The sequence below is a fragment of the Mycobacterium sp. P4_H6 genome (genome assembly GCF_056400845.1).
This window is the reverse complement of record NZ_JBFUKN010000045.1, coordinates 1-45,507: the sequence shown is the minus strand read 5'-3', so window position 1 is coordinate 45,507 and position 45,507 is coordinate 1. Positions and strand designations below refer to the sequence as shown.

At 67.4% G+C, this 45,507-nt stretch carries 45 protein-coding genes and 1 pseudogene; 20 read left to right on the top strand and 26 right to left on the bottom strand.

Annotated features, from left to right (window positions below):
• Both AC1DTF_RS19050 and AC1DTF_RS19045 read right to left on the bottom strand, forming a co-directional pair.
• Nucleotides 1–844: phosphohexomutase domain-containing protein (locus tag AC1DTF_RS19050; RefSeq protein WP_477475186.1), on the bottom strand; the 844-nt coding region annotated here is incomplete at its 3' end.
• On the bottom strand, nt 841–1,290 hold the full coding sequence (locus AC1DTF_RS19045; RefSeq protein WP_057166853.1) for a MarR family winged helix-turn-helix transcriptional regulator: 450 nt from the start codon (nt 1,288–1,290) through the stop codon (nt 841–843). The genes AC1DTF_RS19050 and AC1DTF_RS19045, both read right to left, overlap by 4 nt.
• 94 nt (nt 1,291–1,384) lie before the next feature.
• On the opposite strand from AC1DTF_RS19045, the gene AC1DTF_RS19040 reads away from it, so the two are divergent.
• The gene (locus tag AC1DTF_RS19040) at nt 1,385–2,476 is read left to right on the top strand and encodes an AbrB family transcriptional regulator (RefSeq protein WP_477475185.1); all 1,092 of its coding nucleotides are present in this window, start codon (nt 1,385–1,387) and stop codon (nt 2,474–2,476) included.
• A gap of 44 nt (nt 2,477–2,520) precedes the next feature.
• Here the strand turns inward: AC1DTF_RS19040 and AC1DTF_RS19035 are convergent, their stop codons facing one another.
• On the bottom strand, nt 2,521–3,654 hold the full coding sequence (locus AC1DTF_RS19035) for an FAD-dependent oxidoreductase (protein ID WP_477475184.1): 1,134 nt from the start codon (nt 3,652–3,654) through the stop codon (nt 2,521–2,523).
• Between the two features lie 110 nt (nt 3,655–3,764).
• Between AC1DTF_RS19035 and AC1DTF_RS19030 the strand changes: the two genes are divergently transcribed.
• On the top strand, nt 3,765–4,310 hold the full coding sequence (locus AC1DTF_RS19030) for a TetR/AcrR family transcriptional regulator (protein WP_477475183.1): 546 nt from the start codon (nt 3,765–3,767) through the stop codon (nt 4,308–4,310).
• On the opposite strand, the gene AC1DTF_RS19025 is transcribed toward AC1DTF_RS19030, so the two are convergent.
• A complete protein-coding gene (locus tag AC1DTF_RS19025; RefSeq protein WP_477475182.1) occupies nt 4,307–5,101 on the bottom strand; it encodes a purine-nucleoside phosphorylase in 795 nt (264 codons plus the stop codon). The two genes, AC1DTF_RS19030 and AC1DTF_RS19025, sit on opposite strands and share 4 nt — an antisense overlap.
• Before the next feature lie 18 nt (nt 5,102–5,119).
• Here AC1DTF_RS19025 and AC1DTF_RS19020 point away from each other — a divergent pair, with 18 nt between their 5' ends.
• Together AC1DTF_RS19020 and AC1DTF_RS19015 are read left to right on the top strand one after the other, a co-directional pair.
• Complete coding sequence (locus tag AC1DTF_RS19020) at nt 5,120–6,304, top strand: M20 family metallopeptidase (protein ID WP_477475181.1); 1,185 nt, start codon at nt 5,120–5,122, stop codon at nt 6,302–6,304.
• Nucleotides 6,301–7,470, top strand: a complete 1,170-nt coding sequence (locus tag AC1DTF_RS19015) for a M20 family metallopeptidase (RefSeq protein ID WP_477475180.1) — start codon at nt 6,301–6,303, stop codon at nt 7,468–7,470. The genes AC1DTF_RS19020 and AC1DTF_RS19015 overlap by 4 nt, the downstream gene beginning before the upstream one ends.
• A gap of 96 nt (nt 7,471–7,566) precedes the next feature.
• Here the strand turns inward: AC1DTF_RS19015 and AC1DTF_RS19010 are convergent, their stop codons facing one another.
• Nucleotides 7,567–8,040 carry a gamma-glutamylcyclotransferase family protein gene (locus tag AC1DTF_RS19010; RefSeq protein WP_057166845.1) on the bottom strand — a complete coding sequence of 158 codons (474 nt, stop codon included), beginning with the start codon at nt 8,038–8,040 and terminating at the stop codon, nt 7,567–7,569.
• A gap of 131 nt (nt 8,041–8,171) precedes the next feature.
• Here AC1DTF_RS19010 and AC1DTF_RS19005 point away from each other — a divergent pair, with 131 nt between their 5' ends.
• The 4 genes from AC1DTF_RS19005 to AC1DTF_RS18990 all read left to right on the top strand — a co-directional run bounded on the left by AC1DTF_RS19005 (nt 8,172) and on the right by AC1DTF_RS18990 (nt 12,743).
• A complete protein-coding gene (locus tag AC1DTF_RS19005; RefSeq protein WP_057166844.1) occupies nt 8,172–9,584 on the top strand; it encodes an NAD(P)H-quinone dehydrogenase in 1,413 nt (470 codons plus the stop codon).
• A gap of 60 nt (nt 9,585–9,644) precedes the next feature.
• Entirely contained in the window at nt 9,645–11,384 is a 1,740-nt protein-coding gene (locus AC1DTF_RS19000; protein WP_477475179.1) for a glycerol-3-phosphate dehydrogenase/oxidase, read from the top strand.
• Nucleotides 11,381–12,244, top strand: coding sequence for a pseudouridine synthase (locus tag AC1DTF_RS18995; protein ID WP_477475178.1), 864 nt, complete (start codon nt 11,381–11,383; stop codon nt 12,242–12,244). Before AC1DTF_RS19000 ends, AC1DTF_RS18995 begins: the two co-directional genes overlap by 4 nt.
• Nucleotides 12,245–12,317: 73 nt before the next feature.
• The gene (locus AC1DTF_RS18990; RefSeq protein WP_477475177.1) at nt 12,318–12,743 is read left to right on the top strand and encodes an MTB12 C-terminal domain-containing protein; all 426 of its coding nucleotides are present in this window, start codon (nt 12,318–12,320) and stop codon (nt 12,741–12,743) included.
• Between the two features lie 5 nt (nt 12,744–12,748).
• On the opposite strand, the gene AC1DTF_RS18985 is transcribed toward AC1DTF_RS18990, so the two are convergent.
• On the bottom strand, nt 12,749–13,516 hold the full coding sequence (locus tag AC1DTF_RS18985; protein WP_057166840.1) for an FkbM family methyltransferase: 768 nt from the start codon (nt 13,514–13,516) through the stop codon (nt 12,749–12,751).
• A gap of 204 nt (nt 13,517–13,720) precedes the next feature.
• Here AC1DTF_RS18985 and AC1DTF_RS18980 point away from each other — a divergent pair, with 204 nt between their 5' ends.
• Nucleotides 13,721–14,491, top strand: coding sequence for an SDR family NAD(P)-dependent oxidoreductase (locus AC1DTF_RS18980; protein ID WP_477475176.1), 771 nt, complete (start codon nt 13,721–13,723; stop codon nt 14,489–14,491).
• Here AC1DTF_RS18980 and AC1DTF_RS18975 read toward each other — a convergent pair.
• Complete coding sequence (locus AC1DTF_RS18975) at nt 14,488–15,276, bottom strand: enoyl-CoA hydratase/isomerase family protein (protein ID WP_477475175.1); 789 nt, start codon at nt 15,274–15,276, stop codon at nt 14,488–14,490. The two genes, AC1DTF_RS18980 and AC1DTF_RS18975, sit on opposite strands and share 4 nt — an antisense overlap.
• 10 nt (nt 15,277–15,286) lie before the next feature.
• Nucleotides 15,287–16,000, bottom strand: coding sequence for a TetR family transcriptional regulator (locus AC1DTF_RS18970; RefSeq protein ID WP_477475174.1), 714 nt, complete (start codon nt 15,998–16,000; stop codon nt 15,287–15,289).
• A gap of 129 nt (nt 16,001–16,129) precedes the next feature.
• On the opposite strand from AC1DTF_RS18970, the gene AC1DTF_RS18965 reads away from it, so the two are divergent.
• Together AC1DTF_RS18965 and AC1DTF_RS18960 are read left to right on the top strand one after the other, a co-directional pair.
• Nucleotides 16,130–17,185 carry a ferredoxin reductase gene (locus AC1DTF_RS18965; protein ID WP_477475173.1) on the top strand — a complete coding sequence of 352 codons (1,056 nt, stop codon included), beginning with the start codon at nt 16,130–16,132 and terminating at the stop codon, nt 17,183–17,185.
• 17 nt (nt 17,186–17,202) lie between these two features.
• Nucleotides 17,203–18,366: a fatty acid desaturase family protein gene (locus tag AC1DTF_RS18960; RefSeq protein ID WP_082614084.1), complete on the top strand. Its 1,164-nt coding sequence runs from the start codon at nt 17,203–17,205 to the stop codon at nt 18,364–18,366.
• On the opposite strand, the gene nei2 is transcribed toward AC1DTF_RS18960, so the two are convergent.
• Genes nei2 through AC1DTF_RS18945 form a run of 3 tightly spaced genes read right to left on the bottom strand, consistent with a single transcriptional unit; the run spans nt 18,354 to nt 24,174 of the window.
• Entirely contained in the window at nt 18,354–19,109 is a 756-nt protein-coding gene (nei2, locus tag AC1DTF_RS18955; protein ID WP_477475172.1) for an endonuclease VIII Nei2, read from the bottom strand. The two genes, AC1DTF_RS18960 and nei2, sit on opposite strands and share 13 nt — an antisense overlap.
• Nucleotides 19,110–19,125: 16 nt before the next feature.
• Nucleotides 19,126–19,605: a DUF2834 domain-containing protein gene (locus AC1DTF_RS18950; protein WP_477475187.1), complete on the bottom strand. Its 480-nt coding sequence runs from the start codon at nt 19,603–19,605 to the stop codon at nt 19,126–19,128.
• A 48-nt stretch (nt 19,606–19,653) separates the two neighbouring features.
• On the bottom strand, nt 19,654–24,174 hold the full coding sequence (locus tag AC1DTF_RS18945) for an ATP-dependent helicase (RefSeq protein ID WP_477475171.1): 4,521 nt from the start codon (nt 24,172–24,174) through the stop codon (nt 19,654–19,656).
• 122 nt (nt 24,175–24,296) lie between these two features.
• Between AC1DTF_RS18945 and AC1DTF_RS18940 the strand changes: the two genes are divergently transcribed.
• Entirely contained in the window at nt 24,297–24,662 is a 366-nt protein-coding gene (locus tag AC1DTF_RS18940; protein WP_057166834.1) for a hypothetical protein, read from the top strand.
• Nucleotides 24,663–24,691: 29 nt separating this feature from the next.
• Nucleotides 24,692–25,042, top strand: coding sequence for a heme-binding protein (locus tag AC1DTF_RS18935; protein WP_057166949.1), 351 nt, complete (start codon nt 24,692–24,694; stop codon nt 25,040–25,042).
• Here AC1DTF_RS18935 and AC1DTF_RS18930 read toward each other — a convergent pair.
• The 4 genes and pseudogenes from AC1DTF_RS18930 to AC1DTF_RS18915 all read right to left on the bottom strand — a co-directional run bounded on the left by AC1DTF_RS18930 (nt 25,039) and on the right by AC1DTF_RS18915 (nt 27,596).
• Entirely contained in the window at nt 25,039–25,698 is a 660-nt protein-coding gene (locus AC1DTF_RS18930) for a TetR/AcrR family transcriptional regulator (RefSeq protein ID WP_477475170.1), read from the bottom strand. The genes AC1DTF_RS18935 and AC1DTF_RS18930 overlap by 4 nt on opposite strands.
• 39 nt (nt 25,699–25,737) lie before the next feature.
• Nucleotides 25,738–26,362, bottom strand: a pseudogene (locus AC1DTF_RS18925) (NADPH-dependent F420 reductase).
• A gap of 61 nt (nt 26,363–26,423) precedes the next feature.
• On the bottom strand, nt 26,424–26,861 hold the full coding sequence (locus AC1DTF_RS18920) for a nuclear transport factor 2 family protein (protein WP_477475169.1): 438 nt from the start codon (nt 26,859–26,861) through the stop codon (nt 26,424–26,426).
• The gene (locus AC1DTF_RS18915; protein ID WP_477475168.1) at nt 26,862–27,596 is read right to left on the bottom strand and encodes an SDR family NAD(P)-dependent oxidoreductase; all 735 of its coding nucleotides are present in this window, start codon (nt 27,594–27,596) and stop codon (nt 26,862–26,864) included.
• A 126-nt stretch (nt 27,597–27,722) separates the two neighbouring features.
• On the opposite strand from AC1DTF_RS18915, the gene AC1DTF_RS18910 reads away from it, so the two are divergent.
• Together AC1DTF_RS18910 and AC1DTF_RS18905 are read left to right on the top strand one after the other, a co-directional pair.
• Nucleotides 27,723–28,307, top strand: a complete 585-nt coding sequence (locus AC1DTF_RS18910; RefSeq protein ID WP_477475167.1) for a TetR/AcrR family transcriptional regulator — start codon at nt 27,723–27,725, stop codon at nt 28,305–28,307.
• A gap of 77 nt (nt 28,308–28,384) precedes the next feature.
• Nucleotides 28,385–28,879 carry a VOC family protein gene (locus tag AC1DTF_RS18905; protein ID WP_477475166.1) on the top strand — a complete coding sequence of 165 codons (495 nt, stop codon included), beginning with the start codon at nt 28,385–28,387 and terminating at the stop codon, nt 28,877–28,879.
• Here the strand turns inward: AC1DTF_RS18905 and AC1DTF_RS18900 are convergent.
• From AC1DTF_RS18900 to AC1DTF_RS18880, 5 genes are all read right to left on the bottom strand, one after another.
• Nucleotides 28,876–29,751: a serine hydrolase gene (locus AC1DTF_RS18900; RefSeq protein WP_477475165.1), complete on the bottom strand. Its 876-nt coding sequence runs from the start codon at nt 29,749–29,751 to the stop codon at nt 28,876–28,878. The two genes, AC1DTF_RS18905 and AC1DTF_RS18900, sit on opposite strands and share 4 nt — an antisense overlap.
• Nucleotides 29,752–29,924: 173 nt before the next feature.
• Nucleotides 29,925–30,902 carry an aldo/keto reductase gene (locus tag AC1DTF_RS18895; RefSeq protein ID WP_477475164.1) on the bottom strand — a complete coding sequence of 326 codons (978 nt, stop codon included), beginning with the start codon at nt 30,900–30,902 and terminating at the stop codon, nt 29,925–29,927.
• A gap of 46 nt (nt 30,903–30,948) precedes the next feature.
• On the bottom strand, nt 30,949–31,362 hold the full coding sequence (locus AC1DTF_RS18890) for a (R)-mandelonitrile lyase (protein WP_057166826.1): 414 nt from the start codon (nt 31,360–31,362) through the stop codon (nt 30,949–30,951).
• Nucleotides 31,359–31,751, bottom strand: a complete 393-nt coding sequence (locus AC1DTF_RS18885) for a DUF2255 family protein (RefSeq protein ID WP_477475163.1) — start codon at nt 31,749–31,751, stop codon at nt 31,359–31,361. Before AC1DTF_RS18885 ends, AC1DTF_RS18890 begins: the two co-directional genes overlap by 4 nt.
• 102 nt (nt 31,752–31,853) lie before the next feature.
• Nucleotides 31,854–32,738 (bottom strand): helix-turn-helix transcriptional regulator, encoded by an 885-nt coding sequence (locus AC1DTF_RS18880; protein ID WP_477475162.1) that lies wholly within the window; start codon nt 32,736–32,738, stop codon nt 31,854–31,856.
• Nucleotides 32,739–32,839: 101 nt separating this feature from the next.
• Between AC1DTF_RS18880 and AC1DTF_RS18875 the strand changes: the two genes are divergently transcribed.
• Nucleotides 32,840–33,724, top strand: coding sequence for an aldo/keto reductase (locus AC1DTF_RS18875; RefSeq protein ID WP_477475161.1), 885 nt, complete (start codon nt 32,840–32,842; stop codon nt 33,722–33,724).
• A gap of 9 nt (nt 33,725–33,733) precedes the next feature.
• Nucleotides 33,734–34,723, top strand: a complete 990-nt coding sequence (locus AC1DTF_RS18870) for an aldo/keto reductase (RefSeq protein WP_057166822.1) — start codon at nt 33,734–33,736, stop codon at nt 34,721–34,723.
• Nucleotides 34,724–34,766: 43 nt separating this feature from the next.
• Here AC1DTF_RS18870 and AC1DTF_RS18865 read toward each other — a convergent pair whose 3' ends face one another.
• The 6 genes from AC1DTF_RS18865 to AC1DTF_RS18840 are packed head-to-tail and all read right to left on the bottom strand — an operon-like array spanning nt 34,767 to nt 41,677.
• A complete protein-coding gene (locus AC1DTF_RS18865) occupies nt 34,767–35,564 on the bottom strand; it encodes an SDR family oxidoreductase (protein WP_477475160.1) in 798 nt (265 codons plus the stop codon).
• Nucleotides 35,565–35,582: 18 nt separating this feature from the next.
• Nucleotides 35,583–37,064, bottom strand: a complete 1,482-nt coding sequence (locus AC1DTF_RS18860) for an AMP-binding protein (protein ID WP_477475159.1) — start codon at nt 37,062–37,064, stop codon at nt 35,583–35,585.
• On the bottom strand, nt 37,061–37,834 hold the full coding sequence (locus AC1DTF_RS18855; RefSeq protein ID WP_057166820.1) for an SDR family NAD(P)-dependent oxidoreductase: 774 nt from the start codon (nt 37,832–37,834) through the stop codon (nt 37,061–37,063). The genes AC1DTF_RS18860 and AC1DTF_RS18855 overlap by 4 nt, the downstream gene beginning before the upstream one ends.
• Nucleotide 37,835: 1 nt before the next feature.
• Complete coding sequence (locus tag AC1DTF_RS18850; RefSeq protein WP_477475158.1) at nt 37,836–39,335, bottom strand: AMP-binding protein; 1,500 nt, start codon at nt 39,333–39,335, stop codon at nt 37,836–37,838.
• Nucleotides 39,332–40,075: a GntR family transcriptional regulator gene (locus tag AC1DTF_RS18845; protein ID WP_057166818.1), complete on the bottom strand. Its 744-nt coding sequence runs from the start codon at nt 40,073–40,075 to the stop codon at nt 39,332–39,334. Before AC1DTF_RS18845 ends, AC1DTF_RS18850 begins: the two co-directional genes overlap by 4 nt.
• Before the next feature lie 9 nt (nt 40,076–40,084).
• Complete coding sequence (locus AC1DTF_RS18840) at nt 40,085–41,677, bottom strand: SMP-30/gluconolactonase/LRE family protein (protein ID WP_477475157.1); 1,593 nt, start codon at nt 41,675–41,677, stop codon at nt 40,085–40,087.
• A 169-nt stretch (nt 41,678–41,846) separates the two neighbouring features.
• Between AC1DTF_RS18840 and AC1DTF_RS18835 the strand changes: the two genes are divergently transcribed.
• The 3 genes from AC1DTF_RS18835 to AC1DTF_RS18825 all read left to right on the top strand — a co-directional run bounded on the left by AC1DTF_RS18835 (nt 41,847) and on the right by AC1DTF_RS18825 (nt 45,376).
• On the top strand, nt 41,847–42,692 hold the full coding sequence (locus AC1DTF_RS18835; RefSeq protein WP_477475156.1) for an SDR family NAD(P)-dependent oxidoreductase: 846 nt from the start codon (nt 41,847–41,849) through the stop codon (nt 42,690–42,692).
• 14 nt (nt 42,693–42,706) lie between these two features.
• Nucleotides 42,707–44,125 carry an aromatic ring-hydroxylating oxygenase subunit alpha gene (locus AC1DTF_RS18830; RefSeq protein ID WP_057166815.1) on the top strand — a complete coding sequence of 473 codons (1,419 nt, stop codon included), beginning with the start codon at nt 42,707–42,709 and terminating at the stop codon, nt 44,123–44,125.
• A 69-nt stretch (nt 44,126–44,194) separates the two neighbouring features.
• Nucleotides 44,195–45,376 (top strand): LLM class flavin-dependent oxidoreductase, encoded by a 1,182-nt coding sequence (locus AC1DTF_RS18825; RefSeq protein ID WP_057166814.1) that lies wholly within the window; start codon nt 44,195–44,197, stop codon nt 45,374–45,376.
• The last annotated feature ends 131 nt before the right edge of the window (nt 45,377–45,507 follow it).

Here is a 45,507-nt window from a genome sequence, read left to right as displayed (position 1 = left end):
GATCCAACGCGATCGCGACGTCGGCACCGACGTCGGCGGCCAACGTCAGCAGCAGGTCGGTGGCGCCGGGCTCTTCGGGGTTGGGGAACGCGACGGTGGGGAAGTCCGGATCGGGCGCAAACTGCGCATCCACCACGTGCACATCATCGACGCCCGCCAAAGCCAATGCATCCAGGGCGAACTCGCCTCCGACACCGTGCATCGCGGTGAGCGCCACCCGGACCTCTCCGGCTGACCGCCGCACCGTCGCGACGCGCTCCAGGTAGGCCGCCACCAGCTCGGCGCCCGCGGGTTCCACCGGGGTGCGGGCGATTTCGTCGGCGTGCGGGGCCCGCGTGATCGCCGACTCGATCTCCCGGTCGGTGGGGGAGATGATCTGCAGGCCGCCGTCGGCGAACACCTTGTAGCCGTTGTCCGCCGGCGGATTGTGCGACGCGGTGATCTGCACGCCGGCCGCCGCGCCGAGGCGACGTACGGCGAACGCCACCACCGGTGTGGGCGCCGGCGTGTAGAGGTGGGTGACGGTAAAGCCCTCGGCGGCAAGAACTTCGGCCGCTGCCCTGGCGAACTCCTCGGATCCGTGCCGGGCGTCGCGGCCGACCACCACCGGTGAGCCACCCAGGCAACGATCCTTGAGCACCTGTGCCAGCGCCCAGGTGGTGCGCATCACGACGGCCAGGTTCATACCGTCCGGTCCACCGCGCAGCGGCCCACGCAATCCGGCGGTGCCAAAGGTCAGTGGATGCGCGAACCGCCGGGCCAACTCATCGGCATCGCAGGCGGCCAGTTCTGCGGCGGTGACGGGGTCGGGGTCATGCGCGATCCAGTCCTGTGCCGACGTCATGTCCCGATTGTGCCTGCCTCGGCGTCGGCGAGCTTGCGCAACACCGGGGCCACCAGCAACAGCAGCCCGAACTCCAACTCGGTGAGGTTCTCCCGCATCGAGGAGTCCAGCCAGGCGTCCCGCTCGGCGCGGTCGGCGGCCAGTAGCGCGGTGCCGTCGTCGGTGAGCTCGACGAGCTGTCGTCGCCGGTCGCCGTCATCGGCGCGGCGGGACACCAGCCCGGCGGCGGCCAACCCGTTGATGCTGTCGGTCAGGGACTGCACGCGCACCTGCATCCTGGCGGCCAGTTCGGCCGGGGTGGCGGCGCCGGTGCGGGTCACCTCCGCGAGGACCTGCATCTGGCTCAGGGTCAGGCCGTGATCGGGTCGGTGACGTCGCAGTTGACGTGCGACCGCCATCACCGATTCCCGCAGTTCGGTCGCTGTCGAGGTGTCGGGCTGCGCCATATACCAAGTTATACCTTGTCAATTAGGGGGAATATCGCAGTTTGTCGCAGCGCAATTACAAGGGCATACTTGCTATCGAGAGGAGTGCTGGTTGATGAGGAAGTGGCGCGGACTGGCGAAGTGGATCCTGCTGGCGGCGGTCAGCGTGGCGGCCACCGTTCCGCTCACCGCCCTCGGCGTGCCCTCGGCAGGCCTGTTCGCCGCCCTCGTGGTCGGCATCGTCCTTGCGCTGGCGAACCTGGCCCCCGCGGCGGTGCCACGCACAGTGGGCATCGCCGCGCAGGGCGTGCTCGGCGTCTACATCGGGACCATGGTGTCGCGCGACGCCGTGGGCGCACTGGGTCCGCACTGGATGATCGTGCTCGGTGTGGCCGTGGCGACCCTGCTCATCAGCGTGGTCTTCGGCGCCCTGCTCGGCCTGCGCCGTGACGTGAGTCCGCTGACCGGATCGTTGGCCATGGTTGCCGGCGGCGCTTCCGGCCTGGTGGCCATCGCACGCGAACTCGGCGCCGACGACCGCGTCGTGGCCGTCGTGCAGTACCTGCGGGTGGCGCTGGTGACGGCCTCCATGCCCATCGTCGTCACACTGATCTACCGCGCCGAGCGGACCCACCATGGCGCACTGGCCGATCAAACCTCCTCGGCGCCTTGGTACCTCAGCGTCCTGGTACTCGTCGGTCTGGTGTTGGTCGGGGCCACGGCCGGCAAGCTGATCCGGCTGCCCGGCGCGGGCCTGCTCGGGCCGTTGGCGCTGACCGTGGTGTGGCAACTGAGCGGGGTGCCGTTCGACTTGAGCGTGCCCGCCGTGCTGGTTCAGGTCGGCTACCTGGTGATCGGCTGGCAGGCCGGCGTCGCGTTCACCCGCGATTCGCTGCGTGCGGTCGGACGCACTCTTCCTGCGGCGCTGGCACTGATCGTGGTGCTGACCGTCGCGACCGCCGGTCTCGGCGCGCTGCTGGCCCACTTCGCCGGCCTGACCCCGCTGGAGGGGTATCTGGCCACCAGCCCGGGCGGGGTGTACGCAGTCCTGGCCACCGCTGTCGAGACCGGCTCCAACGTCACCTTCATCATCGCCGCGCAGGTGGTGCGCATCCTGTTGATGCTGTTCGCCGCACCGTTCCTGGCCAAGGCGATCGTGCGGGTCAGTGACCGCTTCCGGCCGCGCGCGGTTCTCGTCGGTACCTGATCTGCTGTGCAGCAACACCGTTGGCCGGCATGATCGTCCGCCTCTCAGCGCCGGTCCAGGCCGGACAGTCGGACCGCGAGGCGGCGGCGCACCGCGGGCAGCCTCCCGGCGAGCCGCATCATGGCGTTGCGTAAGGGGCGTTTGCGCGCGGACAGGGTGGCCAAGTCGGTGAGCCGGTCGGCCAGTTGCACGACCCGGCCGGCGACTTCACGACGCTGGGTGGCGTAGGCGTCCAGCAGCGTCTCCGGCTCACCGTGCAGCACCCGGGACAGGCATTCACCGGCCGCGACCGCATCTTCGATACCGAGGTTCATGCCTTGCCCACCGGCGGGCGAATGGACATGAGCGGCGTCCCCGGCGAGCAGGATCCGGTCACTGCGGAACGTGTCGGCGATCCGGTGGTGCACCCGGAACCGCGAGCCCCACAGCACTTCCTCGACGACGACGGGCTTGTCCTGCGGGCCGCGCTCATCGAGCAGCCCTTGCACGAATGCGGTGTCGGGCAGTGCCGGGGCGTCCTCGACGGTGGCCACGATGCGGTACCGGTCGTCGGGCAGTGGTGCGAGCACCACGAGGCCGGTCGGAGAAAAGTAGAGGATCACCTCGTCGGCGGGGACGCCCCCGGACAGGCGCACGTCGGCCAATGCGAACGATTCGGCATAGGTGCTGCCGGTGAAGGGGATGGCGAGGTGTTCGCGGATGGTGCTGTGCACGCCGTCGGCGCCGATCAGGTAGCGGGCCCGGATCTGATGCCCGTCGGCGAACGTGGCCAGTACCCCGTCGGCACCCTGCTCGACTCCCGTCAGAGTGGCGGGCCGCAGGACGCGCCCGCCGAGGTTCTCCAGTTGCTTGAGCAGCAGGGCCTCGGTGTCGGCCTGCGAGATCATCAGCGTGTAAGGGTACGGAGTCGGCAAGGTGCTGAACGGGATCGCGATGAGCAGTGCGTCCCGGTCCCGGATCGCGAACCGGGGTGTGTGCAGGCCGCGGGCGACGAGGTCCGGCGTCACGCCGTAGGGCTCCAGTAATTCGAGGGTGCGGGAGTGCACCACCGCCGCTCGTGAGGTGTTGGCACCCTCGGGTTGACCGTCGACCAGCGTCACCGTGTGGCCGCGTTGGGTGAGCACGATCGCGGCGGTGAGGCCGACCGGGCCGGCACCGACCACCAGTACGTCTGTCATGGATGGGGACATCTCGACTCCTTTGTCAACAACTGTTGGCCAACATCTGTTGACAACGGTAGGTCGCCCATGGGCTCAATGTCAACACTTGTTGGCCTACAATCGTTGACATGAGACGACCGGCCATCGAGACCAAGGCGGTGATCCTCGCCGCGGCCAGGGAACGCTTCGCCGCGGACGGCTACGAGCGCGCCACCATCCGGGCCATCGCCGCCGATGCCGGAATCGATCCGTCGATGGTGATGCGCTACTACGGCAACAAGGAGAATCTGTTCGCCGCGGCTGCGGAATTCGACCTCGAACTGCCGGACCTGACGCAGGTCCCCGTCGAGGGGATCGGCGCCGCGCTGGCCGACCACTTCGTGGAGCGCTGGGAACGCGACGAGGCACTGCTCATCCTGCTGCGGGCCGGCGTCACCAATGAGGCTGTCGCGGAACGGATGCGGACCATCTTCGCGGCCCAACTGGCGCCGGTGATCATGAAGACCGTCGCCGACGCGGAGCAGGCGCCCAAGCGGGCCAGCCTGGCCGCTTCGCAGGTGCTCGGCATGGCGCTGTGCCGATACGTGCTGGCATTCCCGCCGCTGCGTGAGATGACGCGCCACGAGCTGGTCGAGTGGATCGGGCCCACGCTGCAGCGGTACCTCACCGGCTAAAGCCGGGCGATGACCCCGGCCAGCAGCGCGCCCATCCTGGCCGCCGACTGCCGGCCCGCTTCCAGCACCTCGTCGTGGCTGAGCGGCTGACCCGTCATGCCCGCGGCCAGGTTCGTCACCAGCGACACGCCCAGCACCTCGGCGCCGGCGGCGCGCGCGGCGATCGTCTCGTGCACCGTGGACATGCCGACCAGATCGGCGCCCACGGTCCGCAGCATTCGGATCTCGGCGGGCGTTTCGTAGTGCGGCCCGGGCAGCCCGGCGTACACGCCTTCGGCCAGCGTCGGATCGATCTCGCGGGCGATCGCGCGCAGACGCGGGGCGTAGGCGTCGACCAGGTCGACGAACTGCGCGCCGACCAGCGGAGAGCGGGCCGTCAGATTCAGGTGATCGCTGATGAGCACCGGCTGGCCGACGCTGTACTCGGGGCGCAGCCCGCCCGCGGCGTTGGTGAGGATGACGGTGCCGGCCCCGGCGGCACACGCGGTCCGGACCGGATGCACCACATGTTGCAGGTCGTGGCCCTCATAGGCGTGGATGCGCCCGACGAGCACCAGCACGCGGTGTGCACCGATGGTGACCGAATGCACCTGACCGCGGTGCCCGGCCGCGGTGGGCGGGGTGAATCCGGGCAGGTCGGCCATCGCCACGGACGCGGACGGCTCGCCCAGCGCGCTCAGCGCCGGCGCCCATCCCGACCCGAGGACCACGGCGATGTCGTGGGCGGGCACCCCGGTCTGTTCGCTGATCGCGGTGGCGGCGTCGTTGGCGGCCGTCTGGGGATCTGACACGAGTGAGATACTGCCAGGATGTCCACGGGTAGCGCGTCGTCGATCGTCGAGGACGCCGTCAACCGCCGCCGCGATGACCTCGTCGCACTGTCGCACGATATCCACGCCGAACCGGAGCTCGCGTTCGACGAGCACCGCAGCTGCGCCAAGACCCAGGCGCTGGTCGCCGAACGTGGCTTCGCCGTCCAGGCCGCGCCCGGCGGGCTCGACACCGCGTTCCGCGCCGAGTTCGGCAGTGGGTCCCTGGTGATCGGTATCTGCGCCGAATACGACGCGCTGCCCGAGATGGGGCACGCCTGCGGGCACAACATCATCGCCGCCTCGGCGGTGGGCACCGCGCTGGCGTTGGCCGAGGTGGCCGACGAACTGGATCTGACGGTCGTCCTCATCGGCACCCCCGCCGAGGAGGCCGGTGGCGGAAAGGTGTTGCTGCTCAACGCCGGAACGTTCGATGACATCGCCGCGGCGGTCATGCTGCACCCGGGGCCCGCCGATATGGCCGCGGCCCGTTCGCTGGCACTCTCCGAGGTGGCGGTCAGCTACACGGGGCGTGAGTCGCATGCCGCGGTCGCGCCCTACCTGGGTATCAACGCCGCCGACGCGGTCACCGTCGCCCAGGTGGCCGTCGGGTTGCTGCGCCAGCAGCTCGCGCCCGGGCAGATGATGCACGGCATCGTCACCAACGGCGGTCAGGCCACCAATGTCATTCCCGCACATGCCGAAATGAAGTACACGATGCGTGCCACCGACATGAATTCGCTGCGCCTGCTGGAGGCCAAAATGGCCGGCTGTTTCGAGTCCGGCGCGGTGGCCACCGGCTGCGAACACGGTGTCCGGGAGACCGCGCCGCCTTATGACGCGCTGGCGCCCGACCGTTTCCTGGCCGAGGTGTTCCGTGCCGAGATGATCCGCAATGGCCGGCATCCGCTGCCGGTGGAATTGGAGGCGGCCTTGCCGTTGGGGAGTACCGATATGGGCAACGTCACCCAGGTGCTGCCGGGCATCCACCCGGTGGTGAGCATCGATGCCGGCGGTGCCTCGCTGCACCAGCCGCAGTTCGCGGCCGCCGCTGCCGGGCCCAGCGCCGACAAAGCCGTCATCGACGGGTCGATCATGTTGGCGCGCACCGTCGTTGCCCTGGCGCAGAACGACACCGAACGCGGTCGGGTGCTGGAGGCACAGGCCCGGCGGAGGGCGTCATGACCTTGCGGGAACACACCGACGCGTGGCTGGCCGCCCACCACGATGAGCTGGTCGCCTGGCGCCGCCACATCCACGCCCATCCCGAACTCGGCCGCCAGGAGTTCGCGACCACCGAATTCGTCGCGACCCGACTGGCCGACGCCGGCCTGAACCCCAAGGTGCTGCCCGGGGGGACCGGCCTGACATGTGATTTCGGGCCCGAGGACCGTCCACGCGTGGCACTGCGTGCCGATATGGATGCCCTGCCGATGGCGGAGCGCACCGGGCTGCCGTTCTCCTCGACGGTTCCCGGCGTGGCGCATGCCTGCGGGCATGACGGGCACACCAGCGTGTTGCTCGGCGCCGGGCTGGCCATGGCATCGGCTCCCGAACTGCCGGTCGGCGTGCGGCTGATCTTCCAGCCCGCCGAGGAACTGATGCCCGGCGGTGCGATCGACGCGGTCGCGGCCGGAGCGGTGACCGGTGTGGCACGGATTTTCGCCCTGCACTGCGATCCGCGTCTGGAGGTGGGCAAGGTCGCGGTGCGGCTCGGTCCGATCACCTCGGCGGCCGATTCGATCGAGATCACCCTACATTCGCCCGGCGGCCACACGTCGCGGCCGCACCTGACCGGTGACCTGGTGTACGCACTGGGCACCCTGATCACCGGTGTGCCCGGGGTGCTGTCGCGGCGTATCGACCCCCGCAAGAGCACCGTCATGGTGTGGGGTGCAGTCAACGCAGGGGTGGCGGCCAATGCGATCCCGCAGACCGGCACGCTGGCGGGCACCATCCGGACCTCCAGCCGCGAGACCTGGCTGACACTGGAATCGCTTGTCCACGAGATTGTTTCGTCATTGCTGGCGCCGTTGGCCGTGGAGTACAGCGTGAATTACCGCCGTGGCGTACCGCCGGTGGTCAACGAAGAGGTGTCCACCCGCATCCTCACCCACGCCATCGAGGCGCTCGGGCCGACCGCGCTGGCCGACACCCACCAGTCCGGGGGTGGCGAGGACTTCTCCTGGTACCTGGAGGAAGTGCCCGGCGCCATGGCACGCCTGGGCGTCTGGTCGGGGCAGGGGGCGCAGCTGGACCTGCACCAGCCGACCTTCGATCTGGATGAGCGGGCGCTGGCGGTGGGTGTGCGCACCATGGTGAACCTGGTGGAGCAGTCGGGCCTCGTCTAGTGCGAGTACTTGCCGCAATGTCAGCCTGACAGCCTCGTCGTGGATATATAGGCACGGCGACGCTGTCAGGGTGACATTGCGAGTCAGCCGAGGGGTCTAGGTGCCGGGCCCGACGTTGCCCGCGGGGCGGATGCGCAGATCGTGCACGTACTCGGCAGGGGCGCCGGCGATCTCCGCGGCGTCGGCCATCACGCCGAGGTAGCGCGCGGACGGCACCCCGCCCTCCCAGGCGTCCACCACGTACAGCCAGGCCAGCACCGGGTCGGTGGTGGTGTCCGAGGTCAGCCGGTCCACCCGGCAGCGGATCTTCTTGTGGAAGCCGAGTTCGGACCCTTCCCAGCGGTCCAGGTTCTCCTCGTCCTCGGGAGTCATGTCGTAGAGCACGACGAACACCCGGGACAACGGATCCTCGACCAGGGTCGCCAACGCGCCCTCCCAGCTGAGGTCCTCGCCGCCGAAGGTCAGCCGCCAGCCATACAGCCAGCCGGTCCCCGCCATCGGTGAATGCGGAGCCCGCTGCAGCATCTGTTCCGGATGCATGTTCGATCCGTAAGCGGCGTAGAGCGGCACGCGCCCAACTTTAAGGGGTACGGCGGGCAGGAGCCCAGCGACCCGGGAGATAGGCGCGGCGGGCAGGGGCGCAGCGACCCGGCGGATCAGTCATGTGGGCTCGAGCGCAGTGACCCACTACGTTTATCACCGTGCCAACCCGCATCGTGATCATCGGCGGCGGTCCCGCCGGATATGAGGCAGCCCTCGTCGCCGCGGCCCGCGGACCGGCCGTACAGGTGACCGTCATCGACTCCGACGGCATCGGCGGCGCCTGCGTCCTGTTCGACTGCGTCCCGTCCAAGACCTTCATCGCGTCCACCGGTGTGCGCACCGAGCTGCGCCGCGCCAACGGTCTGGGCTTCGACATCGCCATCGACGATGCCAAGATTTCCCTCGCCGACATCCACAACAGGGTCAAGACGCTGGCCAGGTCGCAGTCGGCCGATATAGGCTCCCAGCTGCTGAGCAGCGGGGTCTCGGTCGTGCGCGGGCGCGGTGAGCTCGTCGACGACGTGCCCGGCATGGCGGCCCACCGGGTCAAGGTCACCACCACCGACGGCAAGACCGGGGTGCTCAAGGCCGATGTGGTGCTGATCGCCACCGGCGCCACCCCGCGGGTGCTGCCCAACGCCCGGCCCGACGGCGAGCGCATCCTGAACTGGCGCCAGCTCTACGACCTGACCGAACTGCCCGAGCACCTGGTGATCGTGGGTTCGGGCGTGACCGGCGCCGAGTTCTGCAGCGCCTACACCGAGCTCGGGGTGAAGGTGACGGTGGTGGCCAGCCGCGACCAGATCCTGCCGCACGAGGACTCCGACGCCGCCGCCGTGCTGGAGGAGGCCTTCGCCGAGCGCGGCGTGAAGCTGGTGAAGAACGCCCGCGCCGACTCGGTGACCCGTACCGACAACGGCATCAAGGTGGCGATGGCCGACGGACGCGTGGTCGAGGGCAGCCACGCCCTGATGACGGTGGGTTCGGTGCCCAACACCGGGGGCCTGGGACTGGAGCGGGTCGGTATCGAGCTCGGAGCGGGCAACTATCTCAGCGTGGACCGGGTGTCGCGGACCACCGCGCCCGGCATCTACGCCGCCGGTGACTGCACCGGCTTGCTGCCGCTGGCCTCGGTGGCCGCCATGCAGGGCCGCATCGCGATGTACCACGCACTCGGCGAAGGCGTGTCGCCGATCCGGCTGCGTACGGTGGCCGCCGCGGTGTTCACCCGCCCGGAGATCGCCGCCGTCGGCGTCCCGCAGACCGCGATCGACAGCGGCGCAGTCCCCGCCCGCACCCTGATGCTGCCGCTGACCACCAACGCCAGGGCGAAGATGTCGCTGCTGCGGCGCGGCTTCGTCAAGATCTTCTGCCGGCCCGCCACCGGTGTGGTGATCGGCGGCGTGGTCGTCGCGCCGATCGCCTCCGAGCTCATCCTGCCGATCGCGTTGGCCGTCCAGAACAACCTGACGGTGACCGACCTGGCCCAGACCCTGTCGGTGTACCCGTCGCTGTCCGGTTCGACCGTGGAGGCCGCGCGCCGGCTGATGGCTCACGACGACCTCGACTAAAGGCGAGGTCTGGGCGCTGACGCCCCACACCGTGCGGTCGTGCAACGTAGGCTCGTAATCGTGACCGACCCGATCTCAGGCACTGCTCAAGCTCGGCTCGGGCCCACCCAGCGGGCGACCGCCTGGGAACGGCTCGGCAGCGAACAGTTCGACGTCGTCGTCATCGGTGGTGGTGTGGTCGGTGCCGGTGCGGCCCTGGACGCCGCGACCCGCGGCCTGAAGGTCGCCCTCGTCGAGGCCCGCGACTTCGCGTCGGGCACCTCCAGCCGGAGCTCGAAGATGTTCCACGGCGGCCTGCGCTACCTGGAACAGCTGGAATTCGGCCTGGTGCGCGAGGCGCTGCACGAACGCGAATTGTCGCTCACCACGCTGGCGCCGCATCTGGTCAAGCCGCTGCCGTTCCTGTTCCCGCTGACCAAGCGGGTCTGGGAGCGCCCCTACATCGCGGCGGGCATCTTCCTCTACGACCAGCTGGGTGGATCGAAATCTGTTCCGGCGCAGAAGCATCTGCTGCGGGCGGGCGCCTTGAGGCTGGCGCCCGGGCTCAAGCGCAGTTCACTCATCGGCGGAATCCGCTACTACGACACCGTCGTCGACGACGCCCGGCACACCATGACGGTGGCCCGCACCGCGGCGCACTACGGTGCCGTGGTGCGCACCTCCACCCAGGTCGTCGCGCTGCTGCGCGAGGGTGACCGGGTGACCGGGGTCAAGGTGCGCGACTCCGAGAACGGTGCGGTCACCGAGGTCCGCGGGCACGTCGTGGTGAACGCCACCGGTGTGTGGACCGACGAGATCCAGGCATTGTCCAAGGAGCGCGGCCGATTCCGGGTGCGCGCCTCCAAGGGTGTGCACATCGTGGTCCCACGCGACCGTGTCGTCAGCGAGGTCGCGATCATCCTGCGCACCGAGAAGTCGGTGCTGTTCGTCATCCCGTGGGGCACGCACTGGATCATCGGCACCACCGACACCGACTGGAATCTCGATCTCGCGCACCCGGCGGCGACCAAGGCCGACATCGACTACATCCTCGGCCATGTCAACACGGTGCTGGCCACCCCGCTGACCCACGACGACATCGACGGCGTGTACGCGGGCCTGCGTCCGCTGCTGGCCGGTGAGAGCGAGTCGACGTCGAAGCTGTCGCGCGAGCACGCCGTCGCGGTGCCCTCACCGGGCCTGGTCGCCATCGCAGGCGGTAAGTACACCACCTACCGGGTGATGGGGCAGGACGCGATCGACGCGGCCGCCGAATTCGTGCCCACCCGGGTGGCGCCGTCCATCACCGAGAAGGTGCCGCTGGTGGGCGCCGACGGATACTTCGCGCTGGTGAACCAGACCGAACACGTCGGCACCCATTACGGTCTGCACCCGTACCGCGTGCGTCATCTGCTCGACCGCTACGGTTCGCTGATCAGCGAGGTGCTCTCGACTGCCGAGGGCAAACCCGAACTGCTGGAACCGATCACCGACGCCCCGGTGTATCTGAAGGTGGAGGCGGTGTACGCCGCGGCGGCCGAGGGGGCGCTGCACCTGGAGGACGTCCTGGCCAGACGGACGCGGATCTCCATCGAGTACCCGCACCGCGGCGTGGACTGCGCCCGCGAGGTTGCCGAAGTCATTGCGCCCGTGCTCGGTTGGAGCGCCGAGGATATCGACCGCGAGGTCGCAACCTACCTGGCCCGGGTCGAGGCCGAGGTGCAATCGCAGCAGGAGCCCGACGACGAGTCCGCGGACGCACTTCGCGCGGCGGCCCCCGAGGCGCGCGCCGAGATCCTGGAACCGGTGCCGCTGAATTGAGCGCCCCGTTGCCCGACCGCGACGGGCTGGGACCTACCCGTGTCCGCCTTCGKGGCGGCGCGGTTCTCGTCGAACTGGCCGACCGATTCGGCGAGGCTGCGGCCACCAAAGTGCTTGCCGGGGAGGTGGTTTGCGCGGACGGTGCGGTGGTCGGCGCGTCGACGGTGCTGCCTCCCGGCGCGTTCGTCTACCTGTACCGCGACCTGCCCGACGAGGTGCCCGTCCCGTTCGAGATGCCGATCCTGCACCGCGACGACGACATCGTGGTGGTCGACAAGCCACACTTCCTGRCCACCATGCCCCGCGGCGGGCATGTCGTGCAGACCGCGGTGGTACGGCTGCGGCGTGAACTCGGTCTGCCGGAGCTGAGCCCCGCGCACCGCCTGGACCGGCTGACCGCCGGAGTGTTGCTGTTCACGGCACGGCGAGAGCTGCGCGGCGCGTACCAGACCCTGTTCGCCGCACAGAAGACCCGCAAGATCTATCTGGCGCGCGCGACCGGCACACCCACGGTCGACCTCCCGGCGGTGGTGCGCAGCCGGATCAGCAAGGAGCGCGGCCGTTTACAGGCCTACGAGGAGCCCGGAGAACCGAACGCCGAAACCTACGTCGAACACCTCTCCGGCGGGTTGTACCGGCTGACCCCGCGCACCGGGCGCACTCACCAACTGCGCGTGCACATGGCGTCGCTCGGTGTGCCGATCGACAACGACTCGCTGTACCCGGACGTGCTCGAGGTGGCGGCCGACGATTTCAGCCGCCCGCTGCAACTGCTGGCGCAGACGCTGGAATTCGAGGACCCGCTGAGCGGCGAACCGCGGCGGTTCACCAGCGGCCGGGCGTTGCTCGCCGGGACGTAGGTCTTGTCGGGAAGCCTCCGGCGTGGTCAGGTGTGCGACGGGTCGGCTCATTTGTTTTCGGAAAGGTTCGTTCATGCGTGCTGCAGTGGCTGCGTTGTCGATGTTGGCGGTGGGGGTCATAAACGCGACGGGTGTGGCGTGGGCGGCACCCGCGGCGCCCAGCGCCGAGGAACTGACCTCGGAGTTGCAGCAGGTGCTCAACACGGGTGCCCCGGCCGCCACGCGTGCCGCCAAGCTCGCCGGCGGGGATGCCGCGGTGCCCACCACCGACAACATCGCCAACCGGCTCAACGCCTACAGCGGCATGGTCGACTGGCAGGTACAGAATCCGGTGCTCAACGGAAACCAGGTGGACGCGCAGATCGCGGTGACCATCCCGCTCTTCGGGACCAAGACGCACCACATCTACTGGATCGACCAGGGCGGTGCGTGGAAGTTGTCCAATCCGTCGGCGTGCGTCATCGCGCGGGACGTCGCCGGGGTCGACTGCACCGTCTGAGGCGGTCAGTTCTCCTTGAGGGTGAATTGCGCGATACCGCCCCAGTGCTGCAAGGTATGCGTCTGCTCCAACGGGTTCTCGGCGAAAAGCCATTCGACATAGAGCTTTTTGATGTTGCGCGCCAAATCGACCGGAATATTGCCGATGACGGCCGCTTCCAAACCCTCGATATCGATCTTGAGGATGTCGATTTGGCCGTGCTTTTCGACGACGTCACGCAATATCTGCTGAGAATTGACGCATGTCACGGTCAAGGAATTGCCCAATTCGGCGTTTACGCCGCCGTACCGGCCAGTTTCCTCGAAGCCGAACTCGACCTCGCCGGCGACGGCACCGACCGCAACTTCCTGCAGCGCATAGCGGTCCTCGAACGGGCGCAGGTTGTTCTGCAGGCGCGCGACGTTACGCGGCAGCGGCTCGAATAGGTAGGTGAAGGCTTCTGGATTCCGTGACAGGAAATACGCCGCGGAAATGCCGATATTGGAGCCGAAATCGACGATGACACGGTCATTGGTGTCGGCGTGATAGTCGGATCGGCAGAAGATCTCGTTCACCGTCAGCACGTCATGCGCGGTGTACAGCTGCAGCGAGACCCAGCCCAGCGGGGTGCGCACGCGGATGACGGTGGGGTAGGTGCCGGCCCCGGTGAGGTAACGCCTGAAGATCTCCACGGGGTGCTCGTAAACCCGCAGCATGTTGCGTGCGGCGATGTAGTTCCGGCGGTGCAGAACTGAACCGGCAATTTTGCCGAATCCACGCCCAGCGATCTGCATTCCACCTCCAGAGTGACGGGTCAACCTTGCGGTAGGTATGCCCGGTTCCGAATGAGATTAGTCGTAAGCGCACATTTTGACAGCGGAGGGCCGCGCATGTGTGACGTAGTAGTGACTTTGTCGCGGGCGGGGCCGCCATTAGCCGATGGTTGCTGAACGGTGGTTCACCGCAACCGGCGACGTCGATCTGATCTACTGACCGGCGTGGATCGCACCGGGTTTGACCAACTGTTCGACATGTCGGAACGCACGGTGATCGTGACCGGCGGCACCCGCGGAATCGGTCTGGCGCTGGCCGAGGGGTTCCTCCTGGCGGGCGCGCGGGTGGTGGTGGCCAGTCGCAAGACCGATGCCTGCGAGGCCGCCGCTGAGCACCTGCGCGGGCTGGGCGGGCAGGCCCTCGGCGTCCCGACGCATGTGGGCGACCCCGATTCGCTCGCAGCGCTGGTCTCGGCCACCGTCGGGGAGTTCGGTGGTGTCGACGTGGTGGTGAACAACGCCGCCAACGCCCTGGCGCAGCCGCTCGGTGAGATGACGCCCGAGGCGTGGACCAAGTCCTATTCCGTGAATCTGCAGGGGCCGGTGTTCTTGGTGCAGCACGCACTGCCGCATCTGAAGCAGAGTTCGTCGGCCGCGGTGCTGAACATGGTGTCCGTCGGGGCCTTCAATTTCGCGCCGTCACTGGCCATTTATGCGTCCGGGAAGGCGGCGTTGATGTCGGTCACCCGGTCGATGGCGGCCGAACTCGCTCCGTCGGGTATCCGGGTCAACGCCATTGCGCCGGGGCCCGTCGACACCGACATGATGCGCAACAATCCGCAGCGGGCCATCGACGCGATGACCGCGGGCACGCTGATGAAGCGCCTCGCCTCGCCCGACGAGATGGTCGGGGCGGCGCTGCTGCTGTGTTCGGGTGCAGGCAGTTACATGACCGGTCAGGTGGTCATCGTCGACGGGGGCGGGACGCCCCGCTAGTCCTTCTTGCGGTTGGCGAACGCCTGGGCGAAGGCCCGCATCTCACCGCTGGTGCCTGCCAGGATCTGGCTGCGGTTCTCGACCTGCAGTGCGTTCTCCAGRCTGCCGGCGTCGAGGTTGGCCCACAGCACCTGCTTGGTGGATTCGAGCCCGAATTTGCCGTATCCGCAGAGGGTTTCGGCGATACCGAGGGCGTCCTGCACGATCGCGTCGTCCTCGGATATCCGGGTCACCATGCCCAGGCGCAGGGCCTCATCGGCATCCACGGTGCGCGCGGTGAGGATCAGGTCGAAGGCAGGTCCGGCTCCGATGATGCGCGGCAGGGTGTAGCTGACGCCGATGTCGCAGCCCCCGATGCCCAGCTTGATGAACTGCGTGCAGAACCGTGCCGACCGGGCCGCGATCCGGATGTCGCCGGCCATCGCCAGCGCGAAGCCCCCGCCGTAGGCGGGTCCGTTCACCGCGGCGATCACCGGCTGGCGCAGCCGGTGCAGTTTGACCGTCAGCTCGGCGATGCGTTCCTGCCAGCGCATGCCGGCGCGCGGCGCCTCCAGGCCCGCCGATACCGAAGGCGGATTGGGGTCGGTGAGGTCCAGCCCGGCGCAGAATCCGCGGCCGGCGCCGGTGAGCACCACGACGCGGCAGTCGTTGTCGGCCCTGATGGCGTCGAGGGTGCTGTGCAGGTCCTCCACCAGCGTCGAGGACAGCGCGTTGAGTTTTTCCGGGCGGTTGAGCGTGATGACGGCGATCTCGGGCCGCGGATGGGTCAGCTCCAGTTCTGGCATGTGCGACACCCTAGGTGTCGTCGCTGCGCCATCCACGGACACCGACGGCGATCATCAGCATCTGTTTGATCGCGGTCTGCTTGATCGCTTCGAGGGCAGCCGGGTCGGCGACATCCTCGACCAGTTCGGCGATGGAGATCATCGCGTTGACGAACAGGTTGGCCAGGATGTTGAGGTCCTCGCTGCTCCAGTTCTTCAGCCCGGGGAAGCGGGCCAGGTCGATCGCGAGCTCGGAGGTGAGCAGCCGGATTTCGGTGCGGATCGCGTACCGCAGGGACGCGGTGCCGCTGGAGCGTTCGCGGGTGATGAAGCGCCAGTGCTCGCGGCGCTCGCTGATGCCGGCGATCAGGATCTCGGCGGAGGAGTCGATGACGTGGTTGGGGTCGAGTTTGCCGGCGCGGGCGCCGCGCAGCATGTCCCGCAGTGACCGGAACGACTCGTCGATCAGCACCAGGCCCAGCGACTCCATGGAGTCGAAGTGCCGGTAGAACGCGGCGGGCACGATGCCGGCCTCGCGGGTGACCTCGCGCAGGCTCAGGCCGGTGAAGCTGCCCTCTTCCAGCAGGTGCAGGGCAGCGGCCACGATCGCACGGCGGGTGACCTCCTTGCGTTCGTCGCGCGACAAGGTATCGCGCGAGCGGGACTTGCTCGAGCGACCGGAACGCCCCGAGCGGGCCTTGGGAATGTCGCTTTCCACAGCTAAAGAGCCTACAACCGCGCGCATGGCCGGTTCTTGGCCAGCAGAGCTACCAGGTGTTTGTGATTCAAGAGTACGAGTGTTCACTATGTTGCGCCCATCACAGCCTGCAGATTTTCCTTGACCAACAACCTCTAGCACGATCAGAGTGTACATATGTTCACCGAAACATTGACGCGGCGGATGTCCCGGTCCTCCCTGCTGAATTTGCTCACCGGACCCCACGGTGTCGACCGCTACACCGAGATCGTCGACCCCACCTGGACGCAGGGACAGGCCCGCGCACGCGTCGTCGCCGTCCGCCGTCAGACCTCGCGCAGCGTCACCCTGACCCTGCAGCCCAACCGCGCCTTCGCCGGCTTCCGCGCCGGCCAGCACATCAACTTGTCCGTCGAGATCGACGGACGCCGCCGCACCCGCTGCTACTCACCCGCAAGCGCCGAGGGCAGCCCGCTGATCGAACTGACCATCGGCCGTCACGACGACGGTCTGGTTTCGACCTATCTGTGCGATCACGCCCGACCCGGCATGGTGGTCGGCCTGGACTCCGTCGGCGGCGACTTCGTGATGCCCGCCGTCCGTCCGCGGCGCATCCTGTTCGTCTCCGGTGGCAGCGGCATCACCCCGGTCCTGTCCATGGTGCGCACGCTGCGCACCGAGGGATTCACCGGTGAGATCGCCTTCATCCACTACGCCCGCTCGGCCGCCGAGGCCTGCTATCAACAGGAACTCCACGCGCTGCCCGGCGTCCGGGTGCTGCACGGCTACACCCGCGACACCGCCGGATCCGATCTGGAAGGACGCTTCGGGACCGCGCATCTGGCGGCCGCGATGCCCGAACCGGATGCGGTGTTCGTGTGCGGCCCCGCGGTACTCATCGAGGCCGTCCGCGAGATCTTCCCGCAGGCACACTCGGAGAGCTTCGTACCCCCCGAGTTCGCCCTGCCGACCGAAACCAGCGGCGGCACAATCACGTTCGCCGACAGCGGTGTCGAGGTCGTCGATGACGGCCAGCCACTGCTGGCCCAGGCCGAGGCCGCCGGACTGAACCCGGAAAGCGGCTGCCGGATGGGTATCTGCCACAGCTGCACCCGCTTCAAGAAGAGCGGCGCGGTGCGAAACCTCATCACCGGAGCAGTGTCCACCGCTGATTGTGAAGACATCCAGATATGCGTCACCGCCGCCGTCGGTGACGTCGCCATCGATCTCTGAGACCGGAAGGAACAGTTATGACTGACATGATTTCCGTTCGCCCCGAAGCAATTTCCAAGGACGACATCCGTAACCGCGCGGTGCGCTCCGACAAGTACTCCCTGACCCCCGAGCAGGCCGATGCGTTCGGCGCCGAACTCGACGCCATCCGCGAACGGGTGGTCGCCGACCTCGGTGAGCGGGACACCACCTATATCCGCAAGGTCATCAAGGCCCAGCGCACCCTTGAGGTCGGTGGCCGGGCCCTGCTGTTCGGTGGCATCTTCCCGCCGTTCTGGCTGGCAGGCACCGCCATGCTGGGGATCGCCAAGATCCTCGACAACATGGAGATCGGCCACAACATCATGCACGGCCAGTACGACTGGACCGGTGATCCGGCGTTGGCCAGCAAGGCTTTCGAATGGGACAACGCCTGCCCGTCCGATCAGTGGCGGCATTCGCACAACTACATGCACCACACCTACACCAACATCGTGGACATGGACCGTGACATCGGCTACGGGATCCTGCGGATGAGCGAGGACCAGCGGTGGTCGCCGTACTACCTGGGCAACCCGGTGTACGCGTTCCTGCTGATGGTGCTGTTCCAGTACGGTGTGGCGTTGCACGAGCTGGAGACCGAACGCATCCGCTCCGGTGAGATCAGCGTCGCCGACAAGCGCGATATCATCCGCGGTATATGGCAGAAGACCAAGAAGCAGACGCTGAAGGATTATGTGGCCTTCCCGCTGCTCGCCGGGCCGTTCGCGCCGTGGGTGTTCACCGGCAACCTGACCGCCAACCTGATGCGCAACGTGTGGTCGTACATGATCATCTTCTGCGGACATTTCCCGGAGGGAACCCAGGAGTTCTCCATCGAGGAGACCAAGAGCGAATCCCGCGGCCAGTGGTACTTCCGCCAGCTGCTCGGCTCGGCGAACCTGACCGGCGGCAAGTGGTTCCACATCTTGAGCGGCAATCTGTCCTTCCAGATCGAACACCACCTGTTCCCGGACATCCCGGCCCACCGGCACGCCGAGATCTCGGTGGAGGTCCGCGAGATCTGCGAGCGCTACGGCCTGCCCTACAACAGTGGACCGCTGTACAAGCAGTTCGGCACCGTGGTCAAGAAGATCCTGCGGCTGGCCTTGCCGACCCGCAATCCGGCTGCCCCGAAACCTGAAGCGGCTCAGGCCGCCTGACAATTCGGGCACCAATATCTGATCCGGTCGCCGCTGTCGTCCCTCTTGATGGGGGTACGGCAGCGGCGACACGGTTCTGCGGCCCTGCCGTACACCCAGAATTGCTGGCCGCGACGGGTGTTTCCGGTGATGATGCGATTCGGCCGGTTCCGGTTCAGCCACAACATGTCCCGTGCGCGTTGCACGACCCGCAGCGGATCGGCAAGGCTACCGACCGGCGCCTCGGGGCTGCGGCCGAACACGAAACACAGTTCGTTGGCGAAGACGTTGCCGACGCCGGCCATCACCCGCTGATCCAATAAGGCATCGGCGAGTTCGCGGTCCGGTTGGGCGATCAGGTTCGCCGCCGCCCGCTGCGGATCCCAATCCGGGCCGAGCAGATCCGGCCCGAGATGGGCCACGACATCCTGATCATGGTCGCGTTCCAGGACGTCGAGGATGCCCAGATCGATCCCGAATGCCACCGTGTCAGCGGTGCCCAGCACGATGCGTACCCGGTGCTGGGGGCCGCGGAACCCGCCGATCACCCAGCTGCCGTCCATCTTCAGATGAGAATGGATGCTGGCGTCGCCCACCCGGATGAACAGGTGCTTGCCGCGGCTGAGGACCTCGTCGACAACCTGCCCGGTCAGGTCCACCGTCGCATGGCGGGGGACGCGGATATCGCAGCGGGTCAGCGTCTTTCCGGCGAGCGCCTCGCGCAGTTTGGTGGCGGTGCGGAAGACGGTGTCACCTTCGGGCATACCCCATTGAACATGCTCACACCGACGTGAGTGCCTTCTGCTGCCGGTGTACCCGGTCCAAGGTGGCGAAATAGAAGGCGTAGGCAAACGCGCAACTGGTGAACAGGCTGGCCACGAAGTACAGCCACGGACGTTTGATGCCGCGCCGGTAGCCGTCGACGATGGTGAACAGCGGCAGCAGGATGACGTTGATGATGGTGTAGTCCTGGCTGGCCGAGGCGGCCGCCGGGTTCGCGTAGCCGAGCACGATGAACTGTTGCCAGCTGCCGGGACCCCAGATCGGGTTGCCGCCCTCGACTGCGTAGCTCGCGACGAATTGATGGTTGAAGTAGTAACCGAGCGCGATCGATGCGACGCCGATGACGTAGAAGAGGATCTCCAACGGTGAGAACATCGGGCTGCCATCGGTCGGGCGTGCGAACACGTGCTGGTTGGCGCGGACGATCCAGGCGATGACGCCGATACCCAGCACGAGGTGAACGATGAGCGAGACCATCATCGGAGTATCGGACAGCGGCCTCAAGTTTTGTCAGTTTTGACAAGTTCAACGCAGGCGAAGTCCTCGGGGGGTGCGCGCGAAGCCGGCGGCGACGAGCGCCTCCAACACGGTGGCATGTTCTTCACCGGCGTTGGGGTCGAGCACCGTGACACCGTTGACGCGTTCCACCAGCAGTGCCGGAATCCGGCCGCCGGGTCCGACCAGGGTGGCCAGCGCCGCCGCGGCGGCACCCTGCGCTTCCGCCTCGGCACCGAAGCTGAGCAGGGACTTTCCGCCGCGCTCCAGGAACCACACCAGCTGCCCGTCGACCAGCGCCACCAGCGCTCCGGCCTTGCGCCCGGGGCGGTGTGTCACCTCGGCGGCATCCGGCCAGGGCAATGCCATGCCGTACGGGTTGGCGGGGTCGGTGGCCGCCAGCACCACGGCGTGCAGTTCCGGGCGCTGCGGGTCGATACCGTCCAGATAGGAGCGCAGCCGGTCGACCGTGGAGGCCGCGGCGAATTGTGCGCCGCCCAGTGATTCCACGAAATAGCCACGCTGGCAACGTCCGGCGTCCTCGAACGCGGTGAGCACCTTGTAGAGCATCGCGAATCCGCCGGGTACGCCGTCGGCGGCACCGCGGGTGAGCACTCCGAAACGGTTGAGCAGCAGCTCGGCCTGGAAGTGTGCGCGCACCGTGGAATCGGGTGTGGCGGCGGGCAACGCCGACCAGCGACCGGCCACCGTCGGATCGGTCCGCGGCTGCCCCTGTGCCAGGCTGTAGCGGCTCAGCCGCGGGGGGCGCTGGCGCTGCCGGTGCGACGGAGCGCCGGCGCGGCGCGGGCCCGACAGCAGGGCGCGCACCGGGGCGAACGTGTCACCGGTGACCCAGCCGGCCCAGATCAGTTCCCACAGAGCTGTTTTCAGATCGCCCTCGGACAAACCGTCGGCCAGCTGACGGAAGAAATAGGCGCCGCCGTGACCGAGGGCCTCCATGATGGCGCGGTGATTGTCGTTGAACTCGATCTCGGCGGGCGGGGCGAGCGTCATCGGCGCGGAGTCGCCCAGGTGGAAGGCGATCCAGCCGTCGGATCCGCCGATCTGACCCATACCCGACCAGGTCACCTCGCCGGAGGCCAGCAGCTCATCGAGCATCGCGGGCTGATAGTCGGCCACCCGCTGGGGAAACACCAGTGTCTCGATCGCCGACGCCGGCAGTGCCTGGCCGGCCAACTGTTCGATCACCACGGCCAGGCCGTCCACCCCGCGGTTGTGGGTGGAGCCGACATGTTGCCAGGCCGGCAGGAAGCGGCCGTACGCCGCGGTGCTGACCGGTTCCACCGCGGCGCGCAGGGCCGCCAGTGACCGTCGCCGGAGAATCTTGAGAACGGTGGTGTCACACCATTGTTCGGAAGATCCGGCGATCGCTTCGGTGAACTCGCCGCGGATCAACCGGCCGTCGCCTGCCAGCCGGCCCAGTACGTCGGCGGTCACCCGGATGCCCAACCCGAACCGGGCGGCGGCTTCGTCGGTGCTGAAGGGCCCGCGGGTGCGGGCGAAGCGCCCGAGCAGATCGCCGAGGGGATCGGTGACCGATTCGGTGAGGCTGGCGGGCACCCAGACCGGTACCGCCACCCCGACACCGTCGCGCAAGAGCGCGACGTCCTCGACGGTCACCCACCACGTCGATCCGGCGTAGGACACCGTCAGCGCGCGTCGGGCGGCGCGCAACCCGTCCAGCCAACCGCCGATGTCGTCCTGCACGCAGCGTTCCACGATCTCGGCTTCGGTGAGCGGCCCGAGCAGGCGCAGCAGATCGGCGACACCCTCCGCGTCGCGGACGGCCCGGTCGGCATCGAGATGTTGCAGTTGCCTGGTGGTCGCGGTGACCACATCAGGGTCGAGCAGGTCGCGCAGCTCCACCCGGCCCAGCAGTTCGGCCAGCAGGACGGTGTCCAATGACAGTGCTGCGGCGCGTCTTTCGGCGAGAGGGCTGTCGCCTTCGTACATGAATGCGCCGACGTACCCGAACAAGGCGGCGGCGGCGAAGGGTGACGGCGTGGCGGTCTCGACTTCGAGCAACCGGATCTTGCGCTGGGCGACCCTGTTCATGATGTCCGTCAGAGCGGGCACGTCGTAGACGTCCTGCAGGCATTCCCGGACGGTCTCCAGCACGATGGGGAAATCGGGGTACTTGCGGGCCACGTCGAGCAGTTGGGCGGCGCGCTGGCGTTGGTGCCACAGCGGGGACCGCTTGCCGGGATGGCGGCGTGGCAGCAGCAGCGCCCGGGCGGCGCACTCGCGGAACCGGGACGCGAACAAGGCCGAACCACCGACCTCGTCGGTGACGATGGGTTCCAGTTCGTCGGCGTCGAACACGAAAAGTTCTGCCCCGGGGGGATCGTCGCCGCCATCGGGCAGTCGCACGATGATGCCGTCGTCGGAGGCGGTCGGCTTCTCGTCGATCCCGTAGCGTTCCCGCAGCCGCCGTGCGACCGCCAGCGCCAGCGGGCCGTGCACACGTAAGCCGTAGGGGGAGTGCAGGATCACCCGCCAGTCGCCCAGCTCGTCATGGAAGCGTTCCACGATCAACGTGGTGTCACTGGGGACCGCACCGGTGGCCTGACGCTGCTCGTCGAGCAGCTGCCACAGGTTGTCCGTCGCGAACTCGTCGAATCCGGTTTCCTGGCAGCGCGTGCGGAAAGCGTCGGATCCCAATTGGGCGAGCTCGCCGGTGAACGCCCCGACCGCCGCGCCCAGTTCGGCGGGACGTCCCACGCTGTCACCACGCCAGAACGGCAGCCGGGCGGGCAGGCCGGGTGCGGGCACCACCAGTACCCGGTCGTGGGTGATCTCGGTGATGCGCCAGCTCGTGGCACCCAGCGAGATCACGTCACCGGGCCGCGATTCGTAGACCATCTCCTCGTCGAGTTCGCCGACCCGTGAGGGCTTTTCGGACTCGGAGGCGAGGTAGACGGTGAACATGCCGCGGTCGGGGATGGCGCCACCGGAGGTGACCGCCAGACGTTGCGCACCGGGCCGCGCGTTGAGGGTTCGGGCGTCGCGGTCATAGACCAGCCGGGGGCGCAGTTCGGCGAACTCGGTCGACGGGTACTTCCCGGACAGCAGATCCAGCGTCGCCTCGAAGGCGCTGCGCGGCAATGCCGCAAAGGGTGCACTGCGTCGCACCGTGTCGAACCAGGCATCGGCGTCCAACGGTTCGAGCGCGGCCGCGGCGACGGTGTGCTGGGCGAGCACGTCCAGGGGGTTCGCCGGCACCCGCATGGTTTCGATCTGGCCGGCCCGCATCCGCTCCACCGTGACGGCACAGTCGATCAGGTCGGTGCGATGCTTCGGGAAGAGCACGCCCTGGGATATCTCACCGACCTGGTGCCCGGCGCGGCCGACGCGCTGCAGGCCGCTGGCCACCGACGGCGGCGCGGACACCTGGATGACCAGATCCACCGCGCCCATGTCGATGCCGAGTTCCAGGCTGGAGGTGGCGACGACAGCCTTGAGCCGCCCACTCTTGAGATCGTCCTCGACCAGTGCGCGTTGCTCCTTGCTCACCGAACCGTGATGGGCCTTGGCCAGCACGGTCGGCGCCCCGAAGCTCTGCCCGCTGGCCATGACGTGTGCCGGCGCGCCGGCAGCCACCTTCGTGTTGTGCCCGCCCGGCAATTCGACACCGTTGCGTTCGGCGTGGATCTCGTTGAGCCGGGAGGTGAGACGTTCCGCGAGGCGGCGCGAGTTGGCGAACACGATCGACGAGTGATGCGCTTCGACCAGGTCGACGATGCGTTCTTCCACATCGGGCCAGATGGAGCCCTCGGTCAGGTTCGTCATATCGGGCACCGGAACCTGCACCTGCAGTTCGAAGGTCTTGTCCGCTGGCGGGGCGACGATGGTCGTCGGCGCTGTCCCGGCCAGGAACCGGGCCACCTCCTCGGCGGGCCGCACCGTGGCCGACAACCCGATGCGCTGCGCGGGCCGCTCCAGCATGGCGTCCAGTCGCTCCAGGGAGACGGCGAGGTGGGCACCGCGTTTGGTGGCGGCAACGGCGTGTACCTCGTCGATGATCACGGTGCGCACCTCGGTCAGGGTGTCGCGCGCCGCCGAGGTGAGCATGAGGAACAGCGATTCGGGGGTGGTGATCAGGATGTCGGGAGGTCTGGAGATCAGGTCGCGGCGGTCTTTGGGTGTGGTGTCCCCGGAGCGCACGCCGACGGTGATGGTGGGTGCCGGCACGTCCGCGCGCTCGGCCACCCGGGCCAGGCCGGTCAGCGGGGTGCGCAGATTGCGCTCGACATCGACGGCCAGCGCCTTGAGCGGGGATACGTAGAGGACACGCGTGCCGGCAGACCGTTCCGAGGGGTGCTGGGCGAGGTCGTCGATGGCCCACAGGAAGGCGGCCAGGGTCTTGCCGGAGCCGGTCGGGGCGATGACCAGCGTGTTGTCCCCGTCGGCGATCGCCGACCAGGCCTGCGCCTGGGCCGCGGTGGGGGCGGGGAAGGTGCCACGGAACCAGTCCCGGGTCAGCGGACTGAACCGGGCCAGTGGGTCGATCTCGGCGGGCACGTCCTCCATGGTGCCCCCACCCACCGACAAGTTGCGATGACCTGCGGCAATCGCTGTGCAGAGGCGCTCGAACTGGCATACGATCCTGACGGAGACGTCAGTTTCGCTCACGACGGCTGAAGGAGTCAGTGATGCGACTGTTCAACATTCTCGTGGTGCCCGTGCTGATCGGCGCGGGCCTCACCGTAGCGCCCACCCCCATCGCGGCAGCGGACTGCACGAGTACGGGCGGAACCACCATCTGTTCGCAGGGCGATGTCCGTGGCTCGAACACCGGCGATGGACCGAGCGGTTCGTCCGGGCCGTACGTGCCGTACCCATGCGACTACGACTGGACCGACTGCAACGACGCCTGGGGCTGGGAGATCGACGTCAACCTGGACCCGGATATCGGCCGGCCGGGCGGGCCCGGTGGACCCAATGTCGGATTGCCGGGCGGAAACCGGCCCAACGCCGGTGGTGGCCGTGGCGGCGGGCGTGGCGGTGGCCGTCGATGAAGGAAAAGAAATCGATCAAGGAGAGCGGCATGCTGATCAATTCCATCCCGGCGCGACGGGTGTTGGCGGTGGCGTTGGGTGCGCTCGCCGTGTTCGGTTCCGTGGCAACGGCATCCGCGGAGCCGCTCCCTCCGCCTCCGCCGCCGAACTGCACCGCCGCCGATCTGGCCGGGGTGATTGCCGGCGTGACCGCGGCGACATCGGCCTACCTGTTCACCCATCCGCCGGTGAACGACTTCTTCACCGGTCTACAGGGCAAGACGCAGGAGGAGCGCCGGGACGAGCTGGGTACCTACCTGGACGCCAATCCGCAGGTGCGAGATGAGCTTCGGGGCATCCGGCAACCCACCAGGGATTTCCGCGCCCGCTGCGGCGGCTAGCGACGCGCTGCCGATACCGCCGCGGCCAGGCGTGCCGGGATACCCGGCACCCGGCCGACAGCGTCGAGCAGGCTGTGCGCGCAGGTGTCGGCGACGAAATCGGCGTCCAACGCCGGATCGAGTACGCGCTGGCGGCACAGCTCGAACGTGAACGCCAGCCAGCCGTACACGGTGACCCGCAACTCGCGGGCCGTGGTGCCGTCCAGCGGTTGGCCCGCGGCCGCCCACACCCGGTCGATGATCCGGTCGGCCTGTTTGGCGTTGGCCAGGTCACCCAGGTCGTCGAGGCCTCGTAGCACCGGATCGGCGCGGCCTATCCCCATGTACGCCGCCCATGCGCCGTGCGGATGCTGCTCGTCATAGTGCAGGTAGGCCAGCACGCCGGCGCGGACCTGGTCGAACAGCGACTGCCCCGGATCGGCGGGGGCATTGGTGGCTTCGAACAACCGCTCGCCCTCGGCTTGGACCACCGCGGCGAAGAAGGCGCGCTTGTCCGGGAAGTAGTGGTACATCAGGGCGCGCGACACCCCGGCGCGTTCGGCGATCTCGTCGATGCGGACCTCGTCGTAGGGGCGTTGCCCGAAGACCTCGGCACCCAGGATCAACAGTTCGCTACGTCGATCGCCGGGGGAGAGCCGGCGCCGGGTTTCGCCCACCCAGGCATCGTAGTGCGCGCGTTGTGCCGGCGGTGCGGCTCAGCCGGGAACCGCGGCGCCGAGGGCAAAGTCGAAGTTACCCATCCCGTGGCGGGCGAGACCCATCAAGACCAGACTGGTTCCCTCCAGCCAATGCGCCATGTGCAACCCGCCGACATCCAGCGGACGCAGCTCCAGGCTTTCGATGAACTCCGCCACGCCGGTCTTGGCGTGCGTGTCGTCGCCGGCGATGAAGACATCCAGCGGCCGGCCCTGCGCCAGCACAACGCCGAATACGGTGTTGAATGCCTTCACCACACTCGCGCCCGAGGGGRCCACCTCGGCAACTTGCTGCGCGATCGAGGTGCCCTCGGGGATGGCCAGCCCGTCGGCGGCGGCGTTGAACGGGTTACTGATGTCGACGATGATCTTGCCTGCGAGGGCATTTCCGTACTGGGCAACGACGGGAACAACATTGGCGTACAGCAGAGCGACGATGACGATGTCCCCGGCCGGGACGGCGCCGAACTCTGCCGTGGTCGCGCTGCCGCCGAGAGCCTCGGCCAGTTCAGCGGCCCTGGACCGATCACGGCCGATGACTTCGACGGTGTTGCCCCCCCGCTACCGCCAGCGTGCCGATGGTGCGGGCCATGTTCCCGGTGCCGATGATGCTGATGCTGCTCATGAAATATCCTGTCTTGGTTGATGATCGAACGAAATGTCGAGAGTAAGGCCTGGCCTCGTCGTCAAACCCCGTTCGTGTGCAATTCCCAGGGCCGCATGCCGAGGAGGTCGGCAAGGTGACCCTGCATCTCGACGCCGGACGGCAGCGGGCGCCACCAGATGGTCACCTCGGCGATCTTCCCGTCCGCGTCGAGCAGGATGTAGTCCATTCCGTCGACCGCGGTGTTCTCGATCTGCAACCGGAAGTACGCGGCATGGTGCGTCTCGCCGCTGAGGACTTCCTTATAGGTGAGGTCGGCTGCCACCGTGCCGATTCCGCGCATGGCTTCCAGGACTGATTCCCGGCCGGTGAGTGGCTCGTCGCCGAGCGGGCCGTACAGCACCACGTCCTCGGCGAGGATGTGAGACAGCGCGTCTCGGTCTGCGCCGCCGTGCATGGCGACGACGAAGGCCTCCACGGTGTCGCGGTGTGGGGCGAAAGTGGTGCCGTTGTTGCTCATTCAGATCACCGTGGTCCCGCCGTCGACGACCAACTCCTGGCCATTGACGTAGCTCGAGTCGCTCGACGCAAGGAACAACGCGACCGAGGCGATCTCTTCGGGGCGGCCCATCTCTCGCCGCGGGATCACCGATTCGAACTGCGCCTTCATCTGTTCGTCCATCACCTCCGCCAACATCGGCGAGGAGACCTGACCGGGTGTCAGCACGTTCACCCGGATCTTGCGGTCTCTCAACTCCGACACCCACACCCGTGCGTAGGCGGGCAGCACGGCCTTGCTACCCGCGTACACACTCCAATTGGGGTAGCCGCGCAACGAGGCGTTCGATCCGGTCATGAAGACCGAGCCACCATCGTTGAGGAGCGGCAGCGCCTTCTGGACGGTGAACAGCGTGCCGCGCGCGTTCAGCGCGAACGCGGCATCGAAGTCCTCCGCGGTGATCTCGCCGAGCTTGCTCTGCGCGCCCGTCCCGGAGCTCGCCCACAGCACGTCGATCGCGCCCTTCTCCTGCCTGACCGTGTCGAACAGACGGTCCAGATCGTTGAGGTCAGCCGAATCGGCCCGCACACCGGTCACATTCCGTCCGATCTCTTCAAGGGCCTGATCCAGCGCGTCCTGCCGTCGGCCCGTGATGAAGACGTGAGCGCCCTCGTCCACGAACAACTTCGCGCCTGCCAGTGCCATACCGCTTGTCGCGCCGGTGATTACCGCGACCTTGTCGTCGAGTTTTCCCATGGGCATCCCATTCAGTCGGTGGTGCCGGTCTTATGTACACCACTTAGAGTGCTTAACGTATCGGACGTCCTGGCGGTATGCAAGCTATGTACACCGCCCGGTACCTGAGTCGGCTACGCTGGGCGCATGACGGAGGTAGAGAAGGGGCCGCGAGGTCTGCGCCGCGGGAGGGGCGCACGAGAGCGCATCCTCAGCGCTTCTCAGCAACTTTTCCGCGACCAAGGCATCAACACCACGGGTTTGGCCGAGCTCTGCGCGGTGGCTCAGGTGTCCAAGCGCACGTTCTACCAGCACTTCGCCGGCAAGGATGAGCTGATCGCCGAACACCTGCGCCGATTCGATCCCGGCATCCTGCCCGAGGTATTCGACCGCACCGACCTGACGCCCCGCGAACGCCTCCTCGCCGCCTTCGACATCCACGCGCCCCTGTGCCCGTTCATCGCGGCGGCCGTGGAGATCCACGACCCGGCCCACCCGGCACGCACGCAGGCCCGCGATTACAAGAAGGCTTTTGCCGCGCGATTCACCGAAACCGCGCGAGAGGCCGGCGCCGCCGACCCCGAACAGCTCGGCGAACAACTGGCGCTGCTCTTGGATGGCGCTTCGGCCCGCAACCGGGTCCTCGACACCGACACCTTCGCCACCGCCGCCGCCATCGCAGTCGTCCTCATCGACAACGCCATCCCTGTCTCGGYGCCACCCTCTACCTGACCGCGGCCCACGCGTGACAGTTCACAAGATCCCCGAATAGACGCGAACGTTGCGAAGTCCCATGTCACACTCCACTTATGATCCAGGGCTTCTCACATATCGGCATCGGCGTCACCGATCTCGACCGTTCGATCCGCTTCTACACCGAGGTGTTCGGTTTCGCGCCGCTCTATCAGCTCGACTTCGACAACAACGAGGTCGCCGCAACCATGGAGCAGGAGGGCCGATTCCGGTCCGCGATGCTCATCCGCGACGACATCCGGATCGAGTTGTTGCAATGGGTCGACGTCCCGATCACGGGGTCGGGGCAACGCAAGCCGATGACCGAGCTGGGCTTCACCCATCTGTCGTTCCGGGTCGAGGACGTCGACGGCCTCACCGAGGCCATCGTGGCCGCCGGCGGAACGTTCGTGGAGTCGACGCGCACCGTGCTGGGTGACGTTGCGGACCCGACGTCGGGTCGGTTCATCTACCTGACCGACCCCGACGGCACCCGCATCGAACTCATGCAGAACGTGCCCGACCTCTCCGGCATCAGCGCAGCCGATATCGCCGCGTCAGCCGGCGGTTAGATCGTGCCGCCCGGAAACATCGTCTTGACGGCCTCGGTGATGTTCGTCCGTGCTGCGGCCGCACTGGTGGGATCCAGCGAGCTGATCGCCATCACGTAGCGCCGATCTGCTCCGATCACGCCGGTGGACACATGCAACTGGTTGGGACCGCTCCAGCAGCAGAACCAGCCCTGTTTGACCGCCACCGGCTCGGCGTAGAGACCTTCGGGGATGCCGAACCGCTGCGGATACCCGTCGTTGCCCGTCGGCGTGGACTGCGCCAGGTCGCCGACGATGATGTTGGCCTGTGCGGGTGGCAGCCCGCCACTGCCGTCCAGCAACATGTCGTAGTAGCGTACGAGATCGCTTGCGGTGCTTGTCGTCACGTCCCAATGCCCGTTGTAGGGCGCCGTCGTGCCCGCCAATCCGTACCGCGCCTTGACGCGGGCGATGACAGCGTTGCCACCGCTGCGGTCCCAGAAGTTCTGGGCCGCGCTGTCATCGGAGGAGCGCAACATCGCGTCCAGCGAGCTTCGGTCGGCGGCCGAGAGTTTCGTCTTGCCCTCGGACTCCTGCAGCAGCAGATCGTCGGCGATGAACAGCTTCACCACGGACGCCATGGGGAACGACTGATTCGCTCCACTGGAAGCGATCTGGCCGGTGGTGCGGTCGAGTACGACCGCCGTGATGTCGGCGCCGGACGTGGCCGCGTCGGCGGTCGCCTGCTGGACGCGGGCCTCGAGTCCGGCGAAGGACGCGGGCGGCTGGCCGGGTGGGGCCTCGGGCAGCGCGGGCGCGGTCGCGGGTGCCGGGGTGTTCTCGGCGGTCGGGGGCGTACCCCAGGACTGCGCCTCGCATCCGTTGACGAGCAGCGCCACCCCGACGATCGCCATGGCCGTCATCGTTCGGTTACGCAGCGGCCAACGCATAAGTCTCCTCGAAGCAGATCCTGAAACCGGGGGAGCGGTGTGATTCCTGTACCCATCCGCCACACCAGCCTAAACGGGCGGCCCAGAGCATGGGGTGGTTGCCGGCACCTGGCGTGACAGACACGCCCAGGGCCGTCCTACCGCTCGATCATCTGCATCTGCTCATCGGTGTGGTGGCCGCCCGCGGCCGGGGTGAGCTCGTCGAGTCGCTTCAGCTGTGCGTCGGTGAGCGCCACGTCGTCCGCGGCGACGTTCTCCTCAAGCCGGACCACCCGTTTGGTCCCCGGAATCGGCGCGATATCAGTGCCTTTGGTCAGCAGCCAGGCGATGGCGACCTGAGCCGGTGTCGCGCCGACCTCGTCGGCCACCGCCTTGACCTCGTCGGCGACGGCGAGATTGCGCTGGAAGTTCTCGCCGGTGAACCGAGGGTTGGTGGCCCGGAAGTCATCGGCATCGAACTGGTCGGTCGACCGGATGGCGCCGGTGAGGAAGCCATGACCGAGCGGCGAATACGGTACGAAACCGATACCGAGTTCGCGCAGCAGCGGCAGCACCTCGGGCTCCTGATCCCTGGTCCACAGTGAGTACTCGGACTGCAGCGCCGTGATCGGGTGCACGGCGTGGGCACGCCGGATGGTGTCGACCCACGCCTCGGACAACCCGATGTGGCGGACCTTGCCTGCGGCAACCAGTTCGGCGACGGCGCCGATGGTGTCCTCGATGGGGGTGTCGGGGTCGACCCGGTGCTGGTAGTACAGGTCGATGTGGTCGGTGCCGAGCCTGCGCAGCGAACCTTCGACTGCGGTGCGGATGTTGGCCGGGCTGCTGTCGATGTTCCACGGACCCGCGCCGCCGTGCGAGACGAGGCCGAACTTCGTCGCGAGCACCACGTCGTCGCGTCGGCCCTTGATGGCGCGGCCGACCAACTCCTCGTTGATGTACGGGCCGTAGATTTCGGCGGTGTCGATGAGGTTAACGCCCAAATCGAGGGCGCGGTGGATGGTGCGGATCGATTCGTCGTCGTCGGACCCGGCGCCGGTGTAGCCGTGGGACATGCCCATGGCCCCCAGGCCGATGCGGGAAACTTCGAGGCTGCCGAGTTGTGCGTTCTTCATTCTTGTCCCTTCTCTGATGGCTATTCGCCGGGTACGTTGCTGATCGTCACAGGTCGACCTGCTGGGGATACTCGTCGTCGGTGACGTGTTCGCCCCACTCGGTCTCCGGCGTGCCGGAAGTCGGATCGGGTGCCTCCCACATGGCGAGGTGGGTCATGAAATGCGTGGGGGCCGCTCCGTGCCAGTGCCATTCGCCCGGGGGCGTGTAGACGGTATCGCCGGGGCGCATGACGACGACCTCACCTCCGCGGGACTGGACCAGGCCGATGCCGTCGGTGACGTGCAAGGTCTGACCACATGCGTGTGTGTGCCACGCGGTGCGGGCGCACGGTGCAAAACGCACGGTGTTGACCCGCAACCGTGAGGGCTCCTCGCCTTTGGCAATGACATCGAAATACACGTCGCCGGTGAACATCTCGGCCGGGCCTTTTGTGGAGGAACCACGAGGCATCTTCTTCATGCGCTGTCCTTTGTGGTGTGGCGGGGAACGATTCTCAGGGTGGTGGCGTGGGCCGTCGCGCCGGTGATCGATGCGACCGGCCCGGGGTACCGGCCGTACTTGCGCTGGTATGCGGCGTCGATCTCGTCGTCGGCGTCACCAACGGCGTCGACGAAGTCCACATCGATCGTCATTGCGCCGGCACCGAGTTGGCCACGGTGCGTTGCCCGGGCGCCACGGAACCATCCGGCGTCCGGGCCGTTGACGGATCGGGCATACAGGTCGTCGCCGACCCGTACCGCCCAGACGATCACCGGCTTGCGCAACGAGCCGTCTGGGCGGGCTCCGGCGATCCGCACCTCTTGTGCATCGCCGAAATGGGTCAGGTCGGCTGAGGTCCAGGTGGTCATCTGGCGATCTTCCGGTGCTGAGTGCGTGCTCTCATGACTCCAGCCAACGCCTGTTTCCCGATACCTGGCAGTACCTGTCGTTACAAGTACTGGCAGTACCCCTCAGCCCTTGGCCGGGGTCTGCTCGGACAGCAGGTTCTCCTGGCTGGCGGCCCAGGAGGCGAGCAGCTTCAGACCGTCGGCGGTCGGGGTACCGGCCGCCGCGGTATAGACATTGAGCTGCAGCCCGGGTTCCGACGGCAGTGGCATCGCCTCGAAATCGAGATCGAGCTGACCGACCACGGGATGGTTGAGCCGCTTGCGGCCCGAACGGTGGTAGCGCACATCTTGCGACGCCCACCGCTGCCGGAACAGCTCGCTGCGCGTGGACAACTCACCCACCAGTGCGATCAGCTTCTCGTCGTGCGGGTTGTTGCCCGCCTCCATCCGCAGCATCGCGGCGGCATCCCGGGTGACCTGGTCGTAATCGACGAAGAACCGCTCGGCCTCTTCGGGATGCAGGTAGACGAAGCGGGTCGTGTTCGCCGGTCGTCGGGGATCTGCCAGGACAGGTGAATACAGGGCGCGGGCGAGTTGGTTCATGGCGAGCACGTCGTGGCGACCGTTGCGGATCCAGGCAGGCGCGTCGGTGAAGGCGTCCAGGATCTGCAGTAGCGCCGGTCGCACGGTCCCAGGCGCCTTTCGTTGACGCCGATGGCTGGATGCCCCGGATTCCCGCGCAAGAGCGAAAAGGTGTTCCCTCTCCGCGTCATCGAGTTGCAGTGCTGAGGCGAGAGCGTCAAGGACAGCCTCCGAGGCGCCTCCGAGGCTGCCTCGTTCCATGCGCACGTAGTAGTCCACAGACACGCCGGCGAGCATGGCCACCTCCTCACGGCGCAGACCCTTGACGCGCCGGTTGCCGCCATAGGCGGGTAGCCCGGCCTGCTCCGGGGTCAGGCGCGCGCGACGCGAACTGAGGAATTCGCGGATCTCGATGCGCACGTCCATGCCTCCACGGTATGCCCGGCAGAGACGCGTTGAGAGGTACTGGCGGTGCCTGGTTCAGCAGGCCCTCCCGCATCACTGCGTTCGGGCCTACCGTCGAGGACATGACCATTCCGAAATTCAGTCTGAACAATGGTGTGACCATGCCGGTCCTCGGCTACGGGGTTTTTCAGACGCCCCCGGATGAGACGGTCAACGCCGTCGAGACCGCGCTGCAGGTCGGCTACCGCCATGTCGACACCGCGGCTGCCTACGGCAATGAGCGTGAGGTCGGCAAGGCCATCCAGCAGTCTGGACTCGCGCGCGACGACGTGTTCATCGAGACCAAGATCTGGATCACCGACTTCGGTTACGACGAGACCTTGCACGCGTTCGACAAATCGGTCGGAAAGCTCGGCGTCGAACGGCTCGACCTGCTCATCCTGCATCAGGCTCTGCCCGGCGAATTCGAGCTGACGGTTGGTGCGTACAAGGCGCTGGAGCAGCTCTACGCCGACGGCAAGGTACGGGCCATCGGCGTCTCCAATTTTATGCGCGCGCACATCGACCGGCTCACCGCCGAAACCGAGATCGTGCCGACCGTGAACCAGATCGAAGTGCACCCCTACTTCAAACAGTCCGATGTGCTGGCGGCCGACGCCGAGCGCGGCATCCTCAGCCAGGCCTGGGCGCCCATCGGCGGCATCACGTTCTACCGCGAAGGTCCGCACACCTCAACGCTGGAAAATCCGGTGATCGGCGGGATCGCGGCCGCACACGACAAGACGCCGGCTCAGGTGATGCTGCGTTGGCACATTCAGCAAGGGCGCCAGGTGATCCCGAAATCGGTGACGCCATCGCGCATTGCGGAGAACTTCGACGTCTTCGACTTCGAGCTCAGTGAAGATCAGCTCGCGGCGATCGACGCCCTGGACACCGGGGTTCGCGGGGGCCCGGAGCCCGAGGACATCACTCTGGAGAAGTTCGGCATGAAGATCCCGGAAGCCTGAGGAGGCGCCATGCATATCCGCACTCTTGGTCAAGGCCTGCAGGTATCCGCCATCGGCCTGGGAGCCATGGGCATGTCGCAGAGCTATGGGCCCAACCCCGGCGACCGCGACGACATGATCGGCGTGCTCCGCCACGCGGTTGAGGAAGCCGGCATCACCTTCTTCGATACGGCCGAGGTTTACGGGCCCTATGTGAATGAGGAGCTTGTGGGAGAGGCTCTTGCGCCGTTGCGCGAGCAGGTGGTGATTGCCACCAAATTCGGCTGGAACATCGCCGACGGCAAGATGGTCGGTACCGACTCGCGCCCCGAGCAGATCCGAAGGGTGGCTGACGCATCACTGCAGCGCCTGCAGACCGATGTCATCGATCTCTTCTATCAGCACCGGGTCGATCCCGATGTGCCGATCGAGGACGTCGCGGGCACCGTTGCAGCGTTGATTCAAGAGGGCAAGGTCCGGCACTTCGGGCTGTCGGAGGCGGGCGCCGACACGATTCGGCGCGCGCACGCCGTCCATCCTGTGACCGCTCTGCAGAGTGAGTACTCGCTATGGACCCGGGACCCGGAGCCCGAGGTGCTGCCCACCTGTGCGGAACTCGGTATCGGCTTCGTACCATTCAGCCCGCTCGGCAAGGGCTTTCTCACCGGTACGGTGGCTGGTTCGACGCAATTCGGCGCGGGTGACATCCGGGGCACGATTCCGCGATTCGCCGCCGAAAACATCAGCGCGAACGAGGATTTGGTAGCGCACGTCCGCGTTCTCGCCGAGGCGAGGGGCTGCACCGCAGGCCAGATCGCACTGGCATGGCTGCTCGCCCAACAGCCGTGGATCGTGCCGATCCCGGGCACTCGCCGTCGCGGACGGGTTGACGAGAATGCCGCCTCCACCGGAGTGGCGCTGTCCGCCGACGAAGTGGCCGACCTCGACGCTCTTGCGGCGCGGGTCGGCGTGCGGGGCGACCGCTATAACGCCGCCGGTATGGCGATGGTGGGCCTTTAAGCCAGCCAACTGTCACACGTCTTGCGGCGCAGGGTATGCGTGCTCAGCCACCCAACGCCCGCTGATACCGGCGCATCCCGGAGATCCAGCGGTCGTAGTCGGCGCCCTTGCCCCGGTACATGTCCAGTACCGACGCATGCGGCAGCACCAGGAAGCGGCCGTCACGTACCCCGTCCAGCGTCGCCGCTGCCACGTCCTCGGCGCTCAACACCTMACCGGCGGTGGTGATGGACGCGGCGGCCACCCGGGCAGTGGCATCCTCGGAGTCGGTGATCGCGTCCAGCAGGGGCGTGGYCACCCCCATCGGGCACACGCACGTCACGCCGATCCCGTTGTCGCCGTAGGTGATCGACAACCACTCGGCGAACCCGACCGCGGCGTGCTTGGACACCGCGTAACCGGCCGCGCCGACCTGGGTGAGCAGCCCCGCGGCCGAGGCGACACTGACGAAATGGCCACTGCCGCGGGCGATCCAGTCCGGCAGCAGCGCATCGGCGGCCCGGATGTGCGCGCGCAGGTTCACCGCCAACACCCGGTCCCAGTCGTCGTCGGAACCCAACCCGGAGGCGCCGATCACACCGGCATTGGCGACGTAGACATCGACCGGGCCGAACGCCGCCCGTGCAGCGTCGAGCAGGGTGGCGATACCGGCGACCGAGGCGGCATCCGCGCCAACCCCTACCGCGCGCTCACCGATCCCGGCGGCGGTCGCTGTGGCGGCTTCGGAGTCGATATCACCGACCACCACCGAGGCTCCGGCATCGGCGAACTGTTGCGCCAGGGCGCGGCCGATTCCCGAACCCGCCCCGGTGATGACAACGACCTTGCCTTCGATCTGCATGGAACGTGTCTACCGCATCTATCCCCGTCGCTCTGCCACCAGTTCCCGCAGCTCCCGCTTGAGTACCTTGCCGTAACTGTTCTTCGGCAGTTCGTCCACGTAGACGTAGCGCTTGGGCCGCTTGAATCGGGCGATCCGTTCCAGCAGATGGGCGTCGAGATCGTCCTGGGCGGCCGTACCCACGATGAACGCCACCACCACCTCGCCCCAGTCCTCGTCGGGCGCGCCCACGACGCAGGCCTCGGTGACGCCGGGGTGCTCGATGAGCACCTCCTCCACCTCGCGCGGGTAGATGTTGCTGCCGCCGCTGATGACCACGTCCTTGCTGCGGTCGCGCAGGGTCAGGTATCCGCGCGCGTCGAACGATCCCATGTCCCCGGTGTGCAACCAGCCCGCGACCAGGGTGGCCGACGTCGCCGCGGCGTTGTTCCAGTAACCCGACATCACGACGTCACCACGGCAGGCGATCTCACCGATTTCGCCGACAGCCGACGGGTTGCCATCGGGATCGAGCACCGCGACCTCGACACCGGAGCGCGAATAGCCGACCGACCCGAGCACCGCGTCGTCAGCATCCAGGTGGTCACCACGACGCAAACCGGTGATGGTCATCGGGGCCTCACCCTGACCGTAGAGCTGCACGAAGATCGGGCCGAACGCCGCCATCGCCTTCTTGAGGCTGTCCACGTACATCGGGCCGCCGCCGTAGACCACGGTGGTGAGGTTCCCGGGTCGCGGGCGGCCGGTGGCGACCAGCCGCTGCACCATGGTGGGCGCCAGGAAACAACTGGTGCGCGGGTGGTGGTCGCACAGGTCGAGGAACTCATCGGGTTCGAAGCCGGCCGATGCGGGAATCACCTGCCGTGCCCCGCGCAGGATGTAGGGCGCGATATAGAGGCCCGAGCCGTGGGACATGGGCGCACCGTGCACCAGGCTGGAATTCTCGTCCGGGGAGTCGAAGTCGGCCAGATGCGACACCGTCATCGCCATCAGATTGCGGTGCGAGAGCATCGCGCCCTTGGACTTGCCGGTGGTGCCGCTGGTGTAGAACAACCACGCCAGGGCAGCGGAATCGGTGTTCGCCGGGACGGCCGGCTCCGACTCCAGGCGCCCCGCGTAGGCGGGGGAGTCGATGTCCTCGACCGGCACGTCGGTGACTCCGGTGAGACCGGCGGCGATCTTCGGTGACGCGAACACCACTGCGGCGCCGGAGTCATCGAGGATCTGCGCCATCTCGAGCGGGTGCAGTTTGAAATTGATCGGAACGACGGCACACCCGGCGGCCCACACGGCGAACATCAACTCGATGATCTCGGGCCGGTTCTCGCTGGCGATCGCGATCCTGGCCCCGGTGTCGCGATCAGCGGTCACCGAGGTGGCCAGCCGCAGTGCGCGGTCCCGGAGCTCGGCGAAGGTGTGCAACTGCTCGGTGCCGCGGTATACCGCGCCACGCTCCCCGAAACGCGTTGCGGCCTGGTCGAGTACCGAGAACAGATTCACCTGGCGACCCACTCCGAGGTCAGCGCGAAGTCCGACAGATACTTGGTCGAGCTCCAGCCACCGTCGACCACGATGGTCTGTCCGTTGATGAAAGCGCCGCCGGGAGAACACAGGAACGCCACGGTGCTGGCGATATCGTCGACCGTGCCGAGGCGGGTGTGTGGTGTCATCTCGGTGTTGATCTTGCGGAAGCGCTCATCCTCCAGGCGGGTCGCGACCATCGGCGTCAGCGTGACACCTGGCGCCACCGCGTTGCAGCGGATGCCCTCAGCACCGTACTGGCAGGCGATGTGACCGGTCAGTGCGGTGAGACCTCCCTTGGCCGCGGAATAAGCCCCGCCGCGCATCCCGCCGACGACGGCGAAGGTCGAGGTCACGTTGATGATTGCCGAGCCGGGCCCCATATGTGGCAGCACGTCGCGGGCCAGCCGGAACGGTGCACGCAGCATCAGGCCCAGAAAGTAGTCCAGCGAGTCGTCGTCGGTTTCGTGCAGCGGTTTGGGACTGCCGACACCGGCGTTGTTGACCAGGAAATCGATGTGGCCCCAACGGGACACCGCGGCCTCGACGATCTGCGCCGGCGCCTCGTCGGCGGTCAGGTCCACGGCCAGCGTCGCGATCCGGTCGGGATCGCCGACCGCAGTTTCCAGTTCGGCCAACCGATCCCGGTCACGCCCGGCGCCGAGCACCGCCATCCCGGCCTCGGCGAGTTTGACGGCGCAACCGAAACCGATCCCGCTGCTGGCGCCCGTCACGATCGCAACCTGCATGTCAGTTGAGCCCCTTCGTCAGCGTCGCTCGGATCTGGTGTTTGAGGACTTTCCCGGCATCGTTCTTGGGCAGTGCATCCCAGATGACCACCTGCTCGGGGGTCTTGAACCTGGCCAGGCCGTGCGCATTCAGAAGTTCCCGCAGATCGTCCACATCGGGTGTGTCCGTGCCGCGGGGAACGATGACCGCGCAGGCCCGCTCACCGGTACGGGCGTCGGGGATCCCGACGACGGCGACCTCGGCGATACCGGGATGGCCGATCAGGACGTCCTCGACTTCCTTCGGGGAGATGTTCTCGCCGTTGCGGATGATGATGTCCTTGGCGCGCCCGGTCACCACCAGGTGGCCGTCCTCGGTGAGGCGGCCGAGATCACCGGTGCGAAAATACCCGTTGCCGTCGAAGGCTTCCGCGGCATCCTCGTCGTGCAGGTAGCCGGTGAGCATCTGTGGACCCCGGACCCTGATCTCGCCGTCCACGATCGTGATGTCGGCGATGCCGGCATGGCCGTCGGTGTCCGCCGCGCGCTCGGCGTCCTCCGGGGAGCCGACGGTGGACACCGGGACCTCGGTGGACCCGTACACGCGGGTGACGATGGCCTTGTCGAAATAGCCGGTCGCCCGGCGGATCAGCGAGGGCGGCACCGAGGCGCCACCGCAGATGAACACCTTGAGGTCGGGGAGCCGGCTGCCGGCGCGTTCGGCGGCGCCGAGTAGTCCGTCCAGAAACGGTGTGGCGCCGGCCATGTGGGTGCAGCGGCGTGCCTGCATCAGCGCGACGGCCTCGTCGGGGTCCCACTGCTCCATCAGCACGGCCACCGAGCCGAGCAGCAGCGGACATTCGAACGCGTAGATGGAGCCACCGATATGAGCGATGGGTGAGGGCACCAGGAAGGTGTCACCCGCATCGATGCGCCAGTGCTCGCCGAGCTGGCGGATCAGCGCGTGGATCGAGTCATGGCTGTGCAGCACACCTTTGGGCCGCCCGGTGGTGCCCGAGGTGTACATGATCATCCGTACCGCGCCGGAGTCCACGTCCAGCGGGTCGGCGGCCGGCGCTTCGAGAATTTCGGACAGCGGTGTCTGCCCCGGATGGACCCCGCGGACCACGACGACCTCCGGAGGCGAGGACATGGTGGCGGTCACCCGCGACAACATTGCGCCGTAGTCGAATCCGCGGAACCGCGCCGGGATGACGATCATCCGGACATCGGCGTCGGCGAGGATGAACTGCAGTTCACTGTCGCGCAGCGACGGCAGGATCGGGTTGATCACCATGCCGGACATGGTTGCGGCCAGGTAGACGATCGCGGCCTCGTGCCAGTTGGGCAGCATGAAGGAGACCACGCTACCGGTGGGCATCCGCTGCGACATCGACGTGGCAAGGGACCCGGCCTGCCGGTACAACGCGGCGGTGGTCAGGTCGTCGTCTCCGTCGACGATGAGGACCCGGTCCGGAGTGTCCTGCGCCGCAACGCGAAGTGCGTCGGCGAGTGTGGTCACGGCTGGCCCTTGACGCGGCGCATGGTCATCGAGTGGCGGTAGCGGGCTGCCGGGTGGGTGTTCACGGTGACCTGCGCGATCTCGCCGTCGGAGGTCCGGTAGCTGCGCTGCATCTGCAGCGCGGGTGCGCCCGCATCGATCTGGAGCAGCTCGGCGAGATCGGCCGAGAGCGCGATCGCGGTGATCTCCTGATGCACCTCGGTGATGCTGACACCGTAGAGATCTTCGATCAGCGGGAAGATCGGTCCGGAGTGGCGTTGCAGCATCCGGCCCACCGCGGCGAAGGCCCGGTTGATGTAGTACTCGGTGCGGCAGATCGGGGTGTTGGTCGCGGCGTCCCGACGGTAGCCGCGCACGGCCAGCCATTGCTCGCCGAGCGCCAGACCGGTGCGCCCGGCCAGTTCGGCGTCGATGGTGACCATCGCATTGGAGTCGATCTCGAACTGCGCCCCCGCCGCGAACGCCAGCAGGTCGTTGATCGACATCACGTCCTGGGCATAGGAACTCGACGACGGACGCGGGACGACCAGGGTGCCGGTCCGCGGCCGCGACGACACCAGGTTGTCGTCACGCAGCCGGCGCAGCGCCTCACGCACGGTGTAGCGGCTGACCGCGAAGCGATCGCACAGTTCGTGCTCGGTGGGCAGCTGTGAGCCGACGGGGTAGATCCCGTCGACGATCTCCTTGCGCAGCGTGCGGGCCACCTGCAGGTAGCGGTGCTCCGTGGTTTCAGTGGTCATGGCGCGCCATCACAACTTTCGCAGCGCGTACACGCTGCCCTCGCCGTCGGCCGAAATGTACAGCGTGCCATCGGGTCCCGCGGCGATGCCGGCGAACGGACCCTGCGGACCGGAGAACGGCGGCATGCCGCGCAGTGGCTTGGGCGTGATGCCGGGCGGCGCCCCGATGGGGAGTCCGGCGGCGATGGTGTGGCGGGCTCCGGTGGTCAGGTCGACCGTGATGACGGCCTTGCTGCCGGAGTCCACGATGTAGAGCAGGCCGTCGCGCACCAGGATGCCCTGCGGGGTGATCAGCCCGTCGGCCACGGTGTCGGTGCCCGCCGACGTCACCCGCAGCACCGCGGAGTTCACCGAGACCAGCACGTTGCCGTCGGCGTCGGTGGTGACCCCGACGGGGGTGTCCAGGTCGGCGGCCAGCACCTGGGTGCCGTTGCCGGTGACGGCCAGCACCCGTCCGGTGCCCTGCTCCACGACGACCGGGGTGCCGTCGGGCAGCAGGGTGACACCGTAGAGCTGGTCCAGACCGTCTGTCAGATAGTCGGTTTCATTGTCGGCGGGGCGGTAGCGGGCAACCTGTCCGCCGGACGTGGTGACGACGAACTCGCCGGTCGCACCCGGGGTGAGCCCGCGCACGAAGCCCGGATAGCCGGGGCTGAACAACATGCCCACGGTCTGCAGCCCCCCGTCGGAACCCACGGTGTAGAGGTAGGTGCCGTCGGCGATGTAGAGCAGACCGTCGGCCCCGACGGTGATGTCCAGCGGCCAGTTGAGCCCGCCGGGCAGCAGCGCGCGGGTGTCCCCGCCACCGAGGATCTCGGTGATGGCGCCGGTGAAGTTGGAGACGAACAGCCGGCCGTCGACGAACGCGCAGTTGTCCAGTCCCGGTGTCAGGGTGGCCAGCACGGTCTGGGTGCCGGTGCGCGGGTCGATGCGCAGCACCTGTCCGCTGGCGACCTGGGTGGAGACGATGGTGCCGTCGGTGTCGAACTTGACCGAATCCGGTACGCCGAGATCGCCGGCGACCACGTCGGGTTCACCGCCGTCCGGGTTCACCCGCCAGATCTGATTGGCGTTCATCACCGGGAAGTACAGCAGCCCGTCCGGCCCGACCTCCATGGCATTGGGGGAGGGCAGGTCGGCCAGGATCAGCCGTGGCTCGCCACCGGTGAGGTCCATCTCGAACAGGCGCCCACCTTCTCGGCATTCGTTGACGAACAGCCGGCCCTGATGGACGGTGATGCCGTTGGCCGAGGGCAGGTCGTCGCGCAGCACGCGGGTGGTGCCGGACGCGTCGCGCGCGCTGACCCGGCCGTCCATCACCTCGGTGGCGAAGAGGCTGCCGTCAGCGCCGAAGGCGAGATCGTCGGGGGCGACGATGTCGCCGCCCTTGGCGCTGATCGTCTCGATCTCGCCGGTGTTCACATTCAGCGCGCTGATCTGGCTGCCGGTCACCTGTGCGATGTAGAGCCGGCCGTCGGGTCCGGTGCGTAGGCCGTTCGCGCCGAACAGCCGACTGAGTGCTGTGAGGCGGGTGAGGATCCAGCCGGTGGCGGCTTCCGGTGACGACGCGACCGGGTACCGACCGGCCTGCAGGGTGCTCATGTGCTGGACGCTATCAAGCCACTGCTAGTCCAGACAATAGTCCGTCAAGGTCCGCGGCTCACCCTTGACGAGGAGATAACTGCTGCGGAATAGTGTTCTCCGTTGAGTAGAGTCACATATGTTGTACGGACAAATGATGGATTCCGGCGCGGATCCACGGAAGCGAGTCATGACTGATCTCCTGAGCCTCGATGGCCGCATTGTGGTGGTTTCCGGCGCCGGTGGTGGCGGAATCGGAACCACGGTGACCCGGCTGGCGGCCGAGGCCGGAGCGACGGTGATCGCGGTGAGCCGCTCCAAGGACAATCTGCACACCCACGTCGCGCCGCTGGCCGATCGCGGGCTGTCGGTGATTCCGGTGGCCGCCGACGCGTCGACCGACGAGGGCATCGAGACCGTGCTGGAAGCGGCACGCATCGCCGAGGGCACGCTCTACGGGCTGGTGAACATCGCGGGTGGTGCCGCGCCGGCGACCTGGATGCCGGCCACCCGCGTCTCCCGTTCGGATTGGCGCGAGTTGTTCACCGCGAACCTGGAAACGATGTTCTTCATGAGCCAGGCGGTGGCCGCCGAGATCCGGGCCGCCGGTGGCCCCGGTTCGATCGTGTCGGTGTCCTCGATCAGCGGGATGAACACTGCGCCGTTCCACATCGCGTACGGCACCGCGAAGGCCGCGATCGTGGCCGCGACCCGCACGCTTGCCGTCGAGCTGGCGGATCACGACATCCGCGTCAATGCGGTGGCACCCGGAGTGACCGAGACCGCGGCATCGGCCACCTATGTCGATGCCGACCCGGCCCGCGATCAGCGGGCCATCGCGATGGGACGCCGTGGGACGCCCGAGGAGCAGGCCGGCGCGATCCTGTTCCTGCTGTCGGACCTTGCGGGCTATGTCACCGGGCAGACGCTGCTGGTCGACGGCGGTCTCAATCTGCGGTGGACGCACCTGGGAGCGGACAACACGTCGTTGTTCCTCAAAGATGACAACTTCCGCGAAGCGATCAGTCGGATCTGAAGGAAAGACAAGCCATGACCCACACCGAATCCGATCTCGACGCCGCGATCGAGATCGAGGCGGACCCCGACGATTCGACGGGCGAGATCGCCGAGGACCTGTCGACGGCGATGACCATCCCGGTCGACGCCTACATCTCCCCGGAGTATGCACGCAACGAGCGAGACAGATTGTGGCGCAAGGTCTGGCAGCAGGTCGGCCGGGTCGAGGAGATCCCCGAGGTCGGCAGCTACCTGACCTACGACATTCTCGACGACTCCATCATCGTGGTCCGGACCGGGCCGGGCCCTTCGGACTTCGCGGCCCACCACAACGTCTGCATGCACCGCGGACGCAAGCTGATCGACAACCCCGAAGGCGCCAAGAACGCGACCGGGCGGGCGCGCAAGTCCTTCGTCTGCGGGTTCCACGGCTGGACCTACGGTCTCGACGGCACCTGCACCCACATCCGCGAGCAGGACGACTGGCAGGGCAAGCTCACTCCGGGCAATACCCACCTGGCTCCGGTGCAGGTGGACACCTGGGGCGGATGGCTTTTCATCAACATGGATCCGCACTGCGAGGCGTTGGTCGATTATCTGTATCCGGCCGCCAAGATCCTCGATCCGTTCGGCCTGGAGAACATGCGCTACAAGTGGCGCAAGTGGCTGTATTTCGACTGCAACTGGAAAGTCGCGATGGAGGCCTTCAACGAGACCTACCACGTGTTCACCACCCACCCGGAATTCAACAAGTTCGGTGAGTTCAAGGGCTGGGCCAAGGCGCAGGGTAAGCACAGCAATATCGGTTACGACGCGCCGAAGGGTATGGACGAGACCAAGTCCAAGATCCGCCTCGGCACCGGGGACCCCCGCATCTCCACCGCCGAGATGCAGGTCTACACCATGGAAGAAACCAACGCGACCACGACGAAGACCCTGGTGAATGCGGCCAAGCGTCTGGTCGACGAGCTGCCCGAGGGCACCCCGGCCGATCAGGTGCTGCAGCACTGGCTGGCCTCGGCGCGCCGCGATGACGAGGCCAGGGGTGTGGTCTGGCCGACCATCCCGCCCGACATCCTCGGCCAGAGCGGAACGGCGTGGCAGATCTTCCCGAACTTCCAAGTGGGCCAGGGCCTGACCAGTGCGCTGTGCTACGCCGCGCGCCCCGACCCGAGCTACGACCCGAACAAGTGCATCTTCGAGGTCGCGGTCTACGAGCTGTACCCCAAGGGTGAAGAGCCGGAGACGGAATGGGCCTACACCCCCAAGGATTCACCGAACTGGCTGTCGGTGCTGCCGCAGGACTTCTCCAATATGGCTGCGGTGCAACAGGGTATGAAGTCGGCCGGATTTCCCGGTACATTGCCCAACCCGTACCGCGAGCGCAGCACCGTGAACCTGCACCACCAGCTCTCCAAATACATGGACGCCGGAAAACCTCAAGATATTTAGCGATTTCGGCGTGATCGGGTGCGCTGAGCGCAGCGAATCACGCCGAAATCACCTCAGCAAGGAGACGATATGAAGGTCAACCTCGGTACCGGTGCGCAGAATTCGCACGACTGGGAACGCGTCATGGCGGGCGATTTCAGCAGCCCGCCGGCGACGCCGGACTACAAGTGCGTGCAGGCCGCGCTGGCATTGGGTGATCTGGCCGAACCGCTCGGCTACGACGGCATCTGGTTCCCCGAGCACCAGGGCACTCCGTACGGGATGACGCCCAACCCGATTCAGGCGCTCACCTACTTCGCGGCCCGCACCGAGCGGGTCAGCCTGGGCACCTTCGTCGCCGTCGCGCCGTGGTGGAATCCGGTGCGGCTGGCCCATCAGATTGCCTATCTGGACATCGTCTCCAACGGCCGTTACAACACCATCGGCATCGGCCGCGGGGTGTCCAAGACCGAGTTCGACGCCGTCGGTGTGCCCCGCGAGCAGAGCCGTCAGCGCTTCAACGAGACCCTCGACATCCTCGAACTCGCCTTTTCCGGTGAGCGGTTCTCCTACGACGGAGAGATCTTCAGCTTCCCGGAGATGTCGCTGCGCCCCGAGCCGCTCAGCAAGGACCTGTTCTCCCGCATCTTCAGCTCCTCCTCGACGGCCGAATCGCTGGAGATCCTCTCTCGGCGCGGGATGGTGCCGTTGTTCGTCGGCAACAAGCCCATCTGGGATGCCGGCGAGGAAGTCCGCAAGGTCAACACCTTCCGTGCCGAGGAGGGCTTCGAGCCCTGTCAGCCGAAGAACGTGATGTTCATGTACGTCACCGAAAAGGAGGACGACAAGCTCGCGGCGCTGACCGAGCAGTGGATCTGGACCGCCAACCGCGACGTCAACGTCCATTACGGCTTCGCCGACTCGTCGAACTTCAAGGGCGTCAGCGGCTATGAGGCCTACGCAGCCCGCGAGGCGACCGCCACCGCGGTCCTCGCCTCATCGGTCACCGGCGACCAGAAGAAGGGCGGCCCGCCCGGATACCACGCCTCCAACCTGCTCATCGGCACACCCGAGGTGGTCTTCGAGAAGCTCAAGGCCGCCCAGGAGGCGTGCTCGTTCTCCGAGGTGACCATCGTCCCGCAGTTCGGCACCATGCCCTACGAGGACGCCTTCGAGAGCACCAAGCTGTTCGCCAAGGAGGTGCTGCCGGCCGTGCACGAACTCGCCGCCCCACTGCATCCCGCTGCTCTGCCGGAGAACGCCACCGTATGACCACCCAACAGACCTGCGGGCCCACCGACACCCCGACCGATATCGACATCCCGGCAATCCGGGAGAAGTACGCCGCCGAACGGGCCAAACGACTGCGGTCCGAGGGCGCCGACCAATATCTGGAACTGGAA

What these genes read in the sequence shown, in the direction of transcription:
- AC1DTF_RS19045 (WP_057166853.1), bottom strand. Translation starts at nt 1,290, where the DNA reads ATGGCGCAGCCCGACACCTCGACAGCGACCGAACTGCGGGAATCGGTG.
- AC1DTF_RS19040 (WP_477475185.1), top strand. Translation starts at nt 1,385, where the DNA reads ATGAGGAAGTGGCGCGGACTGGCGAAGTGGATCCTGCTGGCGGCGGTC.
- AC1DTF_RS19035 (WP_477475184.1), bottom strand. Translation starts at nt 3,654, where the DNA reads ATGACAGACGTACTGGTGGTCGGTGCCGGCCCGGTCGGCCTCACCGCC.
- AC1DTF_RS19030 (WP_477475183.1), top strand. Translation starts at nt 3,765, where the DNA reads ATGAGACGACCGGCCATCGAGACCAAGGCGGTGATCCTCGCCGCGGCC.
- AC1DTF_RS19020 (WP_477475181.1), top strand. Translation starts at nt 5,120, where the DNA reads ATGTCCACGGGTAGCGCGTCGTCGATCGTCGAGGACGCCGTCAACCGC.
- AC1DTF_RS19015 (WP_477475180.1), top strand. Translation starts at nt 6,301, where the DNA reads ATGACCTTGCGGGAACACACCGACGCGTGGCTGGCCGCCCACCACGAT.
- AC1DTF_RS18990 (WP_477475177.1), top strand. Translation starts at nt 12,318, where the DNA reads ATGCGTGCTGCAGTGGCTGCGTTGTCGATGTTGGCGGTGGGGGTCATA.
- AC1DTF_RS18985 (WP_057166840.1), bottom strand. Translation starts at nt 13,516, where the DNA reads ATGCAGATCGCTGGGCGTGGATTCGGCAAAATTGCCGGTTCAGTTCTG.
- AC1DTF_RS18970 (WP_477475174.1), bottom strand. Translation starts at nt 16,000, where the DNA reads ATGCGCGCGGTTGTAGGCTCTTTAGCTGTGGAAAGCGACATTCCCAAG.
- AC1DTF_RS18965 (WP_477475173.1), top strand. Translation starts at nt 16,130, where the DNA reads ATGTTCACCGAAACATTGACGCGGCGGATGTCCCGGTCCTCCCTGCTG.
- AC1DTF_RS18960 (WP_082614084.1), top strand. Translation starts at nt 17,203, where the DNA reads ATGACTGACATGATTTCCGTTCGCCCCGAAGCAATTTCCAAGGACGAC.
- nei2 (WP_477475172.1), bottom strand. Translation starts at nt 19,109, where the DNA reads ATGCCCGAAGGTGACACCGTCTTCCGCACCGCCACCAAACTGCGCGAG.
- AC1DTF_RS18950 (WP_477475187.1), bottom strand. Translation starts at nt 19,605, where the DNA reads ATGGTCTCGCTCATCGTTCACCTCGTGCTGGGTATCGGCGTCATCGCC.
- AC1DTF_RS18945 (WP_477475171.1), bottom strand. Translation starts at nt 24,174, where the DNA reads ATGGAGGACGTGCCCGCCGAGATCGACCCACTGGCCCGGTTCAGTCCG.
- AC1DTF_RS18940 (WP_057166834.1), top strand. Translation starts at nt 24,297, where the DNA reads ATGCGACTGTTCAACATTCTCGTGGTGCCCGTGCTGATCGGCGCGGGC.
- AC1DTF_RS18935 (WP_057166949.1), top strand. Translation starts at nt 24,692, where the DNA reads ATGCTGATCAATTCCATCCCGGCGCGACGGGTGTTGGCGGTGGCGTTG.
- AC1DTF_RS18920 (WP_477475169.1), bottom strand. Translation starts at nt 26,861, where the DNA reads ATGAGCAACAACGGCACCACTTTCGCCCCACACCGCGACACCGTGGAG.
- AC1DTF_RS18915 (WP_477475168.1), bottom strand. Translation starts at nt 27,596, where the DNA reads ATGGGAAAACTCGACGACAAGGTCGCGGTAATCACCGGCGCGACAAGC.
- AC1DTF_RS18905 (WP_477475166.1), top strand. Translation starts at nt 28,385, where the DNA reads ATGATCCAGGGCTTCTCACATATCGGCATCGGCGTCACCGATCTCGAC.
- AC1DTF_RS18900 (WP_477475165.1), bottom strand. Translation starts at nt 29,751, where the DNA reads ATGGCGATCGTCGGGGTGGCGCTGCTCGTCAACGGATGCGAGGCGCAG.
- AC1DTF_RS18895 (WP_477475164.1), bottom strand. Translation starts at nt 30,902, where the DNA reads ATGAAGAACGCACAACTCGGCAGCCTCGAAGTTTCCCGCATCGGCCTG.
- AC1DTF_RS18890 (WP_057166826.1), bottom strand. Translation starts at nt 31,362, where the DNA reads ATGAAGAAGATGCCTCGTGGTTCCTCCACAAAAGGCCCGGCCGAGATG.
- AC1DTF_RS18885 (WP_477475163.1), bottom strand. Translation starts at nt 31,751, where the DNA reads ATGACCACCTGGACCTCAGCCGACCTGACCCATTTCGGCGATGCACAA.
- AC1DTF_RS18880 (WP_477475162.1), bottom strand. Translation starts at nt 32,738, where the DNA reads ATGGACGTGCGCATCGAGATCCGCGAATTCCTCAGTTCGCGTCGCGCG.
- AC1DTF_RS18875 (WP_477475161.1), top strand. Translation starts at nt 32,840, where the DNA reads ATGACCATTCCGAAATTCAGTCTGAACAATGGTGTGACCATGCCGGTC.
- AC1DTF_RS18870 (WP_057166822.1), top strand. Translation starts at nt 33,734, where the DNA reads ATGCATATCCGCACTCTTGGTCAAGGCCTGCAGGTATCCGCCATCGGC.
- AC1DTF_RS18855 (WP_057166820.1), bottom strand. Translation starts at nt 37,834, where the DNA reads ATGCAGGTTGCGATCGTGACGGGCGCCAGCAGCGGGATCGGTTTCGGT.
- AC1DTF_RS18845 (WP_057166818.1), bottom strand. Translation starts at nt 40,075, where the DNA reads ATGACCACTGAAACCACGGAGCACCGCTACCTGCAGGTGGCCCGCACG.
- AC1DTF_RS18840 (WP_477475157.1), bottom strand. Translation starts at nt 41,677, where the DNA reads ATGAGCACCCTGCAGGCCGGTCGGTACCCGGTCGCGTCGTCACCGGAA.
- AC1DTF_RS18835 (WP_477475156.1), top strand. Translation starts at nt 41,847, where the DNA reads ATGACTGATCTCCTGAGCCTCGATGGCCGCATTGTGGTGGTTTCCGGC.
- AC1DTF_RS18830 (WP_057166815.1), top strand. Translation starts at nt 42,707, where the DNA reads ATGACCCACACCGAATCCGATCTCGACGCCGCGATCGAGATCGAGGCG.
- AC1DTF_RS18825 (WP_057166814.1), top strand. Translation starts at nt 44,195, where the DNA reads ATGAAGGTCAACCTCGGTACCGGTGCGCAGAATTCGCACGACTGGGAA.